The 57671-nt window shown below is 66.3% G+C and carries 46 protein-coding genes, 2 tRNA genes and 1 rRNA gene (1 of these 49 running past the window's edge); 25 read left to right on the top strand and 24 right to left on the bottom strand.

What is annotated here, in order from left to right; translation table 11 throughout:
* Positions 1-1502 carry the 5' portion of an AMP-binding protein gene (locus tag NQ038_RS12875; RefSeq protein WP_257049334.1) on the bottom strand. Its footprint begins 274 nt before the window's first position, so the window shows 1502 of its 1776 coding nt (coding positions 1-1502); the start codon lies at positions 1500-1502; its stop codon lies off the left edge, out of view.
* Between the two features lie 133 nt (positions 1503-1635).
* On the bottom strand, positions 1636-3198 hold the full coding sequence (locus NQ038_RS12870) for a CCA tRNA nucleotidyltransferase (RefSeq protein ID WP_257062744.1): 1563 nt from the start codon (positions 3196-3198) through the stop codon (positions 1636-1638).
* A 230-nt stretch (positions 3199-3428) separates the two neighbouring features.
* Here NQ038_RS12870 and NQ038_RS12865 point away from each other — a divergent pair, with 230 nt between their 5' ends.
* The 7 genes from NQ038_RS12865 to NQ038_RS12835 all read left to right on the top strand — a co-directional run bounded on the left by NQ038_RS12865 (position 3429) and on the right by NQ038_RS12835 (position 13975).
* Positions 3429-3929: an NUDIX hydrolase gene (locus tag NQ038_RS12865; protein ID WP_257049332.1), complete on the top strand. Its 501-nt coding sequence runs from the start codon at positions 3429-3431 to the stop codon at positions 3927-3929.
* Position 3930: 1 nt separating this feature from the next.
* A complete protein-coding gene (locus NQ038_RS12860) occupies positions 3931-6603 on the top strand; it encodes a DUF6049 family protein (protein WP_257049331.1) in 2673 nt (890 codons plus the stop codon).
* A gap of 14 nt (positions 6604-6617) precedes the next feature.
* Positions 6618-8501: a murein biosynthesis integral membrane protein MurJ gene (murJ, locus tag NQ038_RS12855; protein ID WP_257049330.1), complete on the top strand. Its 1884-nt coding sequence runs from the start codon at positions 6618-6620 to the stop codon at positions 8499-8501.
* A gap of 135 nt (positions 8502-8636) precedes the next feature.
* Positions 8637-11336, top strand: coding sequence for a hypothetical protein (locus tag NQ038_RS12850; protein WP_257049329.1), 2700 nt, complete (start codon positions 8637-8639; stop codon positions 11334-11336).
* Between the two features lie 81 nt (positions 11337-11417).
* Positions 11418-12350, top strand: a complete 933-nt coding sequence (trxB, locus tag NQ038_RS12845; RefSeq protein WP_257049328.1) for a thioredoxin-disulfide reductase — start codon at positions 11418-11420, stop codon at positions 12348-12350.
* A gap of 41 nt (positions 12351-12391) precedes the next feature.
* Positions 12392-12712 (top strand): thioredoxin, encoded by a 321-nt coding sequence (gene trxA / locus NQ038_RS12840; protein ID WP_257049327.1) that lies wholly within the window; start codon positions 12392-12394, stop codon positions 12710-12712.
* Positions 12713-12826: 114 nt separating this feature from the next.
* Entirely contained in the window at positions 12827-13975 is a 1149-nt protein-coding gene (locus NQ038_RS12835) for an N-acetylmuramoyl-L-alanine amidase (protein WP_257049326.1), read from the top strand.
* A 160-nt stretch (positions 13976-14135) separates the two neighbouring features.
* Here NQ038_RS12835 and NQ038_RS12830 read toward each other — a convergent pair whose 3' ends face one another.
* The 8 genes from NQ038_RS12830 to rpmH form a co-directional block, all read right to left on the bottom strand.
* On the bottom strand, positions 14136-15413 hold the full coding sequence (locus NQ038_RS12830; RefSeq protein ID WP_257049325.1) for a ParB/RepB/Spo0J family partition protein: 1278 nt from the start codon (positions 15411-15413) through the stop codon (positions 14136-14138).
* Complete coding sequence (locus NQ038_RS12825; protein WP_257049324.1) at positions 15413-16306, bottom strand: ParA family protein; 894 nt, start codon at positions 16304-16306, stop codon at positions 15413-15415. Before NQ038_RS12825 ends, NQ038_RS12830 begins: the two co-directional genes overlap by 1 nt.
* A gap of 167 nt (positions 16307-16473) precedes the next feature.
* Positions 16474-17136: a 16S rRNA (guanine(527)-N(7))-methyltransferase RsmG gene (rsmG, locus tag NQ038_RS12820; protein ID WP_257049323.1), complete on the bottom strand. Its 663-nt coding sequence runs from the start codon at positions 17134-17136 to the stop codon at positions 16474-16476.
* On the bottom strand, positions 17133-17696 hold the full coding sequence (locus NQ038_RS12815; protein WP_257049321.1) for a R3H domain-containing nucleic acid-binding protein: 564 nt from the start codon (positions 17694-17696) through the stop codon (positions 17133-17135). Before NQ038_RS12815 ends, rsmG begins: the two co-directional genes overlap by 4 nt.
* A gap of 13 nt (positions 17697-17709) precedes the next feature.
* Complete coding sequence (gene yidC, locus NQ038_RS12810) at positions 17710-18675, bottom strand: membrane protein insertase YidC (protein WP_257049320.1); 966 nt, start codon at positions 18673-18675, stop codon at positions 17710-17712.
* 66 nt (positions 18676-18741) lie between these two features.
* Positions 18742-19092 carry a membrane protein insertion efficiency factor YidD gene (gene yidD / locus NQ038_RS12805; RefSeq protein ID WP_257049319.1) on the bottom strand — a complete coding sequence of 117 codons (351 nt, stop codon included), beginning with the start codon at positions 19090-19092 and terminating at the stop codon, positions 18742-18744.
* Positions 19093-19101: 9 nt separating this feature from the next.
* Positions 19102-19446, bottom strand: coding sequence for a ribonuclease P protein component (rnpA, locus tag NQ038_RS12800; RefSeq protein WP_257049318.1), 345 nt, complete (start codon positions 19444-19446; stop codon positions 19102-19104).
* Between the two features lie 6 nt (positions 19447-19452).
* The gene (rpmH, locus tag NQ038_RS12795; protein WP_257049317.1) at positions 19453-19590 is read right to left on the bottom strand and encodes a 50S ribosomal protein L34; all 138 of its coding nucleotides are present in this window, start codon (positions 19588-19590) and stop codon (positions 19453-19455) included.
* Positions 19591-20399: 809 nt separating this feature from the next.
* On the opposite strand from rpmH, the gene dnaA reads away from it, so the two are divergent.
* The 12 genes from dnaA to NQ038_RS12735 all read left to right on the top strand — a co-directional run bounded on the left by dnaA (position 20400) and on the right by NQ038_RS12735 (position 34525).
* Positions 20400-21920 carry a chromosomal replication initiator protein DnaA gene (dnaA, locus tag NQ038_RS12790; protein WP_257058790.1) on the top strand — a complete coding sequence of 507 codons (1521 nt, stop codon included), beginning with the start codon at positions 20400-20402 and terminating at the stop codon, positions 21918-21920.
* Between the two features lie 641 nt (positions 21921-22561).
* Entirely contained in the window at positions 22562-23707 is a 1146-nt protein-coding gene (dnaN, locus tag NQ038_RS12785) for a DNA polymerase III subunit beta (RefSeq protein ID WP_257049314.1), read from the top strand.
* A gap of 33 nt (positions 23708-23740) precedes the next feature.
* Positions 23741-24874 carry a DNA replication/repair protein RecF gene (gene recF, locus NQ038_RS12780; protein WP_257049313.1) on the top strand — a complete coding sequence of 378 codons (1134 nt, stop codon included), beginning with the start codon at positions 23741-23743 and terminating at the stop codon, positions 24872-24874.
* The gene (locus NQ038_RS12775) at positions 24871-25380 is read left to right on the top strand and encodes a DUF721 domain-containing protein (RefSeq protein ID WP_257049311.1); all 510 of its coding nucleotides are present in this window, start codon (positions 24871-24873) and stop codon (positions 25378-25380) included. The genes recF and NQ038_RS12775 overlap by 4 nt, the downstream gene beginning before the upstream one ends.
* Before the next feature lie 70 nt (positions 25381-25450).
* Positions 25451-26167, top strand: coding sequence for a M50 family metallopeptidase (locus NQ038_RS12770; RefSeq protein ID WP_257049310.1), 717 nt, complete (start codon positions 25451-25453; stop codon positions 26165-26167).
* A 197-nt stretch (positions 26168-26364) separates the two neighbouring features.
* Positions 26365-28365, top strand: a complete 2001-nt coding sequence (gyrB, locus tag NQ038_RS12765; RefSeq protein ID WP_257049309.1) for a DNA topoisomerase (ATP-hydrolyzing) subunit B — start codon at positions 26365-26367, stop codon at positions 28363-28365.
* A 52-nt stretch (positions 28366-28417) separates the two neighbouring features.
* Entirely contained in the window at positions 28418-31123 is a 2706-nt protein-coding gene (gene gyrA, locus NQ038_RS12760; protein ID WP_373456824.1) for a DNA gyrase subunit A, read from the top strand.
* Positions 31120-32277, top strand: coding sequence for a DUF3566 domain-containing protein (locus NQ038_RS12755; RefSeq protein ID WP_257049308.1), 1158 nt, complete (start codon positions 31120-31122; stop codon positions 32275-32277). The genes gyrA and NQ038_RS12755 overlap by 4 nt, the downstream gene beginning before the upstream one ends.
* A gap of 190 nt (positions 32278-32467) precedes the next feature.
* Positions 32468-32541, top strand: a tRNA-Ile gene (locus NQ038_RS12750).
* Between the two features lie 159 nt (positions 32542-32700).
* Positions 32701-32773, top strand: a tRNA-Ala gene (locus NQ038_RS12745).
* Positions 32774-32930: 157 nt separating this feature from the next.
* Complete coding sequence (locus NQ038_RS12740) at positions 32931-33950, top strand: hypothetical protein (protein WP_257058784.1); 1020 nt, start codon at positions 32931-32933, stop codon at positions 33948-33950.
* 50 nt (positions 33951-34000) lie between these two features.
* The gene (locus NQ038_RS12735) at positions 34001-34525 is read left to right on the top strand and encodes a DUF3592 domain-containing protein (RefSeq protein WP_257058781.1); all 525 of its coding nucleotides are present in this window, start codon (positions 34001-34003) and stop codon (positions 34523-34525) included.
* Positions 34526-34772: 247 nt separating this feature from the next.
* On the opposite strand, the gene NQ038_RS12730 is transcribed toward NQ038_RS12735, so the two are convergent.
* From NQ038_RS12730 to NQ038_RS12700, 7 genes are all read right to left on the bottom strand, one after another.
* Complete coding sequence (locus tag NQ038_RS12730; protein WP_257058779.1) at positions 34773-34922, bottom strand: hypothetical protein; 150 nt, start codon at positions 34920-34922, stop codon at positions 34773-34775.
* 137 nt (positions 34923-35059) lie between these two features.
* Positions 35060-35497 (bottom strand): hypothetical protein, encoded by a 438-nt coding sequence (locus tag NQ038_RS12725; protein ID WP_257062742.1) that lies wholly within the window; start codon positions 35495-35497, stop codon positions 35060-35062.
* Between the two features lie 438 nt (positions 35498-35935).
* Positions 35936-36871, bottom strand: a complete 936-nt coding sequence (locus NQ038_RS12720) for an AEC family transporter (protein ID WP_257058775.1) — start codon at positions 36869-36871, stop codon at positions 35936-35938.
* Between the two features lie 4 nt (positions 36872-36875).
* Positions 36876-37367: a DUF3592 domain-containing protein gene (locus tag NQ038_RS12715; protein WP_257062741.1), complete on the bottom strand. Its 492-nt coding sequence runs from the start codon at positions 37365-37367 to the stop codon at positions 36876-36878.
* 217 nt (positions 37368-37584) lie between these two features.
* The gene (locus NQ038_RS12710; RefSeq protein ID WP_257058767.1) at positions 37585-39102 is read right to left on the bottom strand and encodes an AbgT family transporter; all 1518 of its coding nucleotides are present in this window, start codon (positions 39100-39102) and stop codon (positions 37585-37587) included.
* Positions 39103-39231: 129 nt separating this feature from the next.
* Positions 39232-39891, bottom strand: a complete 660-nt coding sequence (locus NQ038_RS12705; protein WP_257058764.1) for a response regulator transcription factor — start codon at positions 39889-39891, stop codon at positions 39232-39234.
* Entirely contained in the window at positions 39888-41126 is a 1239-nt protein-coding gene (locus tag NQ038_RS12700) for a sensor histidine kinase (protein WP_257062740.1), read from the bottom strand. Before NQ038_RS12700 ends, NQ038_RS12705 begins: the two co-directional genes overlap by 4 nt.
* A 156-nt stretch (positions 41127-41282) precedes the next feature.
* Here NQ038_RS12700 and NQ038_RS12695 point away from each other — a divergent pair, with 156 nt between their 5' ends.
* Complete coding sequence (locus NQ038_RS12695; RefSeq protein WP_257049282.1) at positions 41283-41723, top strand: hypothetical protein; 441 nt, start codon at positions 41283-41285, stop codon at positions 41721-41723.
* A gap of 9 nt (positions 41724-41732) precedes the next feature.
* On the opposite strand, the gene NQ038_RS12690 is transcribed toward NQ038_RS12695, so the two are convergent.
* The 7 genes from NQ038_RS12690 to NQ038_RS12660 form a co-directional block, all read right to left on the bottom strand.
* Positions 41733-42398, bottom strand: coding sequence for a hypothetical protein (locus NQ038_RS12690; RefSeq protein WP_257062739.1), 666 nt, complete (start codon positions 42396-42398; stop codon positions 41733-41735).
* 6 nt (positions 42399-42404) lie between these two features.
* Positions 42405-43781, bottom strand: a complete 1377-nt coding sequence (locus NQ038_RS12685) for a hypothetical protein (protein WP_257062738.1) — start codon at positions 43779-43781, stop codon at positions 42405-42407.
* Positions 43778-44923, bottom strand: coding sequence for a VWA domain-containing protein (locus tag NQ038_RS12680; RefSeq protein ID WP_257049277.1), 1146 nt, complete (start codon positions 44921-44923; stop codon positions 43778-43780). Before NQ038_RS12680 ends, NQ038_RS12685 begins: the two co-directional genes overlap by 4 nt.
* Complete coding sequence (locus NQ038_RS12675) at positions 44913-47336, bottom strand: DUF5682 family protein (protein WP_257062737.1); 2424 nt, start codon at positions 47334-47336, stop codon at positions 44913-44915. Before NQ038_RS12675 ends, NQ038_RS12680 begins: the two co-directional genes overlap by 11 nt.
* Before the next feature lie 12 nt (positions 47337-47348).
* Positions 47349-48446 carry an AAA family ATPase gene (locus tag NQ038_RS12670; RefSeq protein WP_257049275.1) on the bottom strand — a complete coding sequence of 366 codons (1098 nt, stop codon included), beginning with the start codon at positions 48444-48446 and terminating at the stop codon, positions 47349-47351.
* A gap of 29 nt (positions 48447-48475) precedes the next feature.
* Entirely contained in the window at positions 48476-50776 is a 2301-nt protein-coding gene (locus NQ038_RS15700; RefSeq protein WP_257049274.1) for a DUF4132 domain-containing protein, read from the bottom strand.
* A gap of 1295 nt (positions 50777-52071) precedes the next feature.
* A complete protein-coding gene (locus tag NQ038_RS12660) occupies positions 52072-52977 on the bottom strand; it encodes a LysR family transcriptional regulator (protein WP_257049272.1) in 906 nt (301 codons plus the stop codon).
* A gap of 96 nt (positions 52978-53073) precedes the next feature.
* Here NQ038_RS12660 and NQ038_RS12655 point away from each other — a divergent pair, with 96 nt between their 5' ends.
* From NQ038_RS12655 to NQ038_RS12635, 5 genes are all read left to right on the top strand, one after another.
* Positions 53074-54171 carry a YeiH family protein gene (locus tag NQ038_RS12655; RefSeq protein ID WP_257049270.1) on the top strand — a complete coding sequence of 366 codons (1098 nt, stop codon included), beginning with the start codon at positions 53074-53076 and terminating at the stop codon, positions 54169-54171.
* Positions 54172-54236: 65 nt separating this feature from the next.
* Complete coding sequence (locus NQ038_RS12650; protein ID WP_257049268.1) at positions 54237-54662, top strand: helix-turn-helix domain-containing protein; 426 nt, start codon at positions 54237-54239, stop codon at positions 54660-54662.
* A 141-nt stretch (positions 54663-54803) separates the two neighbouring features.
* On the top strand, positions 54804-56165 hold the full coding sequence (locus NQ038_RS12645) for an MFS transporter (protein WP_257062736.1): 1362 nt from the start codon (positions 54804-54806) through the stop codon (positions 56163-56165).
* A gap of 128 nt (positions 56166-56293) precedes the next feature.
* The gene (locus NQ038_RS12640) at positions 56294-57127 is read left to right on the top strand and encodes an L-threonylcarbamoyladenylate synthase (protein WP_257049266.1); all 834 of its coding nucleotides are present in this window, start codon (positions 56294-56296) and stop codon (positions 57125-57127) included.
* Positions 57128-57549: 422 nt separating this feature from the next.
* Positions 57550-57671 (top strand): 16S ribosomal RNA (locus NQ038_RS12635); the annotation flags it as partial.

Raw genomic sequence — 57671 nt, 5'->3', positions numbered from 1 at the left:
GCCGTTCCGGCGTTCGGCTCCCACCCCGGAGCCAGGACGACATAGGCCTTGGGAACCGCCAGGCGCACCGGGTCCGGGGAGGGCACGACGGCGGCCTCGAGTACCGCCTCGTGCTCGATCAGGACCGACTCCAATTCGAAGGGCGAGAGCCGGTAGTCGCTGGCCTTGAACACGTCGTCAGCCCGGCCAACGTACGTGAAACAGCCGGTTTCGTCGCGCGCCGCGACGTCACCGGTGTGATAAACATCATCGGCGAAAACGGCGTCGGTGCGTGCCTCATCGTGCCAGTAGCCCGTGGTCAGGCCCACAGGACGGGGGTCCAGGCGCAGGCAGATCTCCCCCTCGTCGGTCATCTCACCGGTCGCGGGATCCCGCAGCACCACGTCGAAACCGGGCAGGGCGCGCCCCATCGTGCCGGGCGCGGTGTCCTGCCCCGGTGTATTGCCGATGACCAGTACGGTCTCGGTCTGGCCGTAGCCATCGCGTACCGTGGTGTGCCAGTCCCGTTCGACCCTGGCGATGACATCGGGGTTCAACGGCTCCCCCGCCGACAGCGCCTTGGCCGGCGGCGCGGACAGGTTTTCCAGACCCTCCTGGACCAGCATCCGCCAGACGGTGGGAGGAGCGCAGAAGCTGGTCACTCCGACGGTGTCCATCACCCGCATGAGCGCCGCCGCATCGAAGCGCGAGTAGTTGTAGACGAACACGCAGGCCCCGGCGATCCAGGGCGTGAAGATATTCGACCAGGCGTGCTTGGCCCAGCCGGGCGAGGCGATGTTCAAGTGCACATCGCCCGGTTCCAGACCCATCCAGTAGAGGGTCGCCAGGTGTCCCACCGGATAGGACACGTGCGTGTGGACGACCATCTTGGCCTTCGACGTGGTGCCCGAGGTGAAGTAGAGCAGCAGTGGGTCGTCCGCCGCGGTGGGGCCGTCGGGGGTGAAGGCAGCCGACTGTTCGGCCGCCGCCGCATAGGCCACATCCCCGGGACGCTGTGCCGGGGCACCCACCACGATCCGGGTCAGGGGTGCCTCGACGGAATCGAATTTGGCGGCATCCGCGGCGCCGACGATGGCGAAGTCCACCTCGCCGCGCTCGGCCCGATCGTGCAGATCGACCGGGCCCAGTTGAACCGCGGTGGGCAGCATGACCGCACCCAGCTTGGTGCAGGCCAGCATCGACTCCCACAGTTCGACCCGGTTGCCCAGCATGATCATCACATGACTGCCCCGGCGCACCCCGGATGCGGCCAGCAGATTGGCCACCCGGTTGGATCGCAGCGACAGGTCGGAATAGGACCAGGTCCGCTGTGAACCGTCCTCCTCGACGATGTGCAGGGCCGGCTCGTCATTGCCGTCCGCCACGACGTCGAACCAATCCAGGGCGAAGTTGAAGTGCTCGAAGTGCGGCCAGGAGAAGGAATCACGCGCGGCGTCCAGATCCTCGCGAAGTTCGATCAACTGGTCTCTGGCGGCACGGAACCGCTCGGTCACATCGCTCACATTCTCTCCTTTGGGAAGCGTCGCGTATAACTGAATCGTCGCAAATCAGCTGCGACGCTGCAAAGGTGATTTTATCCGCTACACGGTGTAGAACTCGGGATTTACCGCATATGTAGTTGATATTTTATGCAAATCAATGGGAGGCAGGGCCTGTGGGCTGGTTCTCCGCGGCACCCGACTCGGGCTGCTGGGACCACCAGTCCAGCAGTGCCGCCCGCGCGGCCTCGGCGTCCAGGGGCCCCTGCTCCATTCTGGTCTCCAGCAGGAACCTGTACGCCCGGCCCACCACCGGCCCCGGGGCGATCTGTAGGATCTCCATGATCTGCTTGCCGTCCAGATCGGGCCGGATCGCATCCAGGCGCTCGCGTTCGGCCAGCCGGGTGATCCGCTCCTCCAGGTCGTCATAGGCGAAGGCCAGGCGGTCGGCCTTCTTACGATTGCGGGTCGTGACGTCGGCGCGCGTGAGGATGTGCAGCCGGGTCAACAGCTCACCGGCGTCCGTGACATAGCGGCGCACCGCGGAATCGCTCCATCCGGCATCGCCGTAGCCGTAGAAGCGCAGGTGCAGCTCCACCAGGCGGGACACCTTGGAGATGGTGTCCTTGTCGAAGTGCAGTGCGCGCATCCGCTTGCGCGTGAGCTTCGCGCCCACCACATCGTGATGGTAGAAGGTCACGGCTCCCCCCGCCTCGAACCGGCGGGTGGAGGGCTTGCCGATATCGTGCATGAGAGCGGCGAAGCGGACGATGAAATCCGGCGCGGACAGCACCGATTCCGGGGCCTTCGACTCCGAGGACGCGGCAGTCGGCTCCGTGCCCTCGGCACCCTTGGCTTCTTCGGCCGCATGGATCCGCTTCATATACGCGGCCTCGAGGTCGACCGCCTGGCGCACCACCGTCAGGGTGTGCTGGTAGACGTCTTTGTGGCGGTGGTGCTCATCGCGTTCGAGCCGCAGGCCGGCGACCTCGGGCAGCACATGGTCGGCGATCCCGGTGGACACCAGCAGGTCGATGCCGGCCGCCGGGTCGATGCCCTTCATCAGTTTGACCAGCTCATCGCGCACGCGTTCGGCGGAGATGATCGTGATGCGCTCGGCCATGTCCGTCATCGCCGTCTTGACCTCGTCGGAGACGGTGAAGCCCAGCTGGGAGGTGAAGCGCGCCGCGCGCATCATCCGCAGCGGATCGTCGTTGAAGCTCATGGTGGCACTGGCGGGGGTCCGGATGACCTTGTTCTCCAGGTCCTGCAGACCGTTGAAGGGGTCGACGAACACGCGGCCGGGCAGGCGCACGGCCATGGCGCCGATCGTGAAGTCGCGGCGGATCAGATCGTCATCCAGATTGTCGCCGAAGGCCACCTGGGGCTTGCGGGAGTCCGGATCGTACTTCTCCGCCCGGTAGGTGGTGATCTCGATCTGATAGCCGCGCTTGAGCATGCCGATGGTGCCGAACTTCCGGCCGATGTCCCAGTGCGTGTCGGCCCAGGGCTTGATCAGCCGTTCGATCTCATCGGGGCCGGCGTCCGTGGTGAAATCCAGGTCCGGCATATCGCGGCCCAGCAGTGCATCGCGCACACTGCCACCCACCAGTGCCAGTTCGAATCCGGCATCGGCGAACAGGCGCCCCAGCGGTCCCAGAACATCGTCCAGGGTGTCGAGGACATCCTGCAATCGTGTGTGCGCGCCCGCTGGAAACACCGAACCTCCAAGTTGATAAACAGCAGGGACAAGCCTACAGTGTCGCCGAGTCCGCAGCGCCGATGCCTCCCGCTGACCCGAAACCGGGGATATGCCCCCGGATACCGGGTCATTCCTCCGGTTTCGGGTCATCGGCGCGTCGTCACAGCGTCGTCGGCACGTCGTCACCGCGCCAGCACCGGAAACTCCGGCATCCATGAACCGTCAAGCCTGCTCGGTAGACTGTCCCCATGTCACGACCGCTTCCCAAGCCGCGCCCTTTTCCGGCGCCCCGCCGTCAGGTGGAGGAAGTGTCTGCCGGTGGCATCGTGGTCGACTTCGCCTCGCCGGACCTGCGCGTGGCCGTGATCGCGCGGATCAACCGGGCCGGCCGGATCGAGTGGTGCCTGCCCAAGGGCCACCTGGAGGGCGATGAGACCGCGGCCCAGGCCGCCCGCCGCGAGGTCGGCGAGGAAACGGGAATCGAAGGAGCCGTCATCACCACCCTGGGCAGCGTCGACTACTGGTTCTCCGCGTCCGGCCTGCGCATTCACAAGGTCGTCCACCATTTCCTGCTGCGCGCCACCGGTGGCCGGCTGACAGTCGACAACGATCCCGACCACGAGGCGATCGACGCCATGTGGATACCCTTCGCCCAATTGCAGGACCGCCTGTCGTTCGCCAATGAGCGCAGGATCGCCCTGGCCAGCGCCTATGTCCTGCCCCGGTACATCCAGCGACCCGGAAGTTGATGTGAACAGACTCCTGCAGACCGTTGCCGCGCTGGCCTCGGCGGCCCTGGCCCTGGCACCCGTGGCAGCACCCGCTCTCGCCGCTCCCGGGTCCGAGGCCGCAGCGGCACCCGGCACCGCGGCGGCACCCGCCGCACCCGCCACGGCCGCACCCGAGGCCTCGGCCACTCCCGCCGAGGGGTCCGGTGCCCTGGGCACCCTGAACGTGACCACGCTGACGCCCTGGCTCGATGCGGACGGCACTCTCACCGTCTCCGGCACACTGACGGCCGCGCGCGACCTCGAGAAGCCGCGGCTGGACCTGCGGATGTCACAGCGCCATTACGATTCCCGCGAGGCGCTGAGCAGTTGGACGAACGGCTCGGGCTCCTCCACCTCACTGGCCCAGGCGGCTGCCAAACCCGTCGTACCGAAGGTGGACACCACGGCCGACGATTCCAAGAAGAAGAGTGCGAAGAAGAAGCCCAAGGCCGAAGTCGCCCAGCTGCCCGCCGAGCTGCCCGCGGGACGGAGCGTCCCGTTCTCCTTCAGCCTGCCCGCCGGCGCCCTGCCCCTGAGTGCGACCGATCCGCTGCGCGAATGGGGCGTGCGCGGCCTGAGCCTGGATCTGAGTTCCCAGGGCTCCACCGATTCCGCTGATTCCCAGGGCCAAGCGGACGACACCGGTACAGAGGACTCCGCGGACGAGGGCCTCGACGCGGACGGGGTGCAGCGGCTGCGCACCTTCACCACCTGGTATCCCCGGCCCAAGATCGATGCGACCCGGCTGGGCACGATCCTGCCGGTCACCCTGCCCAGGTTCGGCCGGAACGGACTGATCGATCCCGCCGAGCTCGAGGCCCAGGCCGCGGATTCCGGCAATCTGGCCTCGCTGCTGGCCGGGATGAAGACGAACCCCTCTGCCGTCCTCGCCGCCGATCCGCGGCTCCTGCTGAGCGTCTACGCGGCACTGCGACCGGCCATGGAGGCCAAGACCGCAGCCGGAGCGGCCGATGCGAAGGCCGGCACCTCGGCGCTCGGCGGAGCAGAGACCGTCAACCCCATTACCGTCAAATCCCTGACCCAGGTGCCCAAGGACGATCCGTACCCGCGGCTGCGCAGCTGGTGGCGCCAGTTCACCCAGGCCACCGCCGGCCATGAGGTCATCGCCCTGCCCTGGGCCGACGCCGATTCCCAGGTCCTGGACCGGGCCGGCCTGCGGAAGCAGTCCGAGGTCGCCGCACACGAACGCAAGCTGGTCACCGATTTCCTCCCCGGTGCGCGCACCGACGTCACCTGGCCGCGGGCCGGGTCCCTGGACTATGAGGGCCTGCACGGTCTGCTGCGCACCAAGGGCCTGCCGATCGTCGACGGAACACAGGCAGCGGCCGATGAGCCCTACACCGTCAACGCCCGCTCGACCGTCACCCTCCATCCTGGGCAGTCGGTGTCCCGCGGCGCCGACCCGATAACCCGGAAGAACGTGTTGGCACTCGACACCGAACTCGACGGACTGGCCGAGCAGGTGGCCGGTGGGGCGAGTCCCGCGCTGAGCCGTGCCCGGCTGGCCGCCGAGACCGCGGCCCTGGCCGGCGAGCGCCCGTTCAGTCGGCGCACCGTGTTGATGAGCATGCCGCGGACCGCCGCGACGACCTCCTGGGCCGAGGTCGGAACGCTGATGGCGAATCTGCCCTGGCTCGAGCACACCGGACTGGCGGATGTGGCCAAGGCGGATCCGGCAGAGCGGACTGCTGTGCCGGCGCGCTCTGCAGACACCGCTGCGGCGAAGGACGGTGCTGCGGCCGAGGACGCCGCAGACGCCGCGGACGCAGACACGGATGCCGATGCCACGGACGCCGCGACCGGGACCGATACGAGCCCTCTCGACACCGTGAAACAGGAGGGCGAGCGTCTGGCCCCGCTGCGCGCCACCGTGGCGCGCGGCAGGTCCTTCTCCGCACTGTTCGTCGACCCCTCCACCGCGCGGACCCGCAACGACCGGATCGTCTTGGGTTGTGCGGCGGTCGGCTGGGATGTGGCATCGACCCGCACCGCGGCGCGGCAGGCGGTGGCTGCGCGTCCGGCAGGGCAGGCGACCGCAGGGGCGGCAGGCGGAGCCGATGGAGCGGCCACCGCCCAGACCACCCCGGGCGCCGAGGACGCGACGGCGGCCCAGCCACAGGACCGGGACGCCTGCGTCACCGCGACGCAGGAGCGCCTGCGCGGCCTGGAGGACGGGCTGCACGTTGAGAAGAGTTCCTCGGTGCTGTTGGTCACCGGGGACAAGACGACGATTCCGGTACGGGTGGAGAACTCCACCGATCTGCCGATCGAGTTCATGGTGGCGTTGACCGGGCAGGGTCCGGCACTGCAGACGGACCGTTCCGAACCCACACGTCTGGACCCGGATGAGACCGCCCGCGTCGAGGTCCCGGTCGAGGGCATCGCGAATGCCGATGTGATGGCCGATGTCCGGATCCTGGCCACCGACGGCACCGAGGTGGGGCAGCGCCCCGCCATCAACGTCCGGGTCCGTGCAGACTGGGAGAATATCGGTACGGCCGTGATCGGTGCGGGTCTGCTGGCCGTGTTCGTCTTCGGTCTGGTCCGCGCGGTCAGGAAGGGCAAGCGCAAGCTGCCCGACGACCAGTTGGACGCCGCGCTGGCCCGCGGCCAGGAACACGACAAGGGTTGAGAGGACGGACTTCCGTGCACGAGGACGGGGAACAGGGGCCGCAGTATCGGACGCGCGCCCAGCGGCGCAGGGCCGAGGCCGCAGAGGGCTCGGCCGATCGCGATCCGGTGGTGCCCAGGCACTCCACGGGGCGGCATCGCTCCGGCCATGCGGCACCGCCGCGCCAGGAGGATGTGCCTGCGCGTCCGAGCACTGCGCCCGCACAGCCGGCCGACGCCACCGAGCCGGTGGGGGCCTCGGCGGCGGGAACCGCGCAGGCCGCGACCGTGGATCCGGCGGCGGCGCAGACGAAGAGCCTGGCGAAGTCATCGGCGATCATGGCCGCCGGCACTCTGGTCTCCCGCGTGCTGGGCCTGGTCAAGACGATGCTGTTGCTCACGGCGATCGGCGTGACCGTCGGTGGCACCGCCGATGCCTTCGACGTGGCCAATAAGATCCCCAACAACCTCTACATGCTCTTGGCCGGCGGTGTGCTCAACGCCGTGTTGGTCCCGCAGATCGTGCGCGCGACCAAACAGCCCGATGGCGGTCGGGACTTCACGAACCGACTGCTGACGCTGTCGATCACACTGCTGCTGATCTTCACGGGTCTGGCGACCCTGTGCGCTCCGGCCCTCATCTGGCTGTACTCCGGTGGCTGGCCGGCCGAACAGACCGCGCTGGCCGTGGCCTTCGGCTACTGGTGCCTGCCGCAGATCTTCTTCTACGGCCTCTACACGCTGCTGGGCCAGGTGCTCAACGCCAAGGGCTCCTTCGGCCCGTACATGTGGGCTCCCGTACTCAACAACGTCGTGGCGATCGCCGGACTGGGCCTGTTCATCCTGTTCTTCGGCCCCGGCGAGGCCGGGCAGCACGCCGTGGGAACCTGGAATGCGGGCAAGATCGCCCTGCTGGCGGGCTCGGCCACCCTGGGCGTCGTGGCGCAGGCGCTGATCCTGGTCTTCCCGCTCAAGCGGATCGGCTTCCGATTCCGGCCCACCTGGGGTTTTCGCGGGGTTGGTCTGGGCACCGCGGGCAAGGTCGCCGGCTGGACCTTCGCGGCCGTGTTGATCGGCCAGCTGGGCTTCGTGTTCATCAGCCGCACCGCCGCCGGTGCGACTTCGGTCGGCGGGCAGATGTCGGCGGGCAATGCCGCCTACACCAGTTCCTACACGATCTTCATGCTGCCGCATTCGCTCGTCGCGGTATCCCTGGCCACCGCACTGTTCACCTCGCTCAGCCGCTATGCCGCTGACCGGGACGTCGCCGCAGTGCGCGGCTCCTACTCCCAGGGCATGCGCCTGGTGGGGCTGGTCAATGTGTTCTTCACCTCCGCCCTGGTGGCACTTGGCACCCCCACCGCGGCGCTGATCGCCGGCGGCTCCACTGCGCAGGCCAGGACCCTGGGTCTGATCGTCGCGGTGATGATCCTGGGGCTGGTCCCATTCTCCGCGAACTATCTGACCCAGCGTGTCTTCTACGCCTACGAGGACGCCCGCACCCCGTTCTGGATCCAGCTGGTGCAGGTCGCGGTCACCACGCTGGGCCTGCTGGTGGTCGAACGGTTCGGCACGCAGTACGTGGTCGCCGGCATCGGGGCCGCGATGGCGCTGGGCTATACGGTCGCCTGTGTGCTCTCCCTATGGCTGCTGCACCGCAAGATCGGCAGCATCGACCTGTGGCGGATCGTCTGGTCGCACGTGCGCTTCGCCATCGCCGGGATGGTGGCGCTGGTGGTGGGCCGGGTACTGCTCATCGCCGTGGGTGAATCCGCCTACGCCGGCCGGGTCCACTCGTTCATCTCCGTGGCCTGGATGGGCGTCGTCATGCTGCTGGTCTACCTGGTGGCCTGCCGCCTGCTGCGCGTGCGCGAGGTCACAGCCCTGACCCAGGCGGTGCGCACCAAGCTGGGGCGCTGAACAACCGGCACACAGCCGGCGGATAACGAGTTCGTCAAGAACCGGCACCCCGGCCCCTGTTATACAGGTCCGTGTCAGGGGTGGTGGATAGACTGGTGCGCAGGTCCGGGCCCACCCGGACCCGATTCTTCGGAGGTGAGGGAACTGCCCAGCGTCGAACGCGGCCAGGTGATCGCCGACAGGTACGTGGTGTCGGACCTGCTTCGGCCCTGGCTCGCACAGCACCCGGCCGTCGGCATCGTCTGCATGGGGGTCGACGCGATCCTCGACACACCCGTCGTCCTGCGCATCGCCGGCCATGAGAACTCCGGTGATCTGGTCGATTCGGCCAGGCGCGCCGCCCTGCTGAGCGATCCGCGGGTGCCCCATGTGCTCGATGTGCTGCACACCGAACACATGGACGTGGTCGTCACGGAGGACCGCAGCACATCCTCACTGGCCGCTGTGCTCGCACGTGGGCCGATCTCCGCCGAATCCGCCAAGGCCCTGGTGGGCGAACTGGCCACGGTACTGGCCCACGCCGCCACCCGCGGTCTGCACCATCTGTGCCTGGGCCCCGAATGCGTGGGGCTGACGGAGGACAACGATGTGGTCCTCTACGGATTGGGCCTCGACGCCCCCGTGGCGAACAGGCCCTTCAATCTCCACACGGAGGATATGAGCCAGGCCGACGCCCGCCGGGCGGATGCCCTGGCGCTCATCGACATCTACTATGCCTGCCTGTCCGGCCGCTGGCCGGGGAAGGCCGACCATGCGGGGATCGAGGCCGCGGGCCTGAAGAACAACCGGGTCGCCCCGCTGAACTCCTTCGTCGATTCGGTGCCCGCGGCCACCGCCGCCTTCGTCTCCGACGTCGTGTCCGGAGTCGACCCCGGTCCCCGCTCCCCCAGTGAGATCGTCCGGTTCCTCGAACCCTGGGATGCGACGACCCTCAAGGACATCCCCCGGGTGGAGCCGCAGGACTCCCCCGACCCCTTCGGCGCGAAGTCGGCCATGCCATCGGCCACCACCAGCCGCACTCCGCGGGTGACCTCCGAACCGCTGGCAGCGGAAGAGGAGGCCGCCGGACGGCATCCGGGCAGGGCCTCGAGCGAACAGCTGCAGGCCGCACTGGACCGCATCGGGATGACCCGGCCCGGCATGCACGGCTCCCAGGCCGGGGTGTCCGGCGGCGGGCAGGGCCGGTTCGACGACCGGATGGCCATGCGCAAGGCCTCGACCTTCCCACTGGCCGGCGCCGGTGCCGACGACATCGTCGAATGGGACCCACACGAAACCATCGAGGACTACCGGTCCTATGCCCCGCAGTCCCATGACGCCAATCAGACCCGGCCCATCATGCGCAGGGCCGACGGCACGATCCGCGAACCCGGCTACGACACGGACGAACCGGAACCGCCCACGGAGGCCCTGGACGTCATCCCCGACCCCTCGGTCACTCCGGCGGGCCCCGTCGAACAGGACCCGCCCGCGACACCGGCCGCAGCACCCACCGGCGACCAGACCGACGCGGATGACGAATCCTCGTGGTTCCTCGGCGGGATGTTCCGCACCAGGGAAGAGGAATACGCCGCTCAGCGCGCCGAATTCGAACGGGAGCGCGAACTCCAGCGACAGGCCGCCGAACGCGTGCGCCTGCAGGAGGAACGGGCGACGGCCAGGGCAAGGGCGGCCGAGGCCCAGGCGGCTCGCCGGGCGCAGAGCAGACTGGCCACGGACGGCCCGGCTCCCGCGGCCCTGCGAGACGTGGAACCTGCGACCGCGCCCTCCGCAGGAACAGCGGCGGGCACGGCGGCGCAGAGCGAATCCGCGCAGCACGGAACCGCTGCGGACAATGCGGACAAACAGCCCGCGACCTCGGAAACGCCTCGGATCAAGCACGCCCAACCGGATGCCTCGCGGCCGTTGAGCAATCGACCAGAGTCCCCGCGGCCACGGCCCGGCTATACGACCGCGCGACCCGCATCCACTACGGCCCGGGCCGCTGCAGGGGCCACTGCCGGCAGGACCGGTGCAGGGCAGACGGGAACCGGAAATGGCGCCCTGCCGACCGGACAGGCCACTCCCGCACCGGTCCCGGCGCAACGGGCACAGGGTGCAGCGCCCGCCACAGCGGCGCAGGCGGGACCGGAAACCCCCGTCGCGGCTTCGGCGGGGACCACCGCCGCAGCAGCGATGGCGCCGACTCCGGAGGGGAAGGCGTCACCACAGCAGCGCAAGAAGTCCGGGTCCACGGCGGTCAAGGCACTCGTGGGCGTTCTATGTGCCCTGGTGGTCGTCGCGCTCGTGGTGGTCGTCGGCATGATGATCGGCAAGCGTGCCACTCCCACGGCGATGCCCTCGCCCGACGAATCGTCCGCCGCAGGCTCGCAGCAGACCCAGGGGTCCAGCACCTCGGCCAAGCTCAAGCGCCTCGACATCGACGCAGTCACCCCGCGTGACCCGGGCGGCGACGGCACGGAGAACAACGCCAAGGCGGACAATGTGCTGCCGGGCAATTCGGGCAGCTGGCGCACCGATCGCTACAACAGCGCGGAATTCGGTGGGCTCAAGGACGGCCTGGGACTGGATCTGCGGCTGACCGAATCCGCCTCGCTCAAGCGCTTCAGCTTCAAGTCCGCCGGGTCCGGTGGCTCGTTCGAGATCCGGGTGGCATCGGGCGACGACCCGACGGATGCCGCAACGGTGGGCAGGGGAACCTTCGAGAAGGGCACCGTCAAGGTCGACATCGACAAGCCCAGGAAGAGTACCCATGTATTCCTGTGGATCACCGAGCTGCCCAAGACCGACGGCGACTTCCGAGCCGATATCGACACCGTCAAGCTATACGGCTGACCGCCGTGTGACCGGACACCGCGCACCCCGACGGAATAACCGCGGCATCCCACACGTTGTGCCGCACGAACAAGGAGAAAGATGACAGAGAAGAAGCTGGTTATCGTCGGGTCGGGACCCGCCGGTTACACCGCCGCGGTCTATGCGGCGCGGGCAGGACTGCAGCCGTTGATCATCGCCGGATCCGTGACCGCCGGCGGTGAGCTGATGAACACCACAGAGGTCGAGAACTACCCCGGATTCCCCGAGGGCGTCCAGGGACCTGACCTAATGGAGAACATGCGCCAGCAGGCGGAGAAGTTCGGGGCCGAGGTCGTCTACGACGATGTCGCCACCATCGACTTCGAGCCGGGCGCACACCGGCTGACCACCGAGCTCGGCGCCGAATACACTGCGCGGGCCCTCATCCTCGCCACGGGTTCCGCCTACCGGGAACTGGGGCTGCCGGATGAGAAGCGCCTGTCAGGCCACGGTGTGAGCTGGTGCGCCACCTGCGACGGCTTCTTCTTCAAGGGACAGAACATCGCCGTGGTCGGTGGAGGCGACTCCGCAATGGAGGAGGCCACCTTCCTGACCAGGTTCGCCGACAAGGTCACGCTGATCCACCGCCGCGAGGGCTTCCGCGCCTCCCAGGCCATGCTCCAGCGCGCCGAGAACGATCCGAAACTGGAGTTCCTGCTCGATTCGCAGGTCGTCGGCATCGAGGGCGAGGATTCGGTCACCGGTCTGCGGATCCGCAACACCGTAACCGATGAGGAATCACAGCTGCCCGTGACCGGCATGTTCGTGGCCATCGGGTCGGATCCGCGGACCGCACTGTTCAAGGACGTCCTCGACATGCGCGAAGACGGCTACCTGGCAGTCGACGGGCGCAGTTCCAAGACCAGCATGGAGGGCGTGTTCGCCGCCGGCGACGTCATCGACCCCGTCTACCGCCAGGCCATCACCGCAGCCGGTTCCGGCTGCGTTGCCGCCACCGATGCGGAACACTACCTGACAGCGTTGGACGACTGACTCGTCTAACACCCAGCCTGACCATCTTGAAGGAGGATGACATGGCAACCGAAGTAACCGATGCTACGTTCAAGGCCGAGGTCCTGGACAACGATCAGCCCGTCGTAGTGGATTTCTGGGCTCCCTGGTGCGGCCCGTGCCGCATGGTCAGCCCGATCGTCGACCAGATCGCCGAGGAGCAGGCCGATAAGATCAAGGTCGTCAAGGTGAATACCGACGACAATATGCAGACCGCAGCGGCCTACGGCATCACCTCGATCCCGGCGCTGTACGTCTTCAAGGGCGGCGAAGTCGCCAAGACCATCATCGGTGCACGGCCCAAGCCGGCACTGGAGCAGGAGCTGGCCGAGTTCATCGGCTGATCCGCTTTGCGCCCCACCGGTATCCGGTGGAGCATCCGAGTAGAGCACCGGCCCTGGGCCGGTGCTCTACTCCATTCAGAGTTCTCCAGGAACTCATGGGACAATGGGAGCATCATGTCGAACACTCCTCTGCCACGATTCCGCCGCGGTGACACAGACCCTGTCATCGCAACGACGAAGGCTCAGCTGGCGCGCTTGAACATCAACGTCGGCGATATAGAGTCACCTGTGTTCGACGCCGCCTTCGATTCCGCGATCCGTCAGTTCCAGCAGGACCGTGGGATCTTCTGCGATGGCGTGCTCAATGGCGAGACCTTCGCCCAGGTCGAACTGGCGCGGTACCGGTTGGGCGATCGGGTGCTGCGCTACGACCCCTCGAGGATGATGGCCGGGGACGACGTCGTAGAGCTCCAGCAGCGTCTGGCGACCCTGGGCATCTACACGGAGAGCATCGACTACTACTTCGGGCCGCTCACCGACTCCGCTCTGCGCGAGGCCCAGCAGGACCTGGGACTCAAACCAGACGGGATCGCCGGGCCCGCCACCTATCGGGCGCTCGATGATGTGCGCCGTGGCTCCGCGACCGGTAATCTCTTCGCCCTGCGGGAGCGCGTCCGCCGCGCCGCCGAGGGCCCGTCCCTGGCCGGCCGGACCTTCGTCGTCGAGGCTGCGACCACCGGTCGGGACTTCCGTGCCATTCCGCTCAGCGCAACCCACGCACAACTGGAACAGGAGATCTCCCAGGACATCGCCCGCCGCATCGAGGGCCGTTTATCCGCCCTGGGCGCCGCCGTGGTGTTCGCCCGGGCGGATTCCTCCGCGACCCTGGCCGATGAACTCGGGGCCTCGTTGATCATCACGGTCAACCAGGACTTCTATCCCACGCCGGATCCCAATGGTGTGGCCACCTACTACTTCGGGGTCGACGGGGATCCGACCCACAGTTCGCCGGTGGGCGAACTCGCCGCCGATCTGGTCCAGAAGGAAGTCGTGGCCAGGACGGGGATGACCGACTGCCATACACATGCCAAGACCTGGCAGACCCTGCGTGTCACACGCACACCCAAGGTCTTCCTGATGGCCGGCTATCTGACCAATCCGAAGGACCGGGCGGATTTGGAGACGGCGGCCTTCCGCGACGCGATTGCCGAGGGCGTCGTCATCGCCCTGCAGCGCATCTACCTCAAGCAGGAATCGGATCCGACCACCGGCACACTGCGCGTGGCAGACATCCACCGGCTATTGGATCCGCACAGGTCCTGACCCGCCGGTCTCCCGGACCCACCCGGGTCGCCCCTGCAGGGGCGACCCCACTCCAACGCCACAGGGGCGGTCGCCATCGTGTTTCGTACACGATGGCGACCGCCCCTGTTCGCCCACGGAACGTCCGGGTGCGCTGCGCGGTCGGTACTGCGCTGCGCGGTCAGTCCTGAGTGATCCCCAGGGCCTTGAGGATCCGTTCCAGGTCATCCTGGTTGGCGAATTCCACGCTGAGCTTGCCCTTGCGCTTACCCATCGAGATATTCACGCGCGTGTCCAGGCGGTCCCCCAGGCTGGCGGCCAGCGAATCCAGTTCCGGATGTTCCTGCTGCACGGAACGCTTCGCCTTGGGCTTCTCTCCACGGTTGAGCAGCACCACAGCTTCCTCCGTGGCGCGCACCGACAGCCCCTCGGCCACGATGCGCTGCGCCAGCGCCTCCATTCCGGCACCGTCGGCCAGGCCCAGCAAGGCCCTGGCATGACCCTGCGAGATGACCCCGGCGGCCACCCGGCGCTGGACCAGCGAGGGCAACTTGAGCAGGCGCAGGGTATTCGAGATCTGCGGACGGGAACGACCGATCCGGACCGACAATTCCTCCTGCGTGCATTTGAAGTCCTCCAGCAACTGCTGGTATGCCGCGGCCTCTTCCAACGGGTTCAGATCCGAACGATGCAGGTTCTCCAGCAGGGCATCGCGCAGTAGATCGTCTTCCTTGACCTCGCGGATGATCGCGGGGATCTCCGTGAGTCCCGCCTCCTGCGATGCGCGGAAACGCCGCTCACCCATGATGAGCTCATAGGATGGAGCCTGCTTGTCGACCACGCGGACCACCACGGGCTGCAGGACTCCGACCGCCTTGATCGATTCGACCAGTTCGGCCAGTGCGTCCTCGTCGAAGACCGTACGCGGCTGCCGTGGATTGGGCTTGATCTGAGTGACGGGCAGCAGGCCGAAAGCCGTTCCGGGCACCGTCAGAAGTTCGGACTCGGTGGCATCCTCCGCCGGAGTCGAATCACCCGCGGAGGTCTGCGCAGCGGAACCCGTTTCCGGTTTGGAGCCCTCCTCATAGGCGGACTCCACTGCGCGTTCCACCGGAGTCTTCGCAGCATGGCGCCGCTTGGCGGCCGGAGCCGGGGACGGCTCCAGAGACCGGCCCTCCTCGCTCAGGCGCTCGATCGGCGCCGGACCACCCAGCACCTCGGCGGGGACGTTGAGCTTTCCGTCCTCACCCACAAGTCCGTTCCCGCGCCCCCGGCCGGCACGCTTGGCGCGTCGGGATTTGGCCATGCTGGCGGCGGGGTCGAGGTGTTCCTTGTGCTTGGTTTCACGTGAAACCTCACGGGACTCCGGGAAGAAGACATCGACTGGACGCTCCTCTGTGACCACATCGGGAATGAGGGCCCCCAGCCCTCTGCCCAGTCCACGCTTGCGTTCGGCCATTATCTGGCGCCTCCTCGGATGGCGATCTCTTCGGCTGCCTCACGGTAGGACAGCGCTCCGGACGAATTGGGGTCATAGGTGATGACCGTCTGCCGGTAACTGGGAGCCTCGGAGATGCGGACATTCCGGGGAATCGGGTGGCCGATGACCTGGGTCGGGAAGTGTGCGCGCACATCCTCGGCCACCTGCGCGGACAGATTGGTCCGCGCATCGTACATCGTCAACAGGATGGTGGAGACCCGCAGGCGCGGGTTCAGATGCTTCTGGATCAGCTGAATGTTGCTCAACAGCTGGCTCAGGCCCTCCAGTGCATAGTACTCGCACTGAATCGGAATGAGGACCTCATTGGCGGCCACGAAGGCGTTGACGGTCAGCAGGCCCAGCGACGGAGGGCAGTCGATGAAGACGTAGTCGACACGTCGCCCGGCATCCTCGCACTCCCGCAGATAGGTCTGCAGGGCGCCGGTCAGACGCTGTTCGCGCGCCACCAGGGATACCAATTCGATTTCGGCACCGGCCAGATCGATGGTCGCGGGCACCACGCTGAGATTCTCCAGATCCGGGCACTGGGCGATGGTCTCGCGCATCGGCATGTCCTCGATGAGGACATCGTAGATACTGGCCACATCGGTCGAATGATCGATCCCCAGGGCCGTGGAGGCATTGCCCTGCGGATCGATGTCGATGACCAGCACATGCAGCCCCTGCCTGGCCATGGCCGCCGCGATATTCACCGTGGTGGTGGTCTTCCCCACGCCACCCTTCTGGTTGGCCACGGTAAAGATTCGGGTCTCACGCGGAGCCGGGAAGATAGTCGATTCCAAGCGTTCGGCGCGCCGGTTGTCCCGGATGATCTCAGCGCCGAGTGGAGTCGACTCGTCCAGAATCGGCATACTCACTCCGTCCAAATAGTCGTTATGTCAATGGTATCCGAATGCGTGTCCGAAAAAATCCACGGGACGCGCGAAACCCCCGTTTCACGTGAAACACATGTGTAAACGGGGGCTTGCGGATATTTATATACGATTCACGTATTATTTGGCACAGCCGATGCGCCCGATCAGCGACGCTGCACCTCGACCACTCGGGTCGGCGTGGCCAGCAGCCCATCGCCCACCGTGTGGATGACCGGTTCGCGCATTTTGAAGCGCTTGAGCTGCTTCTTGGCCTTGAGGATCTCCTCCTCGGCCCGCTCCCCCTTCAGGGCCAGCACCCTGCCCTCGGGGCCGAGCACGGGAACACACCATTCCAAGAGCACGGGCAGGGCCTTGACCGCCCGCGATGTCGCGACGGTGAAGATCTCCTCATCGACGAGGTCCTCGACCCGCGAGCGCACGATCCGCACATTGTCCAGGCCCAGATCGTCGATCACCATGTGCAGCCAATCGACTCGGCGCTCCATCGCATCGACCAGCACGAACCGGGTGGCGGGCCGGGCGATCGCCAGCGGGATCCCGGGCAGCCCGGCACCGGTGCCGATATCGCCGACCACATCGTCATCGTCGAGCAGCTCGGCTGCAACAGCGCAGTTGAGGATATGCCGGCTCCACAGCCGGGGCAGTTCGCGGGGACCGATCAGGCCCCATTCCACCCCCGTGGTCGCCAGGTGTTCGGCATAGGCGCTGGCCAACGGCAGACGATCGCCGAAGACCGCGCGCGCCGCCTCGGGTTCGGCCTCGAGGACCTGGTCGGGCCCTGTTGGAAGAGATCCGGAATCGCTCACGGCAGGCTCACCACGACGTGGCGGGCATCGCCCTCGCCCGCCGAGTCCGAGGCCAGACCGGCCTTGGACACCCGGTCGTGGATGATCTTGCGCTCGAAGGAGTTCATCGGCTGGAAGCTGTAGGACTCCCCCGATTCCCTGACCTGTTCGATGACCTCATCGGCCCGACGGCGCAATTCGACCTTACGCGAATCACGGTAGCCGTCGATGTCGAGCATCAGCCACGAACGCTGACCGGTCGAGGCCTGCACGGCCAGCCTGGTCAGTTCCTGCAGGGCGGAGAGCACCTGGCCGTTCCGGCCCACCAGGGTGGACAGATTGTGATCGTCGTCCTCGCACACGATCGCGACCTCGGGCCGGTTGTCGGCCACATCGATGTCGATATCGCCGTCGATATCGGCGATATCGAGGAACTCCTCCAAGTAGTCCGCGGCGATGTCCCCCTCCTCCACCAACAGCTGGGAGCGGGTGGGCCGGGCCGGCTTTGACTCAGCAGCGGTCGTATCCGCCGCCGGATCCCGGTCGATGTTCTTGTCCTGGGTGCTCTGATCCTCGGTCATGACGAACGACCCCTCACTTCTTGTTCTTCTTCTGACGGGCCTTGCTCATGGGCTGTTGCCGCTGACCCGATGGCTTGTGACTGTCCTCTGCGTCCTGGTCCCCACCCGTGGCAGCATCGCCCGAGGTGACACCGGGGACGATTCCCTTGCCCTTCTTGGCACGGCGGGCCAGCAGTTCCTTCTCCGCTTTGGACCCGGGGGTCGGCATGGTGCGCAGCACCATCATCTGCTGACCCATCGTCCAACCGTTGGACACGACCCAGTAGACCAGCACACCCAGCGGGAAGTAGATGCCGCCCACTGCGAAGATGACGGGCATCAAATACAGCAGCATCTTCTGCTGCTGCATGAACGGATTGTTCAGCGCGGCCTCGGACATGTTCTTCGACATCATCTGCTTCTGCGTGAAGAACTGCATGGCCGACATCGCGACGATGAGGATGGCGGTGAAGATCTTGATCAGCACGCCATCGGACATGAAGGTGTCCGACAGGTGGAAGATGCCGAACAGGGTGGAGTTCTCCGCCTGCTGCGCCAGTTCGTGGGTCAGACCGCCGATCGGGGCGTGGTGGCCCTCGGCGATGTCCTTGGTATAGCGGATGACGCGGAACAGCGAGAAGAAGATCGGCATCTGCACTAGCAGGGGCAGACAGGAGGCGAAGGGATTGGTCCCGTGCTTCTTGAACAGGGCCTGCTGTTCCTCCGCCATCTGCTGGCGGGAGAACTGGTCCTTCTTGCCCTTGTACTTCGCCTGCAGCTTCTGGATCTCCGGCTGCATCAGCTGCATTTTGCGCTGGGCCTTGATCTGATAGACGAACAGCGGGATGAGGATCGCGCGCACGACGATCGTCAGGAAGGCGATCGCCAACACCCAGGTCCAGCCACCATCGGCCGGCATGCCCATGGCGGTGAAGATCTGGTGGAAGATCGTCATGATCCATGCCACCACCCACTCGATGGGGAAGAGGATCTTATCCATTCATTCTCTCCTTAACCACCGGTGGTGCCGGGGTCTTGTGCTCGAACATCTCGCTATATTCTGCCATCACGCGCCGCCACCCCATATTCGGGCGCTCTGCCGGTCCGCATAGGAACCGTGCACATGGTCGACCCCGCCGTGCGAGAACGGATTGCAGCGCAGCAGACGCCAGACGGTCAGCCCGGTACCGCGGATCGCGCCGGTCACCTCGAACGCGTCCAGGGCGTATTTGGAACAGCTGGGGTAGTACTTGCACACATCCCCGTACAACGGCGATACGAGGCGGCGGTAGGCCCGCATGAACCAGACGAAGGGCATCCGCGGTGCGATCCGCAGGACATAGCCCAACCGGACCGGGCCCGCGGCGCCCCGCGGATAGGGTGGCAAGGACGATGGGGTGGACTCGTATGCCTTCATAGAAGGACCTCAGTCACGCCGGTTCTTGCGCCGGGCACGGGCCAGCAGCCCGTCGACCGTGGCATCGAGCTGCGCGAAGCCCGCGCCGGCGGCCGCCGGTTTGACCCGGAGGACGTACAGGCCCGCGGGTAGGGAGTCCAGGCGGGCGTGCATGATCTCCCGCAGGCGGCGCTTGGTCCGGTTGCGGACCACCGCGTTTCCCACGGCCTTGGATACGACGAATCCCACGCGCACAGCGTGGGATTCGTCTGCTAGATAGTGCAGCACCACGAACGGGGAACCGGAGGCGGTCCCGCGCTTGAAGGTCCGGCGGAAATCCTCACCGGACCTGACGCGATTCGCGGCGGGCAGCAAAGCCGGTCAGGCCGACAGGCTGTTGCGGCCCTTACGGCGGCGCGCGGCCAGGATCGAACGGCCGGCACGCGTGCGCATGCGCAGGCGGAAGCCGTGCGTCTTGGAGCGCTTGCGGTTGTTCGGCTGGAAAGTACGCTTCGTCATGATTCTCCCTTGTGGTATGAACGTCTGCCCTGCGCGGCGCACAGGTTCGATAGGATCCGCGGGACCGACACGAGGTCGGCCACCTGGTTCCATCCCTGCGCAGGAAGGGCCAAAAGGAAGATGACAACACTCAACGGGCCCGCAACACAGGACACTCCATATTAGGCGGTAGCGCGGGGGCCGGTCAATTCCCACAGGGTCGGCTGCCATGTGATTCACCTTCCAACCGGGTTTTCCACACGGATCCGCGCCGATCGCACCCTTTTCGGGTCCTTTTGCTGCCACTGCGAGGACTTCCCCGGCATCCTGTCCACACGTCGCATTCCCTTGTGGAAAGCGGGTTACAGCCGTTCTTCCACCGGTTTATCCCCAGATTGTGGAGAAAAACTTCCCCGTCTGGGGAAACCGGGACGGGTTACCCACAAACCGTACACAGCGGAGTGTCCATGCTGTGATTGTCTTGTCCACACGAGAGGCATCTCACCTGTGGATTCAGCCCCTCCGGGACCATCGTCCACAACCATGATCCGAACCGGTCAACACCCTGTTCACCGATGGCCAAGCCGCAGAGCCCCGGTTTTCCGGGCTAGTTCCGCAGTGAGGGGAACAATCACATGGATGTGATTTCCACAGACTTGTCCACCGGTGTGGAAATCCGGTTCCGGGTGTGGATCTCTCCACAAAGTGTGGAAAACTATGTGGAAGAACGTCCACGCAGTTGTCCACAGGATCTGCACAACCCTATTCCACTTGGAGGTCCTTTGTCCGTCCCACCGTCCGAACCCGACCTAGCGGCCGTCTGGCAGGAGGTGCGCAGCAACCTCTTCAAGGACGAATCGATCACCGCACACCAGAAGGGATTCCTGTCCCTGGCACAGCCCAAGGCCTTCGCGGGTGACCAACTGGTGGTTCTGGCGGTGCGCAACGACCTGACCAGGACCACCCTGGAGACCAGCCTGCGCGAACCTCTGGCCCGCGAGTTCGAACGGGTGCTGGGCCACCAGGTGTCGTTCGCGATCGCGGTCGAACCCGATCTGAATGTCCCGGAATCCGCCTCGGGCAGCCACACCGTGGAACACGTGCAGCCGGCCCAGTTCGGCCCCGGCTCCTACGGGGGTCGCCAGGCGCCCTCCCCCGCCTTCCCCGGCCGTCCCGAGGACTACTGGCAGGTGGAGATCCACGGTGACGAATACGGGGGTCCCGCCACCGCAACGGTCCCGGAGCCGGCACCGGCCCGCGATCCCGCTCTGGGGCGGGCACCCGCCATCGACGGGAACGGGGTTGACCAGCTCAACCCCAAGTACACCTTCGACTCCTTCGTCATCGGCGCGTCCAACCGGTTCGCCCATGCTGCGGCCTTCGCGGTGGCAGAACAGCCGGCCAAGGCATACAACCCGCTGTTCATCTACGGCGATTCGGGACTGGGCAAGACCCACCTGCTGCATGCGATCGGCCATTACGCAGCCCAGCTGTACCCCAATATCCGGGTCCGCTACGTGTCCAGCGAGGAATTCGTCAACGACTTCATCAACACGATCGGCTCGTCGACGACCTCGAACTCGCTGCGCCCGGCCTTCCAGCGCCGCTACCGTGAAGTCGACATCCTGATGATCGACGACATTCAGTTCCTACAGGGCAAGGACGCCACGGTCGAGGAGTTCTTCCATACGTTCAATGCACTGCACAACGAACACAAACAGGTCGTGATCTCCTCGGATCAGCCGCCCAAGATGCTCAAGGGCTTCGAGGAGCGTCTGCGGTCCCGCTTCGAATGGGGTCTGCTGACGGATGTGCAGCCGCCGGACTTGGAGACCCGCTTCGCCATCCTGCGCAACAAGGCCCTGGGCGAGAACCTCAAGGTGCCCGACGACGTGCTGGAGTACATCGCATCGCGGATCTCCTCGAACATCCGCGAGCTCGAGGGCGCCCTGATCCGCGTCACCGCCTTCGCGAACCTCAATTCGCAGACGATCGACGTGAGCCTGGCCGAAACGGTGCTCAAGGACTTCATCAGCCAGGACGACACTCCGGAGATCACCCCGGCGGACATCATGGGCCAGGTGGCGGGTTACTTCCACCTGACGATCGACGATCTCAAGGGCAGCAGCCGCTCACGCACCCTGACCACCGCCAGGCAGATCGCCATGTACCTGTGCCGGGAACTGACCGACCTGTCCCTGCCGAAGATCGGCCAGGAATTCGGAGGCCGCGACCACACGACGGTGATGCACGCGAACAAGAAGATCCGCACACAGATGACGGAACGGAGGGCCATCTACACGCAGGTCACGGAACTGACAAACCGCCTCAAACAGCATCATCATCTGTAGAACCGGTAGTCAACAGGTGTGGATAAACCTGTGGTTAACCCGTCCAAGCCTGGGTAGGGGTGAATGAACAGTTCCAGACCGGCCTGTGGATGACTGTGGAAGAACGATTCAACCGTCCACAGGCGTCCACACCCCGTCCTGAGATCCTCCACAGGTTTCCCACCGTGGGAAGAAGGCCGCTATCCCGCGTCATTACTGGGCAGGAGAGCTCTTCTCCACAAGTTCCACACCGGCTACGACTACTACTGATATTCCAACTCGACATTCAAGAGGGCCCGCCGCGCATTGTCCCGGGAGCCAAGGCCACCAGGGCTCCTCGAGGAGAGTGAAAAGCTCTGAGGAGCAGGAATGCGCAGTTTTGCACATGTGTATCCACCTGTGAGTCTTTGGATGAATCAGGGAGATTCATCGGATGACCTCCGCAAACCAACCCGAAAGTTGTCCGATGACTAGGGGGTCGGGAATCGTCGTACTGTCGGCTGGAGCGAAATAGGGTGTGCGTTTTTGCACGCACCTGAGAAACCAGGGCTTTTGCCGATTCCCCGGTGCGATAGGATGGGGAGTCCGCGCGCATGAGTGCGTCTGCCGCTGCAGCGCATGGGCGGCGCACAACCCTGTAGACGATGGATTTCGGGAGAGACGTGAACGCTGAGGCCGCACCGACTGTGAAGTTCAAGGTGGAACGGGACATTCTGGCCGAAGCGGTCACCTGGACCACCAAGACACTCCCCCAGCGTCCCGCCGTTCCCGTGCTCACCGGCATCCTCATCACCGCCGATCCCGCGGGTTCCGTGCACCTGGCCGTTTTCGACTACGAAGTATCGGCCCGCGCCGAAATCGCCGCCGAGGTCGAGGTGCCGGGTACCTTCCTGGTCTCCGGCAAGTTGCTCGCCGAGATCTCCCGAGCGCTGCCGGCACAGCCGGTGACCCTGGAACTGCAGGAGAACAAGGTCACGGTCAACTGCGGCTCCTCCCGCTTCACCCTGATGACGATGCCCGTCGACGAGTACCCGGCTCTGCCACAGGTCCCCGCGACCACCGGCGTGGTCGGCGCCGAGGCCTTCCAGCACGCGGTCAACCAGGTCGGCGTGGCCACGAGCAAGGACGACACCCTGCCGATCCTGACCAGCGTGCGGATGGAGATCACCGGCAACACCGTGACCCTGCTGGCGACCGACCGCTACCGCCTGGCGGTCCGCGAATTCATGTGGAATCCCAAGGCCGCTGATTTCGAGGCCAACGCCCTGGTGCGCGGGAAGACGCTGACGGATGCCGCCAAGGCCATGGGCGGGGACATCCAGATCGCGCTGGCGGAATCCGGTGGCAAGGACATGCTGGCGATTTCCTCGAACGGCCGGGTCATGACCTCACTGCTGGTCGAGGGCGATTACCCGAAGGTGCGCTCACTGTTCCCCAAAGAGGCCTCGATCTCCGCGATCCTGGAGACCTCCGCCCTGCGCGAGGCCGTGCGGCGCGTCTCCCTGGTCGCCGAGCGCAACACCCCCATCCGCTTCGAATTCGCCGACGGCGCGCTGACCCTGCGGGCCGGCCAGGGCGATGACGCCCAGGCCTCGGAGGCGCTGCCGGCGACGATCGACGGGGAGAACATCACCACAGGCTTCAACCCGCACTTCATCGCCGACGGACTGGCCCAGATCGATACGCCCTTCGTGCGGTTCTCGTTGACGGAACCGAAGAAGCCCGTCGTCATCACCGGCCAGCAGGAGCTCGACGGCGAATACGATTCCACCTATCGGTACCTGCTCATGCCGATCATCCGCTTCTGACCGGGCACTGACCCGGGTAGGGTCGCTAGCGCTATGTGGGTATCCAAACTGGCCCTGCACGACTTCCGGTCGTATGAGCACCTCGAACTCGATCTGCGCCCCGGCGTGACGACGTTCGTCGCGCCCAACGGCTGGGGCAAGACCAATCTCGTCGAGGCGCTGGGCTATGTCTCGACCCTGCGCTCCCATCGGGTGGCCAATGATGTGCCGCTGGTGCGCGTCGGATGCGAATCCGGTGTCGTGTCGCTGCTGGCCCACCGCGGCCCGCGTTCGGTCACCCTCGACATCACGATCAAGGCCAAGGGCGCCAACCGGGCCAGGATCAACCGGCAGCCCGTGCGCACCCGCGACGTCCTGGGCCTGCTGCCCACCGTCGTCTTCGCCCCGGAGGATCTGGACCTGGTCAAGGGGGATCCGGCAGGGCGGCGCGACTTCCTCGACACCCTGCTGGTCCAGGGAGCGCCGCGCTATGCCGCTGTGCTCAGCGATTTCGACCGGGCCCTCAAACAGCGCAACGCCCTGCTCAAAAGCCTGAAGAACCGGCCCGACCCCGCACTGGAATCGACCCTGGACATCTGGGATAGGGCCTTCGCCCAGGCCGCCGCACAATTGGTGATGGGGCGGCGGAACCTGGTGGAGCGCCTGGCTGCGCCCCTGACCAGGGACTTCAAGGCCGTGGCCCTGGACGCCCGGCCCGAGCGCCAGGACGCTGCGGCGCGCTACACCAGCCGGATCGACTACACGGGGCTGGACACCACCGCCGGGTACGAGGACGCGATCGTCGAGGCCGTGGCCTCCCGGCGGAGCAAGGAGATCGACCGGGGCCTGACTCTGGTGGGACCGCAGCGCGACGATGTCGAACTACTCATCGGCGGCGTGCCGGCCAAGGGCTATGCCAGCCACGGCGAGAGCTGGTCCCTGGCCCTGGCCCTGCGGCTGGCCGGGTGGCAGGTGCTGCGCGATGACGCCGGCGACGAGGACGGGCAACCGGTGCTGGTGCTCGACGATGTGTTCGCCGAACTGGATGCGGGTCGGCGCACCCGGCTGGCCCAGATGGTCGCCGGTGCCCAGCAGGTGCTCATCACCGCCGCGGTGGCCGCCGACATCCCGGAGAACCTGGCCGGCGCCCGGATCGACCTGTCCGCCGCGGATGCGGGGACGGCATGACCGCACAGGACGAACCGCCCCTGGCCGCGCTCGAGGCCCTCGACCGGGTCAGGCGGATGGGTGAGGGTTCGCGCCCCGGTTACTCCGGCAGTTTCCGCCGGACTCCGCGCGGCATCCGCGAACCCCAGTACTCCGGGGCGGGCGCCGATGCCAGGGATCCGCGGAAACTGGCGGACGACCTGGCCGTGCTGACCCGCGATTACGGTTGGCGGACCCAGTTGGATGTGGGGATGCTGCTGGGCTCCTGGCCGCGCCTGGTGGGCCCCGAGGTGGCCGAGCACTGCGAACCGGTGAAGATCGACCCGCCCAAGCTGACGGTGCGCGCGAGCTCGACGACCTGGGCCACCCAGCTGAAGATCATGACGTTCTCCCTGTTGGACCGCCTCGAACGCGAACTGGGACACCGGGTGATCGACGATATCGAGATCCTGGGGCCGAAGCAGAAGTCGTGGAGTCATGGGCGCCGTTCCATCAAGGGCCGGGGGCCCCGCGACACCTATGGCTAGTCCCCTGCACCCAACTCCCCCGGGTGGCCTCCTCGGCCTCCTGCCAGGCCCGGCTGTGAAGATGGTGTTCATGGAAGAGATCCCCGGCCGTCTGCTGACCGTCCTGACCTCCCCCACCCCCGCCCCGGCCGCTCCGCAGGCGCTCCTGGTGACCGCCGGGATAGTCCTGGCGCTGGTGGTGGTGCCCCCGCTGTGGCGCTATGCGGGGCTCGTGGTCACGGTGGTCCACGAACTGGGCCACGGGCTCACGGGCCTGCTGCGCGGGCGGCGCCGGGTGGCGATCCGGGTCTCCGGTGACCATTCGGGCCTGACCAGCTCGCGCGGCACCGCGGCCAGCGCACCGTTCTCCACCTTCTGGGGCTATCCGGCGCCGGCCGTGGTGGGCGCGCTGTTCATCACCGCCGCCTGCTTCGGGCGTGCCGGCCTGGCCCTGGTGCTCGGCGGCGCACTGCTCCTGGTCTGCCTGGTGTTCATGCGCGGCTTCCTGGCCATCGCGCTCGACGTGCTGGTCGTGGCCGCGGCCTGTCTGGCAGCGCTTTACGTGCCCGGCGTCCTGCTGGGGTACGTGGTGGGAGGCCTGGGACTGTTCCTGTTGGTGGGCGCCTACCGGGGACTGGGGAACCTGCTGGCAGCGCACCGGCGCCGGGACCTGGCATCCTCGGACGCGGCGATCCTGGCACAGGCCACCGGGGTGCCCGCCTGGCTGTGGATCGTGCTCATGGCCCTGGTCCTGCTGGCGGCGACCTCGGTTTCGGCCCGACTCGTGTGGAATATGCTCACCATCTGATTCCGAGCCCGGGAGTCGGAACTGCGGAAACCGCCACAGGCGCCATTTTCCTCCCGTCGGATGAGCTGGGGTACGTCCGAGGACGGAAAAGTCGCGAAAAACGGCTTCCAGGGCGTGCTGAAGGCGAATTCCAGGGCAGGACTTGGTAGAATTGAACGTGATTGTGCCAGTTTGTCCGCATTCTAACGAGGAGTTCCATGGCTGCCGAGGAATCCCAGCATTACGACGCCAGTGATATCACCGTCCTGGAAGGACTGGAGGCGGTCCGCAAACGCCCCGGCATGTACATCGGTTCGACCTCCGAACGCGGTCTGCACCACCTGGTCTACGAGATCGTCGACAACTCGGTCGACGAGGCACTCGCCGGCTACAACGACACCATCGAGGTGACGATCCTGGCCGACGGTGGCCTGCGGGTGGTCGACCACGGCCGTGGCATCCCCGTGGAGATGCACCCGAAGGAGGGCAAGTCCACCCTGGAGGTCGTGCTGACCGTGCTGCACGCCGGTGGCAAGTTCGGCGGTGGCGGCTATGCGGTCTCCGGTGGTCTGCACGGTGTCGGTTCCTCCGTGGTCAACGCCCTGTCCGAACGCCTGGACGCGGAGATCCACCGCGACGGCTATGTGTGGCGGCAGAGCTACCGCCGCGGCGCACCCACGGCACCGGTTGAAAAGGGCGAGGCGACGGACACCTCGGGTACCGTCATCACCTTCTGGCCGGACCCGGAGATCTTCGAAACGGTCGTCTTCAACTTCGAGACCGTGCGCCAGCGGATGCAGCAGACGGCCTTCCTGAACAAGGGCCTGATGATCACCCTGCGCGATGAGCGCAAGCCGGAGATCGACGACGACGACGTGCAGGTGACCGATGCGGACGAGGACGCGCCGTTCAAACCGCGCGAGGTCAAGTACCACTACGAGAACGGCCTGCTGGACTACGTCAAGTACCTCAACAGCACCAAGAAGACGGAGATCGTCAACGACGACATCATCGCCTTCGAGGCCGAGGACACCGACCAGATGATCGCGCTGGAAGTCGCGATGCAGTGGACCACCTCCTACAGCGAGTCCGTGCACAGCTACGCCAACTCGGTCAACACGCACGAGGGCGGCACCCACGAGGAGGGCTTCCGCACCGCGCTGACCAGCCTGCTGAACTCCTACGCCCGCGATCAGAAGCTGCTGCGGGAGAAGGACCAGAACCTCACGGGCGAGGACGTGCGCGAGGGCCTGACCGCCGTCATCTCCATCAAACTGGGCGAACCCCAGTTCGAGGGCCAGACGAAGACCAAGCTGGGCAACTCCGAGGCCAAGGGCTATGTGCAGAAGGTCGTGCGCGACGAACTGGGCCACTGGCTGGAATCCAATCCGAACCAGGCCAAGGAGGTCGTGCGCAAGGCGATCCAGGCCTCGCAGGCCAGGATGGCGGCCCGCAAGGCGCGCGAGGCGACCCGCCGCAAGGGCCTGCTGGAGTCCTCGGGCATGCCGGGCAAGCTCAAGGACTGCCAGTCCAAGGACCCGACGATCTCCGAGATCTTCATGGTCGAGGGCGACTCGGCCGGTGGTTCGGCCGTGCAGGGCCGCAATCCGATCACGCAGGCGATCCTGCCGCTGCGCGGCAAGATCCTCAACGTGGAGAAGGCGCGCCTGGACCGGGCCCTGTCCAATATGGAGGTCCAGTCGATGATCACGGCCTTCGGCACGGGGATCGGCGAGGAATACGACGAATCCAAGCTGCGCTACCACAAGATCGTGCTGATGGCCGATGCCGATGTCGACGGCCAGCACATCACGACCCTGCTGCTGACGCTGATCTTCCGGTACATGAAGCCGCTGATCGAACACGGCTACGTCTACCTGGCGACCCCGCCGCTGTACCGCCTGAAGTGGTCGAATGCCCCGCACGACTACGCCTACACCGATGCCGAACGCGACCGGATGCTGGCCGAGGGCCGCGCGGCGGGCAAGCGGCTGCCGAAGGACCAGGCGATCCAGCGCTACAAGGGTCTGGGCGAGATGAACTACCACGAACTGTGGGAGACGACGATGGATCCCGAACACCGGCTGCTCAAACAGGTCACCCTGGACGATGCGATGGCCGCCGACGAGATCTTCACCGTGCTCATGGGCGACGACGTGGATTCGCGCAAGCGCTTCATCCAGCAGAACGCGAAGGACGTCCGCTTCCTGGACATCTGACGGATATCCGACTTCTTAGACTTTCCTACTTCACGAAGGGGACCAGGCACACGTGGCTGACGAAACCGATAACAATCAGACCGATCCGCTCGACGGCGCGGCCGAACCGACCGCGGAGGAGGTGGCGGCCGGCGCCATCGCCCAGCGGATCGACCAGGTCGATCTGAACCTGGAGATGCAGCGGTCCTATCTGGACTATGCGATGAGCGTCATCGTGGGCCGTGCGCTGCCGGACGTGCGCGACGGTCTCAAGCCCGTGCACCGGCGCGTGCTCTACGCGATGTACGACGGCGGCTACCGCCCCGACCGCAGCTTCAACAAGTGCTCGCGCGTGGTCGGCGATGTGATGGGCCAGTACCACCCGCACGGCGACTCGGCGATCTACGACGCCCTGGTCCGCCTGGTCCAGCCGTGGACCATGCGCTACCCGCTGGTGTCCGGGCAGGGCAACTTCGGTTCCGCCGGCGACGACGGCGCTGCCGCACCCCGGTACACAGAGTGCAAGATGGCGCCCCTGGCCCTGGAGATGGTCAGGGACATCGAAGAGGAGACCGTCGACTTCCAGGACAACTACGACGGGCGCAACCAGGAGCCCGTCTACCTGCCCAGCCGGTTCCCGAACCTGCTGGTCAACGGCTCCAACGGCATCGCCGTGGGCATGGCAACGAACATCCCGCCGCACAATCTGCGGGAGGTCTCCGCCGGTGCGCAGTGGCTGCTGAGCCACCCCGAGGCCACGAAGGACGAAACGCTCGAGGCCCTGTTGGGCATCATCAAGGGCCCCGACTTCCCCGGCGGCGCGACCATTCTGGGCCGCAAGGGCATCGAGGACGCCTACCGGACCGGCCGCGGCTCCATCACCCAGCGCGCGGTGGTCAACGTCGAGGAGATCCAGGGGCGGACCTGCCTGGTCGTGACCGAGCTGCCGTATATGGTCAACCCCGACCGGCTGGCCGCGAAGATCGCCGGCTACGTCAAGGACGGCAAGGTCGGCGGGATCGCCGATCTGCGCGATGAGTCCTCCGGCCGCACCGGCCAGCGCCTGGTCATCGTGCTCAAGCGCGACGCCGTGGCCAAGGTCGTGCTGAACAACCTGTACAAGCACACCGATCTGCAGCAGAACTTCTCCGCGAACATGCTGGCCCTGGTCGACAATGTGCCGCGCACCCTGTCGATCGACGCCTTCCTGCGCCTGTGGGTCAAGCACCAGATCGACGTCATCGTGCGCCGCACCCGGTTCCGCCTGCGCAAGGCAGAGGAACGCGCCCACATCCTGCGCGGCTACCTCAAGGCGCTGTCCGCCCTGGACGCGGTGATCGCCCTGATCAGGCGCTCGCCGTCGTCCGAGGAGGCGCGCACCGGCCTGATGGAGCTGCTGGAGGTCGACGAGGTCCAGGCCAATGCGATCCTGGACCTGCAGCTGCGCCGCCTGGCGGCCCTCGAGCGTCAGAAGATCGAGGAGGAGGCCGCCCGGATCGAGGAGCAGATCCGCGAGTACAACTACATTCTGGGCACCCCCGCCCGGCAGCGCGAGATCGTCTCCGAAGAGCTCGCCACGATCGTCGACAAGTACGGCGACGACCGCCGCACCCGCATCATCGCGGGCTTCGACGGTGATATGTCGATGGAGGACCTGATCCCTGAGGAGGAGGTCGTCGTCACGATCTCCCGCGGTGGCTACGCCAAGCGCACGCAGTCGGCGCTCTACCGCGCCCAGCACCGCGGCGGCAAGGGCATCACGGGCGCCAAGCTGCGCGGTGACGATGTGATCGAGCACTTCTTCGTCACCAGCACGCACAACTGGCTGCTGTTCTTCACCAACACCGGCCGGGTCTACCGTGCCAAGGCCTATGAGCTGCCGGAGGGCTCGCGCGACGCCAAGGGCCAGCACGTGGCTAATCTGTTGGCACTGCAGCCCGGCGAGACGATCGCCCAGGTGCTGTCCATCCCGGACTACGAGGCCGCGGCCTATCTGGTGCTGGCCACCAAGTCCGGCCTGGTGAAGAAGACGCGCCTGAGCGAATACGATTCGAACCGCTCCGGCGGTGTGATCGGCATCAATCTGCGCGAGGACGCCGACGGCAATCCCGACGAGCTGGTCTCCGCGCGGATCGTCGAACCCACCGACCACCTGCTGTTGATCAGCCGTGGCGGGATGTCGATCCGCTTCGCCGCAGACGACGAGGCGATCCGGCCCACCGGCCGTGCCACCTCGGGCGTGACGGGTATGAAGTTCAAGGACGACGATGCGCTGTTGGCGATGGACGTCATCACGCCGGGCACCTATGTGTTCGTGGTGACCGAGGGCGGATACGCCAAGCGCACCCCGGTCGAGGAGTACCGGGTGCAGGGCCGCGGCGGTTACGGCATCAAGGTCGCCAAGCTCAACGACGAACGCGGCGGCCTGGCCGGCGGTCTGATCGTCGAGGACGGCGAGGAGGTTCTGGTCGTGATGGAGCGCGGCAAGGTCGTGCGCTCGTCCATCGACGAGGTCCCCGCCAAGGGCCGCAACACGATGGGCGTGGTCTTCGCCAAGCCGGGCAAGAAGGACCGGATCCTGGCAGTCACCCGTGGGCCCGAGGTCGACGGCGAAGTCGAAGGGGCCGAAGAAGTCGAAGGGGCCGAGGCCGCAGCCGGTGTCGAGGGCTCCGCAGCAGTGTCCGAGGAGGCTCCCGAAGCGGTCCAGGCCGATCGGGTAGCCTTGGACCCGACCAGCGGAGAGACCGCCGACGAGACCGCGGAGGGTGAAGAGCAGTGAGCGAAGGCGAAACCAAACCGGGCAAGATCATCCGGACCTCGTCCGGCAAGGGGACGCGATTGACCGCGGGCTCCGGAGATTCGGACAAGCCCGCACCGGACGCCTCTGCAGGTGCCTCCCCCGCCGCCCCTGACGGCGCGAAGTCCGAGTCCAAGTCCGGGGCTCCTGCCGCCTCCGGCTCTACGGCCCCTGGCTCCGCGGCCGGTTCCGCCGGCGCCGCCGCGGCATCAACAGGCAATGCACCCACGGCGCAGGCGGCCACCTCGCAGTCGTCAGGGGCCTCAACGTCCGATGCACAGTCATCCGGGGGCGCGGCCTCCGGCGCCCAGACCGCGGGAGGACAAGCCGCCGGCAGCCAAGCGCAGGGGAATTCCGGGGCCTCGGCATCCGATTCGGCAACGGGTAGGAAGGCCAGCTCCGGTGTGCGCCTGGGCAGCCCTGATAAGGCGCGCCCCGGGCAGAGCACCGGTGGTTCCGCGAGCGGGACGCCGGCGAATTCCGCCGGATACGGCCAGACCGGGAACGGGCAGGGCTCGGCACCGCAGGCGGCCGGCGGGGCCGACGCGACCTCGGTGCTCCCCGCCACGGGAAGTGCCGCGCCGGCAACGGCTACGGTCGCGGCCCCCGCGGTGGCCTCGCCCGGGGCTGCGACGAGCAGCGCGACCCAGACCAGCAGCCCCCGTGAGGATGTGTTCGCAACCGGTGCCGGGACCCCGTCTTCGACGGTTGGCACCGGCGCACCCGCGCGGGACTCCGGCAAGGGATCGGGGAAGAAGGGCAAGAAGCGCAAGGGCCCGCGGACCGTGCGACTGACGGTGGCGAACGTCGATCCGTGGTCGGTCATGAAGATGAGCTTCCTGCTGTCGCTGGCGATCGGCATCGTGGTCGTCGTGGCGTCGTTGGTGCTGTGGTTCGTCCTGTCGGCCACCGGCACGCTGGACAGTCTGCAGGGCGCACTGAGCGAGATCGCCGGTTCAGAATCGGCCGATTCGCTCATCGCACTGTTCGGGCTGGGGCGCGTGATGTCGTTCGCCGTGATCATCTCCGTGATCAACATCGTGCTGTTGACCGCGCTGGCGACGCTGTTCGCCTTCCTGTACAACCTTGCGGCATCGATCGTGGGCGGCTTCCATTTGACGCTGACCGACGACTGATTCCATTCCGCCGAGGGCCCCGATCGTGGATCGGGGCCCGCGGCGCATTAGGGTGGGGTGCTGTCGAGTCGTGTGCGCAGTCGCGGAGCGGCTTCTGAAGCGGCGTTCCATCGTGTGATGGAAGACTCATCGAGTCGATTTTGCATGTGCTGTCCTGTCGTATAGAGTTATATCTCGGTTGACCCGATAAGGGCCTTTAGCTCAGGCGGTTAGAGCGCTTCGCTGATAACGAAGAGGTCGGAGGTTCAAGTCCTCCAAGGCCCACGGAAACCACGGTGAACGGAGTCTCGTTGAAGAAGTGGTTTTCGATTGCAGGAGTTCTGACAGTCGTCGTCGGAACGGTGCTCGGTTTGAGAAATCGCCGGCAACGCGATCATCGAAGATGGTCCGACTACACTGATTCTGTGTAGAATGGACATCCCTGGGGGTATGGCGCAATTGGTAGCGCACCTGCTTTGCAAGCAGGGGGTTAGGGGTTCGAGTCCCCTTACCTCCACTCGAGTACATTGAGACAGCACTCGTAAGAAGAGGCCCGGAATCATTGAGATTCCGGGCCTCTTCGCTGTCCAGTATGAGCGGCCGGGGCTGATCGTGTACACACGTTCCTGCCGATAACCCGGGGTGTGGTGATTTGAAAATGATAGCTTATTTATATGAATGTCTTCAGGGTTCGGTTGGAGTGGACGATCCGGTGCCATATCGCCTTGACGATCGTCATGGTGGTGGTGCTGCTTGCCGGAGGAATCTGGGGCGCACTCCGTCCGCATCCACCGCCGCATGCTGCAGCCTCCATTGAACTACACGACGAAGCAGAGATCCTGAATCACGAGGATCTCTCCAAAGAGTTGGCCACTGCTCGCTTCTACCATCCGGGGCTTCGTCTGGTGGTCTGGACACACTGGGACCAGCATGGTGTCAAGGATGATCGGCTTCTCGACGAGACCTGGAAATGGGCGCAGGCACATCCCGAACTCCATCTGACGGATAGAGCGGACGAATCGGCAGAGCCGCGCTGGGCCGATGACTTCATACTCGTGAGCCTCTCTGCGCAGAAGGGCAAAGAGGGTTCAATGGATTCGAAACATACGCGGTATGCTGCCGGCACCGTGTTCGGTGGCAATCTGGACTACAACCAGCTGGCGTATCACCAGAGTTCGATCCTCCATGAGACGTCCGCACATTCGGGGAAGTCCGGTTCGAGGAGTTCTGCGCCGTATGCTGGGTCTCTTGAACGGCTGGACAAGGGCGAATGGGGTGATGGTGTCGCCGGCATCGTCGAGGCGGCATCGTGGCTGATCGACAGGCCGAAACTGCAGACGTTTAGAGATCACGTTGCCACTCCGTTCTTGACGGTGGGCATCATCTGGCCGATTCTCGGGGCACTCCCCCTGCTGCTCCTGGCTACCCTGGGTAAATCCGTCCGAGGCGATCGCCAAAGACTGCGGAGTATCGAGTTACAACTATCCCGCGCTGAACCATCCGATCATGAGCTGCCGACACAGCGTGAGCGGCTTCTGAACACGGCACATGACCGACTGGCGGTGCTGGACCGGCGCACCATCTTCACGACGTTCGTGTTCTTCACCAAGCTGTCCGATCAGGCGAACGCTTTCAGCGACGCTGTTGATGAACTTGAACAATTTGCCCGTGACCACGGTACGTCCGGATGGTAGCGTAAATTACATGATCAAGTTAAGTAGTGTGCTGCTCGGGGACATCGCGGATGGCTGATGAGAATCCGTTCGGGAAGATGTCGGACTTCGAAGAGGAGTCCCCCGGCGGTAAGTGGATTCTGCCGATCATCGCGTTTGGCTTCAGCGCCATCATGTTCGTGTTCGGGGCGCTTTTCGGCTACTACGGCCAACATGATGCCGCGACCCTGACCGCCACGGCCACCGCTACGGTGAAGGGCGATCCGCACGAAAGGTCTGTGTCGGACTGCAATGGTAGTGGGCACAGCTGCAGTAGGAAATACTACTGCTCGTTCCAGTACGTCTTCCCTGCGCCGATGGGTGGAGAAGGCCACGGAGAGTACGAGGATGACGACGAATGCGGGGATGAACAGGCCAACGGAGCGCAGCGCCAGGTCTTCTTCAACCCGGAGGATATAACCGAATCCTCGTTGCGTGACCCGAGTTCCCTGATGGACAGGTATGGGTGGATCCTCTTCGTCTTCCTCGGGATCTTTGTTCTTGGCGTGGGGGTGAAGAGCCTCCCGAGGCGCCGGAAAACCGATGAGTCCAAATAGACCGTGGCTTCATGACGATGCTCCCGTGGCCTGGTGGAACGGGTCGACGACCGGTGTCGGGTGTACTCGCCCGAGGACGCGGACACGTGGTGTTATGACCGGGCGGTGGCCTACTCGGACAGATCGACGTCGAGATGGAACCGGGTGGGATTGTTCGTTGCATCTGTCATACGATCCAGCCTAACCAAGCTGAATCCGGCATAAAAAGCCCCCGTGCGGCATCGTGCCGAATTCTCGTCAGCCAGGTTCATGATCTTTCGCGCGTGAGCTCGAAGATCGCCGGCTTGGCGGAGGAGGCTGCGCCGAGATACTTGATTTCCCCGTTGTTCTTCGTGAGACGGAACGCTTCCACGGCACTCTTATACCGCACCTTGTCTGCACCGTCGACCAGCTTCAAACGAATCGTCTCATCGACAGGGGCAATGGCGTTCGTCTATCGTCCTACACCTGTGAGTATGGACTTGACCACGGCAGGGACCATTTCCGCCGTGCCCAACCCAGATCAGGACCGGGATAATAGCGCCAGGGACACACTCACCGATGCGCGTAGTAGTAGTCGAGGAGGCGGAAACCGGCAGTGTTCTGGACCCTATCGTCGCCGACTTTCGCAACTGTAGCGGCATAGTAGAAATCAGCGGCACGGTTCGTATAGGTCTGCAGCACCTTCAGCCGGACCAAGCGGCTGGCTGAAGGTTTGTAAAGAGGTTTGCCCACGGCCCGGACTTCCCATAGACCTGCCGGATCGTGCACTGCGTCGCCAGGCACAGTGCCGATGAAGGACACCATGGTTTTCACAGTCGAACACGCATTGCTTTGGCCGGAATCAACGTCCTCGATCTTCTGAGCTAGGACGGTGACATCGGAGACGTCCTGTGCGCTGAAGTGGTAGCCGGTTTTGTTCGTCGTCAGTACAAGCAGTGCGCGCTTCGTATCGAAGGGCACGTTGTAGTTGGGATGAGCCACGGTGTCCATATCGGGGTTGCCTTGGAATGTGGGGATGAGCGCTACGTTGACATCCCCAGCATCGGCAGTTTTAAGGTCCTCGGCCTGAGCCCCCGGACACCGCCCCGGGTACGGCGACGGCGCGTCTGTTGCCACGATGGTTTTCGATTCCGCCTCATGATCGGCACCCGTGCAGGAGGTCGACAGAGTGGACAACGCCACTACCAGGGCCGGACCTAAAACGAATCGGTTCCTCATGGTGGTCGCTATCTTCTTCCCTTTTGACTCCGGTTCGGCACTCGGTCGCCGGGCCCTGGGCACAATGGGCCTCAGGTTGCAGTGTGGGAGGAGATGACACCGTGGCGACTCAGCCGGCATATCTTCATTGGCCGGCACCATCATCGTATCGCCGGTCGCGGCTCGGGTCCGGATCGCCTACAGCCCTATGATGGGAACGATGATCCCGGGTCATCCGGGCCGAACCGCCAACACCAAGGACAGCACCACCAACACCGGCACGGCCACCAACAGGGTGAGGAAGACGGTGTCACGGGCCAACACCGTGGCCTGCGGGTAGCGCTGGGAGTAGACGTAGACGTTCTGCGCCGTCGGCAGGGCCGAACAGAGCACCGGGGCCAGGGCTTCGGGCCCGGACAGGCCGAAGACGAACAGGGCGGTCAGCGCCGCCACCGTCGGTGCGATCACAGCCTTGAGTATCACCGCGGTCAGGATCCCGGCGGTGTCGCCCCCGGTGAAGGGCCGACCGTTCCCGCGCAGGGACATGCCGAAGGCCAGCAGCATGAGCGGTACCGTCGCCTGCCCCACCAGGTGGAACGGTTCCAGCACAGGGTCCGGCAGGCGGGCTCCGAGCCCGGTGGCACTGACCACCACTCCCGCCAGCGAGGCGACGACCACCGGATTGCGCAATGGCCGCAGCACCCTGCCCCACAGGCCCCGGCCGGTGCCGGTGCACACGTCGAGGACCGCCAGAGTCAGTGGGGCGACAAAGACCAGCTGGAACAGCAGAACGGGCGGGATGATGTCCGCGCTGCCCAATACATAGGTCGCGATTGGCAGTCCCAGATTGGCGGCGTTGACGTAGCTGGAGGCCAGTGCGCCGATCAGGGCCCGCTGCACTCCCCAGCGGGCGAGGGCCGACACCAGAATGAAGATCGTCATCACCGTCAGCGAGGCGATGACGACGACCAGCACATCGGGCCTCACCAGCTCGGCTAAGTGGGAGGTGGCCAGGGTGGAGAACATGAAGGCGGGGAAGGCCAGGTTGAAGGCGGTGCGGGACAGGACCCGCTCGCCCTGTTCGCCCAGGAAGCCGATCCGATCCACGATATAGCCGGCCGCGATAATGCTGCCGACGATCGCGAACCCTGTGAGAACACCATTCATGGGTTCATCCTCTCCCCCGCCGGCGACGCAGTGCGATGGCTCCGGTGACCAGGCCGTAGATGCCCAGCGCTGCACCCGGAATGACGAACATCCACAGGCCCAGCCAGCGGTTGGAACCGGCATTGGGATCATTGATGCCGTTGTCGCCGGGATCGTGTGGATCGTAGAAGATGGTCCGTTGGGCGCCCGCCACATCTGCGGTATCGCATTCATTGCGGTCGGAGGCATTGCCGGTTATGACGTCATCGGACCCGATGGGTGTGAACTGATAGTCGAAATGGCACTCGTACTTGGTATTGCACGAACCCCGTTTGCAGTGTCCACTGGTTGTTTTCTCCTCCTGCGCCCCGTCCAGGACAATGGCGGTGGTCTGGGTGTTGCGGTGCGATGCGTCCTGCCGGGCTATGGATTGCATCAACAGTCCGGGTAGCAGCAGTGCCAAGCCCACACACAGCCACATGATCGGCAACCCCAGACCTGCGGCCTTTGGAGACATCGACACCCCTTTTGGATTACCTGTTTATGCAATTCGGGTCAGTGCTCATGCTGGTACACATGTAGGTGTTTGTCCAGTTGCGCGAAGAAGGGCCCCGCGAGTGTAACCTCACGGGGCCCCGGGGCACGATTTCGTGCGGTGGGCGCTCACTCGCGGTGGCCTCGACCCCGCGAGTGAACGGACTCCTACATGTGTCGGCCTATCGGTTCGTCGGTTTTCAGACCGCGGCCGGGGCGCCGGGGCCCACCGGGATTCCGATGAGGTACCAGATGAGGAAGAACGCGACCCAGACGACCCAGATGACGACCGACAGGGGGATCGTGAAGGACGCCAGGGTGCCGATTCCCGCCTTCTTCTTGTACTGCTGCATGAAGCCCAGGGCCATGACGAAGTACGGGCTCATCGGAGTCACACAGTTCGTCACCGAATCCGCGATGCGGTAGGCGGCCTGCGTGACCTCGGGACTGATGTGCAGCAGCATGAGCATCGGGATGAACACGGGAGCGGCCAATGCCCACAGTGCCGAACCGCTGGTGATGAAGAAGTTCATAATCGTGACGATCACGATGATGCCCAGCAGGATCGCCCAGGCCGGAGCGTTGATCTTGGCCAACATGTCCGAACCCGAAATGGCCAGGACCTCGCCCATCTTGGTCCACTTGAAGTAGGCCAGGAACTGTGAGATGGCGAAGAACAACACCAGGATCGGGGCGAGGGACTTCACGCCCTCGATCATGCCGGTGATGATTTCCGTGGGCTTGGTGAAGTTGCCGCTGACGAACCCGTAGACGGCACCCAACAGGGCGAAGAAGAAGCCCAGAATGAACGCCATACCGGTGAACACCACGGAATTGAGGATGCCCGCGTCCTCGCCGCGCAGGGGCGAGGTGTGCGGGATCAGAGCCGCGATCAGACCCAGGATGAACAGCACGGCGACGATCCCCGTCACGTTCAGCGCCTTCCGGTCCTTGGCCGTGCCCTCCAGCTTGGCCCGGTCGTCGGAGCTCAGTTCGGCCAGATCATCGTCGGTGGTCAGGTGTGGGTGCCGGGCCAGGACGGTTTCGGTGACGAGTGTGATGACCACGGCGATGAGGATCGAGGATGCGAGCCCGAAGAAGTAGTTCGAGACCGGCGAAACGAAGTAGTCCGGGTCGATCGTATGCGCCGCGGCCGTGGAAATGCCCGAGAGCAGCACATCGGTCGAGGTCAGTGACGGCGATGCGTCATAGCCGGCGGAGATGGCGACATAGGTGACGACGATGCCCAACAGCGGACTGCGCCCGGCTGCCCGGAAGATCAACGCGCCTAACGGGATCATCGTGACGTAGGCGGCATCACCGGCCACGTGGCTGACCATCGCCGCAATGACCAGTGCGAACGTCAGGAAGCGGGCGGGGACCCGGGCGACCATGCGGTGGAGCAGGGAGTCGATCAGACCGGAGCGCTGCGCCACCGAAATGCCCAACAGCACGGTGATGATGGTGGCCAGGGGCGGGAACGTGGCATAGTTCGTCACCGCATCGCCGATGATCGTCTGCAGACCGTCGGCACTGATCAGGGACTGCACGGCCACGGTCTTACCGGTGGCCGGATTGACCGCGGAGACCCCGATGCCGGCCAGGATCGCGCTGAGCACGATGACGCAGGCGGCCAGGATCCAGAACAGCCAGAACGGGTGGGGGATCTTGTTGCCGACGCGTTCGATCACGTCGAAGGTCTTCAACATCCCCTTCATCCGCGATGTTTCGGGGGCTGACGCGTTCGCGCTGCTCACTACTGCCTACTTCCAAAAAAGTTGAGGAGGGGTCGAAACAACCCTAGATCACGGGAGCGGGCTCATATGAAATGCCCCTCACCGGGCCCCTCAGCGTCCCGGGGTGATGAGGCCGGACTCGTAGGCGCGAATGACCAGCTGTGCGCGATCGCGGGCGGCCAGCTTGTTCAACAGCCGACTGACATAGGTGCGCGCGGTGGCCGGGCTGATGTACAGGCTCGCGCCGATCTCGGCATTGGACTCGCCCATCCCCACGTGCAGGAGGACCTGGCGCTCGCGCTCGGTCAGCTCGGCCAGCAGGTCCGGGCGGTTCACAACATCCGGTCGTGCGGCCAGCATCCCCATGACCTTCCCGGTGATCGAAGGCGACAGCAGTGCATCGCCCTGGGCGGCCGCGCGGACGGCCGCGCGCAGTTCGGCCGGCGCGATGTCCTTGAGCAGGTATCCGCCGGCCCCCGCGCGAATCGCCGCGAGCACGTTCTCGTCCTCGTCGAAGGTGGTCAACACGACCACATGGACCCCGGCCAGTTCCGGATCGGCCATGATCTGCGCGGTGGCACTGATCCCGTCGAGCCCCGGCATCCGGATGTCCATGAGCACGACATCGGGCCGATACTCCTTGACCGCCCTCAGCCCGGCGCGCCCATCGGCGGCCTCGGCGACGATGCGGATGTCACCGTCGTGCTCGGCCAGGGCGCGCAGCCCCATCCGGACGAGTTCCTGATCGTCGACCAGTACCAGATCGATCATGGCAGCCGCGCGGGAATCGTAGCCGCGACCGAGAAACCCGTGGCTGTGGCGCTCGCGGACAGGGTCCCACCGAGTAGTTCGACCCGCTCGGTCATCCCGGCGATGCCATAGCCCGGCCGAGGCTCCGGTTGAGTATCGGCGGGACGACCGTCCGCGGACCGGGCACTGCCCGACTCAGCATCGCCGGACACAGCATCGTTGGCCACGGCACCGCCCAGCCCGGCAGCGGCCGAGGCCCCCGACCTTCCGCGGCCGTCGTCGGTGATGCTCAGGCACAGTGCGGGCCCGTTGAGTGCGGCGCCGATGTGCGCCCGGGAGGCATGGGCGTGGCGGATGATATTCGTGATCGACTCCTGAATGACTCGAAAGGCGGCGGCATCCACCGATTCGGATAGCTCGGCGGGGGTGACTTCGATGTCGGCCGTCACCTGCAGGCCGGATGCCCTGGCGGTCTCCATCAACTCGGCGATGTTCGACAGCGATCGGGGGCTCCTGGCCTCGGCCTCGTCGGTGCGCAGAATGCGGACCATGGCGCGCAGTTCCTGCAGGGAGCGGCGGCAGGTGGCCCGGACCTGTTCGAGTGCGCGTGCCGCGGCGGTATCGTCGTGGCCGATCGCCTCGGCGGCAACGCCGGTGTGCAGGGAGATGATGGACAGGCTGTGGCCCACGGTGTCGTGCAGTTCGCGCGAGATGTCCTCGCGTTCCGTGCGCATCCGCAGCTGCGACTCGCGCAGGACCCGTTCCCGGGTCAGCCGGGCGATCTGCTCCTGCTGGGTAGCGCGAATCCGCGCGGAGCGCAGCCCCGATCCCAGTGCAATCGCTGCAGCGAACAGGGCCAGGTTCGATACCGATTCGTAGCCGAGGAGGAACCCGAGGGCCTCTCCCCCGTCACGGATGCGGAAGTACAGGGAGACGGCGAAGACCAGCGCGGCCGCGCCACAGGCCCAGCCCGGCCGTCCGGCCTCGGCCACGGAGAACAGCGCGGCCACCACGGGCACCGCTACGCCGATCGGTGGATAATCCAGGATGTAATAGCCGAACATGCCCAGGATGCTGAGCACCAGCACGGTTCGTGGGTACTGGCGGCGGCACAGCAGGAGGGCGCCGAGGCCGCCGGCGAACAGATAGGCCAGGACGTCCGGCGAACGGGTGCCACCGGGACCGAGTGCGATGATAAGTGCCAGCGCAATGGCCGTTGCCGCTCCCAGCAGCGCATCACCGGTTCTTCTGCCCATGCTGTCCAGCATAGGGACTTCGGGCGCGTATCGGCATGGGCCCAGAGGCGACGATCAGGGTCGCTTCGTGACGTATAGCGGGTGCGCGGCCGGACGTGCGGAATCGAGCTGCAGGGCCGATGCGCTCGCCGGTGCGGTGTTCCTAGAGTCGGTGGCATGAACACTGCCAATGGTTCGAATGCCAACGGTTCGAATGCCACCAGCTCGAACAATGTCATCGCCTCCCTGCACTGGCCGCTCATCATCGGACTCGGGGCCCTGGCCCTGCTCAGGCCGGTCCTGCGGATCGTCGCCGAACAGCTCGGCGTTTCCGTCACCCCCGTGGTCCCGATCCTTGCGACCCTGGTGATCTCCGCGGTGTGGATCGCGGTGGTGGGCCTGAGCCGGGTGGCCCATCCCCTGCTCACCCTGGTGTTCACCGGGCTGGCCTATGCGGTCTTCGCGATTGTGCTCAGCGGGGTGCTCTCCCCGATCCTCGACGGCAGGCTGCAGGGGCCGCTGGCCAATCCACTGGCGATCGTGCCGATGCTGGCGACCAATGCGATCTGGGGTCTGCTCGCCGGTGCACTGGCCCTGCTGGTGCGGCGGGCGCGCTGAGACACCGCCTTATAGTGCGGCCACCGTCGCCAGATACAGCAGCTGAGCATCCAACCAGGCCCGCGCCCGAGGCACCTGCAGGATCCGCAGTGCCCGCGCCAGATCGCTCAACCCCACCGCTTCCAGGTCCCCGGCCAGCCGGTCGATCCGCGCCGCATGGCTCCCGGCAAGCCGGTGCAGGCCGGTGTGCAGCACCTCGGCGAGGAAATCCCCCACGGCATCGAGCACCCGGTCCAGGGCATCGCCGGCCACCGCACTCCCCCGCCCGGGGTCCGCCCCTGAAACCCCTTGCAGATCCGGGACCACGATCCCCTGCGGGGTGCGCAGGGCCAGGGGATCGATGCGCAGTCGCCCTCCCACGAACCCGAGGACCCCGCTGATCTCCAAACCGCGTTCGGCCTCGGCGGCTTCCGTCAGCGCGGAGGCGACGGCGTCCAGGGCGCCGGGTGCGGCCGCGCGATAGGGGCACGATAGTTCAATCGGGGCGCCCGTTACGTCTTCCAGCTGTGCGGTCAACAGTTGGACACCGGGTCGGTAACCCAGATCCACCACGCGGGCCACGCGCAGCAGGCGCACGGCGGGAGCCGCGAAGCGGGGCGCGACCAGTCGGAAGGGGCGGTCCGCCAGCTCCCGGGCGGCGTCCTCGGCGCGCTCCACCACGAGCCCGCCCGGCATGGCATCTCAGGCCGAGGCCCCCGTCGTCACCGTGGATCTGCCGGCCCGCCCGGCAGACAACTGCAGGCGCAGCCCCGCCGTGCGGGTAGCCGATTCGGTGGTCAGGGAGCCGCGGGAGACCTCCCCCAATCGCAGCCCGCCGACCCGGCGCCGGGCCAGGACATCAGGGGCCGGCACCTGGTCCGCCTGATGGGTCGAGGAGGTGCTGAGCACCAGCACTGCACCGGCGTCCGCATCGGCCAGATACACCCGGGTGGTGATGCTCGCCGAGGTCCCCGCCGGGTCGTCTGTGCGGCTCACCCTGGCGCCGAGTCCTAAGAACCGGGCGCGGCGCATGGCGGTGCGCGCGGGCTGCCGGGTGCCCAGGATCCGGTCGGCCTCGGCGGGCCTGGCCGGGCCGGCAGTGGCCCTGGCGACCAGCTCGGCCGTCAGCTCCGCGATCCTCCCCGGCGCGTATCCGGCATGGCCGCCGGCATAGGCCTCGAGCTGTTCGGCGAGTTCGTCGAGCACATCGAGTGGCCACTGGAAACCGCGGGCGGCCAGGGGTGCACGGGCCGCGGCGATCCGCGGGCCCACGTGCCCGGCCAGCATCCGCACGCCCTGATCCACCAGTTCGGTCGCGAACTCCAGGGCGGGTTCGAAGGGTGTACGCAGATCGGTGGCCACCTGTGGGGTTCCCAGGACCACCTCGCGCTTGCCCGGGCCGGGTGGGGCATCGGCCTGTGTTTCGGCCTGGGCCGCCCGGAAGGCCAGGACCGCGAGCGCCACCTGTTCACCGCGCTCGGTCGCGACCACATCCGTATGCGCATAGCCCAGGTCGCCGGGCACCAGGAAGCGCACGGTGGTCGTCGGCAGATCCACCGCGGCGGCGTTGTCCCCGGTGGCGGGCCTGGCGGGATCGGGGATGAGGACTGTGGCGCGTAGCCCCGCGCGCACCCGCCGGTGTGCGGCGTCCACCGCGGGCTTGCCCAGGACACGGAGCAGTTCGGTATCGTCGACGTCCGCGGGCGACCACTGCGGGGCCTGCTCGTCCGAGGCCTCCGCGGCCAGGGCGCGCACTGCCAGCACGGTGCCCACCAGGTGACGGCACACCCCGGATGCCGAGCACGAGCAGGTGCCGGCCTCCAGCCCGCCGGAGCCCAGGACCGTGTGGGTGCCGTCGGCGAAGTCCGCGGTGACCGTGTCCGCCTCGTCGATGGCCACCCGTGGGGCCGACTTGGCAAGGTCCTTGGCCGCGCGTTTGACCAGGCCGCAGTTGGCCAGGGCGGCCAGGGCGTCATCGGTCAGCGCCAGGAGATCCGGCCGCTGTTCTGTCAGCCGTGCTGTCGGCTGCCCCGCCGGAGATTCCCGCGCCGGGGAGCCTGCCTGTGCGTCCGGGCTCATGAGCGTCCGATCGTATCGGCCAGGAAACCGGCGAGCTCCCCGGGAGTCATCGCGCCGACGTGGGCGCCCAGATCCGCCAACTGCTGCCCCATGAACGGATTGAAGACGGCCCCGGATTCGTCGTCCAGGGCTGCCAGGGCCACCACCTCGGTGCCCTGCCCCACCAGGGAGGCGACCTCGCGGCGCAGTGTGAAGTCGTTGCCGCCCTCGTAGAGATCGCTGATGAGCACGACGATGGCCTGCCGCGGATTGTCGATCAGCCCTGCTGCGTACTGCACCGCCTGGGCGATGTCCGTGCCCCCGCCCAACTGGACCTTCATGAGCAGCTCGACGGGGTCCTCGACGTCGCGGGTCAGGTCGACGACCGTCGTGTCGAAGGCGACCAGGTGGGTGCGGATGCCCGGCAGACCCCACAGGCAGGCGGCCGTGACGGCCGAATGGATGACGGAATCGAGCATGGAGCCGGACTGATCGACCAACAGCACCACCTGCCAGGGCCGCATCCGCTTGGCCGAGCGTGTGGTGAAGTAGGGGCGCTCGATCACGACCTTGCCGGTATCGGGCTGAAAATGGCGCAGATTCGCCCGCAGTGTCCTGCGGATGTCCAGATTCCGCGAGTTCGGGACCCGGGTGGGCGTTCTGCTGCGTGGTCCTGTGAAGGCCTGTCGCACCTCGGTGGCCAGACGCTCCATCAGATCCCGGATCACCCGGTTGACCAGCTGCCTGGCCAGGGTCAGCACCTCCTGGTTCATCAGGTGCTTGGTGGTCAGCACCGCGCGCAGCATCGCCTGATTGGGCTCGATGCGCCGCAACACCTCCGGATTCGTCACCAGGTCGTCGATCCGGAAGCGCTCCACCGCGTCGCGCTCCAGGCGTTCGATCGTGGGGGTTGGAAACAGGCGATGGACCGCACCGATCCACTCCGGGGTGGACAGGGTGGATGCGCCGGCTCCCCCGGTCCGGCCCGCACCGCCGCGGGTTCTACTGCCCGCGCGTCTGATCCCGCGCCGGCCCAGGGACTCGTCGCGGCCGTAGAGCCAGTCCAGGGCGGCATCGCGCGCGGCCGCCCGCTCCCCCAAGTCCCCCAACTCGGATGCGGCCTCGCCCAGGATCAGCCGCCAGCGCTCCAACTCAGCGTCCATCGCCGGCCTCCTCTTCGCCCAGCAGCCCCGCCGCGCCCAGCAGGGCGCGGGCGCGTTCCTGCACGGCAGCGGCCCGCGCCCGTAGTTCCGGTGAGATCCCACTGTCCGCGCCGAGCGCTACCGCCCGGGGATCGTCGCGGCCGTGCAGGCGTGCGGCCAGTCGGCCGATGCGCTCGCGCTCGCGGGGCGGGAACAGGGCGAAGGCCTCTCGCAGGGCGGGCAGGGCGATCAGGAAGGCCTGCGCATCGAAGCCGCAGACCACCTGGTCGACCACCCTCACCACCTCCGGCGAGGCCAGGGACTCATCACGGGCCAGAGCGAACAGGCCGGACAGGAAATCGCCCAGTTCCTGCGGCAGCCCGGCGCCGCGAATCATCCGTGCCGGGTCCTCCGGCGCCTGGCCCAGCGCCCAGGCCAGGCCCAGTCCGGCACCGCGCACGCGGATGGGGGCTGCGGGCGAGGCCGCCAAACGGTGGGCGACCGCCAAGACGGCCTCCCTGCTCGCGGCCTGCTCCTCCTGCGCCCCATGGTTCAGCCGTCCTGCGGTCAGCACAACATCGCGGACGCCGGCCAGGGCGCGCACGGCGGGTTCCGCACCATCGTCACCTCGCACGGCCTCGGCCAGCCACAGGATCCGCGGCACGCACGCCCGAGCGGTGCCGGCCAGGCGCACGGAGCCTGCCGCGCCCAGGTACCCGCCGTTGCGCCACAGGCCCAGGGCCGTTTCCAGCATTCGGGCGAGCCCCTGTAGGTCCGCGCTGGTCCCGATGGCACGGGAGACCAGTTCGAGGAGTTCATCGGTGAGTCCGGCGTGTCCGCACAGCACCGCGTCGAACAGCACCTCGGCGGTGAGGCTCAGGTCGGGGCCGGCCTCCGCCGAGGCCTCGCCGAGTCGCGCGCTCAGAGCGGCCAGCGAGGCGTCGGCCACGCTGGGACCGAAGCCCGAGGCCTCGATCACGGACGGTCCCGCCAACACCCGTTCGCCCAGTTCCCAGACCTCCGTGAGTTCTGGATCCAGGGCCGTCAGCGGGCCGTCGACGCGGTCGATCTGCGCGATGTGCAGAATCCGCAGGCGGTGCAGCAGGCGGGAGCGCTCCAGATCATCCGAATCCACCAGGGACAGTGAATGAGTGCCGGGCGATAGATGCAGAGCCTGCAGCTGAGCATCGACATCATGCCAGAGAGGGGGCAGAGGCGTATGCGGATCCAGCCGGCCCGCCCGGTCCCCGCTGAGTGCGGCCACCATCTCCACGACCACAGGATCCGTGGCCGGGGCCAGGGAGGACCTGCGTGCCCAGGGCAGAGGTGCGTCCAAGGCCGTCTTGAGCAGGGCCGAGGCCAGTCCGTCGAGCACGTCGACACGCGCCGGCACCGGATTGCCGCGCAGCCGGGCCAGGGATTCCGCCATTACCCTGGCCGCTGTCAGATCCGGGGTGGACACGGCCTGATGCCTCTCGCGCAGCCGCGTGGCCACCTGGATCTGCAGGTATTCGGCGGCGGCCCGGGGTCCCGATTCGAAGAGCCGCTGATAGTACGCGGGCGACGGCATGCCGGAACGATAACCGGCCAGGGAGTCCAGCCGGCGGAAGGAGAAGGGCACCAGGTAACTGCGCGGCGGATCGACATCCGCCGGTGGGGATGGGATTTCGGGCCAGGCGAGCTCCCCTTCGGCTTGCGGCGCCGATTCGGCGATGAGACGGCGCAGGGCCGGCATGTGGAAGCCCCCGGTGACGACGACGATGTCATCGCCTGTGGCGGATTGCCCCTGGGCATCCTTCGCCTGGGCCGCTTCGGCCCGGGCAGCGCGGATCCACTCGGCCATATAGGCCTCGCGCGCGGTATCGGCGGGGTCTGCCGCGGTATCGCCGCGCAGACCGGTGAACCACGTGTCCAGCCGCAGAGCCAGGGAATCGGCGCCGGCTTCGGAAGCGGTATCGGGAGCGGCTTCGGGAGCGGTGAAGTCCGGCAGTTCGAAGACGTGGTCCCACAGTGCGTCGACGTCATCGGTGTGGAAGCGTTCGGCCAGGTGTTGCCGGACCCGCGCGTAGCGTCGATCGGCCGGCGCCGGTTCGGAATCGTGTGCCTCCGTTTCCTCGAAGAGCGCCGGGTGCCACACCGGTAGATCGATGAAGTGCAGCTGCGCCCCGCACACACGTCCGGTGTTCAACGCCACCCATTCCGGGGAGTACTCGCACAGCGGCGCCCAGCTGGCGTGCAGCCGGTCCGCAGTGTGAAAACCCGTGTAGACGGCGATCGGCAGTTCGTGGTCGAGGAACAACTCGTCGATCCGGCCGTTGAAGTCCGCTGGGCCCTCCACCAGGACGTGGCGAGGCCGCAGCCGGCGGATCACGGCCTCGACCTCCCCGGCACAAGCCGGGGAATGATGGCGGACCGGCACGAAGACGACGCTCATGAGTCCTCCGGCTCAGCCCGGCAGCAGGCCCCGGGCCGCGTGGAGTGCCTTCCACTGCGGCCCGGACTTCCGGGGCACCTGCTGTTCCAGATAACGGCGCAACCGGGCCATGTCCTCGGGCTCGTCCTTGACCGCGGCACCGGCCAGGGACACCACGACATCGGAGGCGTTCGGGGTGCGCCCGTGCAGATACCAGGCACTGACGCCGGCAGCATGGGCCACCGACACGGCCTCCGCGGTGCTGAGTACCGTGGACATCGGCTCCATCGCCTCGCCGCGTTCGCTCAAACCCGTGCGCAGTTCGCGAAATGCCGTGACCAGCACGTCGAGCACATCGTGATCGGGTACCTGGGGTACCCCTGATTCGGCCAGCAGCCGCCCGGCCTCCTGTTCGACCAGGGCCAATTCCACGGCCGGATCGGCGATCGGGAAAACCGTTTCGAAGGTGAACCGGCGTTTGAGCGCCGCCGACATCTCGTTGACGCCCCGATCGCGGGTATTGGCGGTGGCGATGATGTTGAAGCCCTCGTGTGCATAGGTCATCGTGGGGGCGCCCACCAGCTCCGGAATCGCCACGACCCGCTCCGACAGTAAGGACAGCAGCGAATCCTGTACTTCCAGGGGACAGCGGGTGATCTCCTCGAACCGGACCAGGGCACCGGTGCGCATACCGCGCAGCACCGGGCCGGGGACCAGGGCACGGTCTGTGGGCCCTTCGGAGACCAACAGGGCGTAGTTCCAGGAATAGGAGATCTGGTCCTCCGTGGTCGCCGCCCCACCCTGGATGGTCAGGGTCGAGTCCCCACTGACGGCGGCCGCGATGAGTTCGCTCAACAGGGACTTGGCGGTGCCCGGCTCCCCCACCAACAACAGTCCGCGACTGGTCGCCAGCGTCACCAGGCAGCGTTCGACCAGGGCCACATCGCCGACGAACTTGGGTGAGATCCCGCGTGCGGTGTCCCCGCAGATGAAGTCCCTGGCCGCGGCCAGGCTCATCGTCCAGCCCGGTGGTCTGGGAGCGGAGTCCTCTGCGCGCAGCTGTGCCAGTTCGTCCGCGAAGCGCACCTCGGCGGGGGGCCGCTGGATGTCGGCCGCCGTCTTCCCCGCCACGTCTGTCTCATCTGTCCTTCCGCCGCCGGTCATGAAATCAACCAGCTCAGGTCGCGCAGCATTTCCGAGGCGAACACCGGGTCCAGGCCCGCCAGCGCCGCCGGGCGCGGTTCCGGTTTGTACCAGGACTGGGTGGACCCGGTGGCGACTGCCGGTGCCAGGGTCTGTTCGTCGAAACCGTCTGCTAAGGGCTCCCCCACGACGATGCCCGGGTCCAAGTTCACATAGAGCGAGGAGCCGTCGGGCAGGTCCCGGAGGAATGCGGGCTGGATGCCACCGTCTTCCGGTGCGACCCTGGCCCAGCCCCGCTTCTCCATGGCCAGAATCTTCGTCGTCGCCACGGTGGAGCCGGCGAAGGCCTCGATGATGCCGGTCGACTTGTTCTGTGCGGTGAGTTCGTAGACTTCGCGGCCCAGCTGTTCGAAGGGCTGGAGGATCTCATAGTCGGCGAAGAGTTCGGCCATCTGATCCTGCGTCCCGGAGTCCAGGGTCAGCGGATGGGCCAGCCGCACAGTGGCCTGCTCGGGGAGGACGAACTCATCGTCCTCGGCGTCGGCCAGGGTGCCGTCCTCGGCGACGCGGAATGCCGTGTGGGCGGCATCCTGCGGGTCCGCAGCGGTGACCCACACCAGACGGCGGGCCAGATGGACCATGAAGGGATGTTCGAGGAACAGGGTGGTGAACAGTTCGGCAGTCCATGAGCGCTGTTCGACCATGGCGCGCTCCAAGCGTTCGATTTGTTCCCCGGCCGAGGCTCTGACCTCCTTCTTCAGGGTCTTGAACCACTCATAAGCCGGTTCGGCCAGCTCCTCGTCATCCTTGACACCGGGTTTGGGCAGGGTCTTGCGGCGCTGTCCGTCCTGGGAGACGAAGGGCTTGAGCGCCTCGTCGAAGCCCACGGTGAACTGTCGGGGCCCGTAGTCCAGGACGCGGGAACCATCGAGGCCCAGATCGAAGTCTGGCACTAGCCTGTCAGCCAGCTCATCCGTGCTCAGCCCCAGACGATCGGCGATCTGGTCGATCATATCCCGCGCGGTCTCCCGCAGCGCCTTGAACTTGACCTTCTGCGCGATCCTATTCAGATGGGTCAGAGCGGTGTCGGTGCCGATCGCGGTGAGCACCCGGAGGCCCGTCACCGCTCGTTTGTGGGCGGACTCCCCCGGCCAGGCACGGATCAGCGGGGACAACATGTGGACCGTCTCATCGTCGCCGGCCAGACCCTGAGCATCGAGGATCCACCCCTGTTTGGACGGATACCCTGCCAGTTTCCACAGCTCGAACATGCCGCGGGCGAAAGCCGCCAGGGATACGGGGTCGGTGGCCTCCCGCAGATCGCCCAGGCCCGCATAGGGTTCGTCCAGGGTGGATAGGGCGAAAATCGTGAACACATGAGGGATCAGATCTAGTGGGATCGAGGTCCCGGCACGGGCCGTCAGCTGTGGCAGCGAAGCCGGTGCCAACCAGTCCGGCAGTTCCGGCATCCGGGTCGGTAGAGCCTCCAAGGGGTCGGAGTCCAACAGGGTTTCGATCGCGGCCCTGGCCTCCGGACCGTAGGAGTCCGCGGCGGCCAGGATGATGGCCCGGCGGTTCTCCTGGGTGTCTGTGGTGGCGGAGTCGGTAGGTGCAGTGTCCCGCAGCAGCCGGAGTAGGGAATCCTCTGCGTGTTTGCGGACTTTTCCCGCCTTTTCCAGGGCATGGGGGATGAGGCCTGCGGCCGCATCCTGTGGGTGCCGGGCGAACCAGGCGGCGGCCACCGGCCGAACCGATTTCGCCCGGGCCGCGGTGGTGACCATGAACGAGGCGATGCGCGCGCCACCGACCGGCATGAGCACCTGCGCCAGTGTTGTGGGTGTGTCCTGTGCCGCGGTGAAGACGAAGGGCACGATCGGATCCCCGAAACGTGACAGTGCGACCCCCATATAGTCCGCCGCATAGGACAGGTTCCGGGGCTGGGGCAGGGAGTCGATGACCGGCAACAGTAGTTCGACCGGCCCGTTGAGCAGGAACATGGGAATGGCATCGTACCAACCGCTCCCGGACATGCAGTCGTCCAGTAGATGCTGCCAGCTTTCGTCATAGTCCTGACCGACCAGGTAGTGGCTGGAGTGGAGCCACTCGTCCTCTTCCCCTGGCAACCAGTCCAGGTGCATGTCCTGGGGAACGTGTAGATCCTTGATGACCGTGGCCTTGACGCGTTTGCGCTTGACCGTCCACGGTGGGGCGGCCAGGACACGCGGCAGGTCCGCGGGGTCCGCCTCCGGGAGCCGTGGGCGTTCCAAGATCGCCCGGATGCGTGCGGCAGAGGAATCATCGGTGAGTTCGGCCGCCACCTGGGCCGCGGCCTCGGGATCCGCCGGGACCCTGACCCCAGGAGCTGGGCTGCGAACGAGTCCTGTCCGGCCCGCCGTGCCAAGGCCCCCAGTGCCAGGGTGGGGAAACGAGCGGCGAAGTCCAAGAGCGCAGCAGTGGCGGCTCTGGCGGTGTTCTCCCCCGACCTGCGGTCCAGCAGTGCGAGCGCTGCGGCTTCCGTCGGAATGAGTGCCACAAGGTCGCAGCAGGTCTTGATGACTTCGGCCCAGCCGTGCTCGGCATCGATGACCCGCAGGAGTGCGGGCAGTGCGTCCTCCCCCAGTCGTTCGACTGCGGCGGCCAATTCCTCCGGCTGATGTTTGAACTGCCAGACCGGTATGTGTTCGATCAGCTCTATCAGCCGGGCACCGGTGTCCGCGAACTGCAGGGCATGGGGAGCCAGATGTTTGCAGTCGTGCGAGCGGGTCAGGGCCACATCCGCCCAATCGGTGCGTTCGGGAACCAAATAGGCGGCGACGAGCACCTGGAGGAACCTGGGCGATTCGATATAGGGTGCCAGTGCCGCGATGATGACCGCATGGTCCTCCTCCGATACGCCGGCCACGTACGTGCGGAAGCCCTTCAACAACTCTGCTCTCAGATCCTGCTGAGACTGGAAGAAGCCCGTGCCGGGCGACTCCCGGATAAGTCCCGCCGGTACCCCGAACTGAGTGCCGTAGCTCTCGTACATGCTCAGCGTTTCGACCAATGCGGCGGTGGCCAGGGGCAGGGGATATTCGCCGACCAGGTATTCGACGAAGTACGTGGGGAAGTGGCCTCGCAGGGAATAGCCCAGATGGGAGTCCAATGAGATGATCCGCGCTGCGATTCCCAGAGCGGAATCCGGGTCGGACGACACGATGTCCGGGTCCGGGCTGGCCGCGATGTCGTCGGAGACCTGGTCGGCCATATGTGCGAAGGTATTCAGGGTTGCGTCGACGTGTTCCCGTTTGATGGTCATGGCCCGCGCCGGCCGGTGGAGGGTGCGGTCCCTGGGCATGCGCTTGACCCAGGAATCCGGGAGTCCAAGACGCGGTGAGGTGGGCGCCGGCTGTGCCTGCGACTTGCTCGAAGACGCTACGGGGGAGTCCGAACCGATGGTGTCCACGATGGCTCCTATGGGGTAGACGACTGGCGACTGCTGCGAGCTGTGCAGCAGGTGTGATCCACACTACCGGTAGGCCCTGACATGGCCTGTCGGCCAACAGGTTCGGCCCGAAGCGCACGGTCACAGAACCGCACCGGGGTCGGCCGCGCGAGTGCGGACCCCGGGCCCTTAGACAGGCACGCCCAGAACCTCCTGCAGGAAGGCCTGCGCGGCATCCGTCGGCCGCCGGCCGCGCGCCCACACGACGCGCAGCGGCCGGGTGAGCGCGACCTCGGGCGCGGTCGGCACCACCACCAGCGCGCCGGTGCGCAGCTGTTCGGCCACCGCCCGGCGCGAAATGGCCGCCGGAGCGGCTCCCGTGGCCGCGGCCGTCTTCACCGCCGAAGAACTCGTCAGTTCCGCCGCGACCGAGGCCCCGCCCGGCACCGCGGCATCGATCACCTCGCGCGTACCAGAACCCCTCTCCCGCACGATCAGCGGCAGCCCGGCCAGATCCGCAGCGCTGAGCGCGGGACCCATGGCCAGGGGGTGGTCCGGCAGCGCCACGATGACCAGATCGTCCCGGTCGAAGGACCGGTAGTGCACCCCGCGCGGGCGCGTCCTGGTCTCCACGAAGCCCAGATCGGCCCGCTCCCCGCGCACCGCGTCCAGCACCTGGCGGGAGTTCTGCATGCGCAGCGTCGGGCGGGTGGTGGAATGGTGCTGGCGGAACCGCAGCAGAATGGGCGGCAGGACGTATTCGGCGATGGTCAGGGACGCACTGATCCGCAGCGTGGAACTGGTCCGCCGGTGCAGGGCGGCCAGGGTCTCGGTGAGGTTGCGGTAATCGGCCAGCACCTGGGCCGCCAGGCCGGCGACGACCCGGCCATCGGGCCCCAGGCGCGAGCCGCTGGGCGAACGCTGCACGATGTGCACACCCCATTCGGCCTCGAAGGCCTTCACCGCCCTGCTCACATTGGGCTGGGCCATCTGCAGATTCCGGGCGGCGGTACCCAGAGAGGCATGCCCGGACTCGTCCTCCTGGCGGGCCAGGTCGACCAGGATGCGCAGAACTGCGGGGTCGGGATCGTGCACGCGCCCATCGTCTCATACGACCCATATCAATTGCGCATGTCCCAATGCGTGATACCCGGCTAGCGGAGTGAGCACGGGCGGCGCAGACTGAACCCTATGAGTACGCAGACCACTCCCCCGCCCGCACCCGGGTCGAACCCACAGACCACGTCCGCGCTCGCCGCCCGTATGCGGCTCTACGGATCGCGCATCCCCGGACTGGTGGTGTGTGCAGCGGCGATGGGCGTGGCCATGTGGCTCGCCACCCTCATCCCCTATGTGGGCGCGGTGCTCATCGCGATCGTGCTGGGCGTGCTGGTGCGCAATGTGCTGCCGGCGATCCCCGCGGTGCTCCAGCCCGGCATCGACTTCACCGCCAAGACCCTGTTGCGCCTGGGTATCGTGCTGCTGGGCTTCCGCCTGGTCCTCGGCGATGTGCTGGGCCTGGGCTGGGGTGCGATCATCGTCATCGTGGCCGTCGTCGCGATCGGCTTCACCGGCACCGTGGCGATGGGCCGTCTGCTGGGTGTGAACAACGAACTGGGCATGCTCATCGCCGCCGGCTTCTCGATCTGCGGGGCCGCGGCCGTGGCCGGCGCGGAATCCACGATCAAGGCGAAGAAGGAACACGTCACGGCGGCCGTCGCCCTGGTCGTCCTGTTCGGCACCCTGATGATCGCGATCGTGCCCAGCGTCACCGGGCTGCTGCACCTGGACCAGCACACCGCTGGCATGTGGGCGGGGGCCTCGACCCATGAGGTTGCACAGGTCGCCGCGATCGGCGGTATCCTCGGCCCCGAGGCTCTGACCACCGCGACGCTGATGAAACTGGGCCGCGTGGTCCTGCTCGCCCCGTTGATGATGGTGCTGGGCACCGTGGTCGCCCGCGCCGCAGCCAGGGCCCGTGCCCAGTCGCCGGCCGGCGATGGCCTCGGGGCCGAGGCCCCCGGCAAGCGGCCGCCCCTGGTGCCCATGTGGGTGGTCGGCTTCATCGTCGCGGCCCTCATCGCCACCACCGGCCTGTTACCGGTTTGGTTCCAGCACGGCGCCGCCACGGGCCAGACGGTTCTGCTGACCGCAGCGATGTTCGGTCTGGGCTGCGGGGTGCACATCAAATCGCTCATCGGCCTGGGTCTGAAACCGGTGGCCCTGGCTGCCCTGGCGACCTGCCTGGTCGCCGGCGTTGCGGCGCTGGGCATCTGGGTGCTGGTGTAGGCAAGGTCGTGGCGTTTCTGTCCTCACCGGTCCCTTGAGTGGCCCGATCGAACTGTGCGAAGGCGATGTCATCGTCATTCCGGCCGGATCTGACCCGTTCGATCGCGGACCTGGGTGATCTGTTCTTCGCCGCGGCCCCCGCGGCGGACCTCGCCGCGCTGGTGGGAATGGACGGGTACGGCCTGAGTCGGGCGGTCAAACGCGCCACTGGGCTCAGCCAGCTGGCATGGCGGCAGAACGCCCGGATCGTGCGCGCTCGGCACATGCTGGACCACGGTATGCCCACTTCGAGCCGCCTCGGCCCGCTCCCCCGCTTCCGCTGCACAAACATACAAGGCCGATTCCACCCCCGGGGTGAATACTCGTTTCCGGTCCCGCCAGTGTGGCGGGCATCGAGCGAATGCCACGGAGCCGGGAGCACAGTGGAACAGTTCATCGCAGTGGCCGCCGCGCATTTTCTGGCACTGCTCATTCTCATTCCCGGCACATGATCCGCCTGGCCGGCGGACTCTCTCTGGGATGTCTTCGTGGCGATGGCCCCGGGCAATCGACGCACCCAGTGAATACTGGACTGGTGATATTCATCGTTTCCGGTATCTCGACCCATCCGGAAAAGCAGCCAGAATTGTCGGGTGAGTGAAGTCCCCCGGCCCCTGTCCGACGCCGCCCTACCCAGTGCCGCCTCGTCCGACGCCCGGGCGTTCGTTCCACTGTTCTGTTTGTTCATCCTGGGCTGGGGCTCGAACCAGTTCGCACCGCTCCTCCTGTTCTACCCGCGGATCATGCCGTTGGGGCCCGTCGAGGTGCAGATCCTCTTCGTTCTCTACGGCCTCAGCCTCATCCCGATGCTGGTGGTGGGCGGGTGGCTGTCGGACCGGCTGGGCCGCGCGGGAGTCCTCACCGTCGCGGTGTTGCTGTGCGCGCTGTCCTCCGCAGTGCTGCTGGCCGGCGGCACAGGGCCGGCTGCGATCGTCTGTGCACGCATCCTGACCGGTGTCGGCTGTGGGATTGGTTTCAGCTCGGCGACTGCCTGGGCCACCGAGCTTCTGCCGGCGCCGCGCGGTTCCCGCCTGTCGATGATCCTCATGACCTCCGGAATGGGTGTGGGACCGCTGTTCATCGGCATCCTGGCCTCCCGGCTGCTGGCCGCCCACGTGCCCGGCCCGCAGATCTGGGTCATGCTCCCCCACCTGTGCCTGGCCCTGGTGGCGCTGGCTCTGCTCGTGTGGCATCGGCGTCGGCTCCGCGGAGCCATGGTGACCCTGCCGGTCGGGGACGCCGTGGCCGAGGCCGCACCTGGCGCAGTGCAGATGTCCGGCGGAACGGCGCCGGGGGCTGGTCCGGGTGGGTCGGTTCCCGGGCCGCCAACCGGTGCGGTCGCCGGCGCACTCGCCGGCGCGGAGGGGCAGCGGGGGCTGCGCGATGGCCGGTTCTGGCGGATCGTCGTCCCGCTGGCCCCATGGACACTGCTGTGCACCGGCGTCCCCCTGGCCGTCCTGCCCAGCGCGGTGGGAGGCGGTGCCGGGATCGATCCTCTGTTGTTCAGCGCATTCCTCACCCCGTTACCGGCCCTGGGTGGATTGTGTGTGCAGCCCGTGGCTGGACATGCGAAGGTCTCACCGCGCGTGCAGGCACCGGTGGCACTGGCCATCGCGGCCTGTGCCCTGGGACTTGCCGTTCTGGCCGTCCGTGCGCAATCCCTGTCGCTGCTCCTGGTTACCTGTTTCGTCTTCGGTCTGGCTCACGGCTTGTGCCAGACCGCCGGACTGCGCATCGTGGCCCAGATCAGTCAGCAGACTCGGCTGGGCCGCAATACCGCGGTGTTCCAGGCCCTGAGCTATGTGGGATTCCTGGCTCCCCTGCCGATTGCGATGCTGGGACAGTACATCGCCCTGTCGCAGATCCTCATGGGAATTCTGCTCTTGGCCGTTCTGATGTGCGGGCTCCTGCTGGTCGCGGCACTGCGTGGTCGGAACGTGGCGCTCAGACCCTGAATCGCTGCGCTCGGCGCGCCGCGGCCCAATGCCCGGCGGCATCAGGCGTCCACTAAGTGGACAGGCCTTGAGACACACCTTCTCAGGCAAATAAGGTAACGGTAACCTAATGATTGAGTGAGGGTGAGATGACGCAGACAAGCGCGCCGAGGTCGGATTCGCAGAGTGCAGAGGTTCCGGATGCGGATACCGGGGTGCCGGTCCACTGGGACGCGGCGGCCGAGGCTCTGGCCGTTGAGCTACTGCGCCGGGAAGGGTGCATCGTGGTCAGCCCGACCAAGGTCGGATACATCATTTTGACCAGCGACAGGATCGGCTTGGAACGGAAGTTCACGGTGAAGAACCGGGCCCGGAACAAGCCGGGCGTCGTTCTGTGCTCATCCATGGACCAGCTGCGCGAGCTGGCGCAGCTGACCGGGGAGGCAGAGGCCTTCTATCGGACCCACTGGGATCAGGATGTTCTGATGGGCTGCATTCTGCCCTGGCGTCCCGAAGCCGCAGAACGCCACCTGGGGCGGGTCGGCGAGTTCGTCACGGATGAGCGCGCGACCAGCTGCTTCGTCGTCCGGTTCGGCCGGCCCGCGGAGAACATCGTGCGGACCCTGTGGGAGAAGGATGGCCGGCTGGTGTTCGCCAGCAGTGCCAATCCGTCCGGCAAGGGCAACCGTGGGCGGATCGAGGGGATCGGGCCGGCGATCGCGGAAAAGGCCGATCTGGTGATCGAGGCCGATGACTATGTCCGTTCGATCCAGCCGAATGAAACAGCGGATACCCGGTATGAACAGGGGGTCATGGTGTCCTTCGTCGACGAGGCCGGCCAGCTGGTTCCTGAGCAACACGGTCAGAGGGGAGTGGAGCCTGTGCCCACCCTGATCCGCAAGGGGCTGGACTTGGGCTCGATCATGGCCAATCTGGCCGCCGCATTCCCCAGCTGGGACTACCGGCAGGGGCAGTACTACTGACTGTGGTGCGTGTCATGTCTGTTCGGTTTGCGGGCCCCACCAAGCGTGTGTATAGTTAACTGTGTTGCCAGGCGGAAAACACTGAAGTAACCGCCAGTCCTTCCCGGACTGTTGAGGGTTAGGTTTTAGAACCGCGGCCTGGTGATACAATCAGATTGAGCATCCCTTCGCGGTGTCCCTATCATTGTCTGTCTTGTGCAGGCGGTTGGGATTACTTGTGTGGGTGTGTGCCTGTTGTTTGAGAACTCAATAGCGTACTTGAATAGTTTTTTTCGTGATGCCAGAACTAAGTAGTACATATTTTCTGGCTGAAAATAATAATGATGGATGATACGAAGAACAATGCCTCTCTTGATGGTGGGTGTTGTTCTTTTTCTCGTCAGTCTGTTCTTTTCGGTCGGGATCGCTTTTAAGCAAATTTTTTTGTGGAGAGTTTGATCCTGGCTCAGGACGAACGCTGGCGGCGTGCTTAACACATGCAAGTCGAACGATGAAGTGGCACTTGTGTCATGGATTAGTGGCGAACGGGTGAGTAACACGTGAG

The organism is Brevibacterium sp. 50QC2O2 (assembly GCF_024580675.1).
Lineage (GTDB): Bacteria > Actinomycetota > Actinomycetes > Actinomycetales > Brevibacteriaceae > Brevibacterium > Brevibacterium moorei.
Note: the sequence above shows the minus strand (reverse complement) of the source record. Positions and strands in the feature narration are given on the sequence as shown.

Bases quoted from the DNA above. Each gene is read 5' to 3' on its own strand.
- NQ038_RS12865 (WP_257049332.1), top strand. From the start codon at position 3,429: ATGTCACGACCGCTTCCCAAGCCGCGCCCTTTTCCGGCGCCCCGCCGT.
- trxB (WP_257049328.1), top strand. From the start codon at position 11,418: ATGACAGAGAAGAAGCTGGTTATCGTCGGGTCGGGACCCGCCGGTTAC.
- trxA (WP_257049327.1), top strand. From the start codon at position 12,392: ATGGCAACCGAAGTAACCGATGCTACGTTCAAGGCCGAGGTCCTGGAC.
- NQ038_RS12835 (WP_257049326.1), top strand. From the start codon at position 12,827: ATGTCGAACACTCCTCTGCCACGATTCCGCCGCGGTGACACAGACCCT.
- NQ038_RS12830 (WP_257049325.1), bottom strand. From the start codon at position 15,413: ATGGCCGAACGCAAGCGTGGACTGGGCAGAGGGCTGGGGGCCCTCATT.
- NQ038_RS12825 (WP_257049324.1), bottom strand. From the start codon at position 16,306: ATGCCGATTCTGGACGAGTCGACTCCACTCGGCGCTGAGATCATCCGG.
- NQ038_RS12815 (WP_257049321.1), bottom strand. From the start codon at position 17,696: ATGACCGAGGATCAGAGCACCCAGGACAAGAACATCGACCGGGATCCG.
- yidC (WP_257049320.1), bottom strand. From the start codon at position 18,675: ATGGATAAGATCCTCTTCCCCATCGAGTGGGTGGTGGCATGGATCATG.
- yidD (WP_257049319.1), bottom strand. From the start codon at position 19,092: ATGAAGGCATACGAGTCCACCCCATCGTCCTTGCCACCCTATCCGCGG.
- rpmH (WP_257049317.1), bottom strand. From the start codon at position 19,590: ATGACGAAGCGTACTTTCCAGCCGAACAACCGCAAGCGCTCCAAGACG.
- recF (WP_257049313.1), top strand. From the start codon at position 23,741: ATGTGGGTATCCAAACTGGCCCTGCACGACTTCCGGTCGTATGAGCAC.
- NQ038_RS12775 (WP_257049311.1), top strand. From the start codon at position 24,871: ATGACCGCACAGGACGAACCGCCCCTGGCCGCGCTCGAGGCCCTCGAC.
- NQ038_RS12770 (WP_257049310.1), top strand. From the start codon at position 25,451: ATGGAAGAGATCCCCGGCCGTCTGCTGACCGTCCTGACCTCCCCCACC.
- gyrB (WP_257049309.1), top strand. From the start codon at position 26,365: ATGGCTGCCGAGGAATCCCAGCATTACGACGCCAGTGATATCACCGTC.
- NQ038_RS12740 (WP_257058784.1), top strand. From the start codon at position 32,931: ATGAATGTCTTCAGGGTTCGGTTGGAGTGGACGATCCGGTGCCATATC.
- NQ038_RS12735 (WP_257058781.1), top strand. From the start codon at position 34,001: ATGGCTGATGAGAATCCGTTCGGGAAGATGTCGGACTTCGAAGAGGAG.
- NQ038_RS12725 (WP_257062742.1), bottom strand. From the start codon at position 35,497: ATGGACACCGTGGCTCATCCCAACTACAACGTGCCCTTCGATACGAAG.
- NQ038_RS12720 (WP_257058775.1), bottom strand. From the start codon at position 36,871: ATGAATGGTGTTCTCACAGGGTTCGCGATCGTCGGCAGCATTATCGCG.
- NQ038_RS12715 (WP_257062741.1), bottom strand. From the start codon at position 37,367: ATGTCTCCAAAGGCCGCAGGTCTGGGGTTGCCGATCATGTGGCTGTGT.
- NQ038_RS12710 (WP_257058767.1), bottom strand. From the start codon at position 39,102: ATGAAGGGGATGTTGAAGACCTTCGACGTGATCGAACGCGTCGGCAAC.
- NQ038_RS12705 (WP_257058764.1), bottom strand. From the start codon at position 39,891: ATGATCGATCTGGTACTGGTCGACGATCAGGAACTCGTCCGGATGGGG.
- NQ038_RS12700 (WP_257062740.1), bottom strand. From the start codon at position 41,126: ATGGGCAGAAGAACCGGTGATGCGCTGCTGGGAGCGGCAACGGCCATT.
- NQ038_RS12695 (WP_257049282.1), top strand. From the start codon at position 41,283: ATGAACACTGCCAATGGTTCGAATGCCAACGGTTCGAATGCCACCAGC.
- NQ038_RS12690 (WP_257062739.1), bottom strand. From the start codon at position 42,398: ATGCCGGGCGGGCTCGTGGTGGAGCGCGCCGAGGACGCCGCCCGGGAG.
- NQ038_RS12685 (WP_257062738.1), bottom strand. From the start codon at position 43,781: ATGAGCCCGGACGCACAGGCAGGCTCCCCGGCGCGGGAATCTCCGGCG.
- NQ038_RS12680 (WP_257049277.1), bottom strand. From the start codon at position 44,923: ATGGACGCTGAGTTGGAGCGCTGGCGGCTGATCCTGGGCGAGGCCGCA.
- NQ038_RS12675 (WP_257062737.1), bottom strand. From the start codon at position 47,336: ATGAGCGTCGTCTTCGTGCCGGTCCGCCATCATTCCCCGGCTTGTGCC.
- NQ038_RS12655 (WP_257049270.1), top strand. From the start codon at position 53,074: ATGAGTACGCAGACCACTCCCCCGCCCGCACCCGGGTCGAACCCACAG.
- NQ038_RS12650 (WP_257049268.1), top strand. From the start codon at position 54,237: ATGTCATCGTCATTCCGGCCGGATCTGACCCGTTCGATCGCGGACCTG.
- NQ038_RS12640 (WP_257049266.1), top strand. From the start codon at position 56,294: ATGACGCAGACAAGCGCGCCGAGGTCGGATTCGCAGAGTGCAGAGGTT.